This is a genomic window from Dolichospermum sp. FACHB-1250 (assembly GCF_014696335.1).
GTDB lineage: Bacteria > Cyanobacteriota > Cyanobacteriia > Cyanobacteriales > Nostocaceae > Dolichospermum > Dolichospermum planctonicum.
Genome location: NZ_JACJPZ010000033.1, coordinates 1 through 51,493, shown reverse-complemented (window position 1 = coordinate 51,493; position 51,493 = coordinate 1). Strand labels below are relative to the sequence as shown.

Sequence of the window (51,493 nt, the reverse complement as noted above, 5' to 3'; positions counted from 1 at the left end):
AAGGGTGTTATTAGCACCGTTACCAGTGATGGTGTTATTAGCAGTGTTACCAGTACCGTTAATGGCTGCTGTTCCTGTTAAAGTCAGGTTTTCCACGTTAGCAGGCAAAACAGTGTAAGTAACACTAGATTGAACGGTATCTATACCTGCGTTGGTAAGTTCAGTAATGGTGTCAGTGGTGCTATCTACAATGTAAATATCATCCCCTAAACCACCAATTAAGGTATCTGTACCTGCACCACCGTCAAGGGTATCATTACCTTCACCACCATCAAGAGTATCATTACCTGCCAAGCCGAAGATCTGATCATTTCCAGCATATCCATACAGAAGATCATTCCCAGCAGCACCGGATAAAGTGTCATTTCCGGCAGTACCCTCAAGAGATGGGTCAAAGAACAACGAATAACCAACTGCTGCTTGACCACTTGGTTGACTGATTTTTAACTGATAGTTTTGCCCATCTTCCGCAGAATACTGGATTTTTAGTTCACCCGTACCAGTTTGAGAAGCGATCGCTGTTGAATTTCCCACCCGGAAAAGTTCTGCACTCACACTTGAACTACCAGCAATGCTAACAATAACTTGTCCAGGTTTTGCAGTGAGACTTCTGGCACTAGCAAAATTAAAGAAATCTGGGTTTGTGGCATCAATCCTCAGTCCAGGGACCCGTAAATCACTTAAAATCACTCCCAAATCTTCCGACTTACCAGAGCGATTATTAGCCCCCACCCAGTCATTGCCATTAGTAACTGTTCCCGGTGCGTCTATACTCAAAGAGTAATCAGGGACAACCGTTGTACCATTCCCCGTCACCTTAATTAAATATTCTCCCGCAGCCAACCCCGTTAAAGAGACAATTTCTTGTCCCGAACCAGTATTAGAGGTAAGTTGCTGTTGTTGACCATTAGCATTAGTGTAACGGAGTGACAGAGATAGACTTTGTCCATTGATTGGACTATAGTTGACCTTAACGCGATCGCCAGTTGCTCCAGTTTGGTTAATAGTAAAACGGAACCAGTCCTGATCACCAGCTTGATGAATATTCAAGCGATTAAAAGTATGACCATCACCAATCAAAGTCTGTAAATTATAAGCAGTAGCCGCTAAATCATTCGACTCCGACCAATCTAAAGACCAGTCTGGAGCAGAACCACTCCGGCCACCAGTCCGCGTAGTAAAGCTTTGGAGATAATCTTTCCAACCAGTAGCCGTAAAGAAGGATTGATAACCATTTAGATAACTACTGTCGAGACTTGAGCCAGGTGCAGGAAGATAAATTGACAGTCCTTGGGTATCAAACTGGTCAGTTGTATCAGCAATCACCAAATTATTCAAAGCAGTGATTACCAATTGGGCATTAGTGCGAATAACTTGGGTAATACCACTATTATTAGCGATCGCTCCCATATACTGCCCCAAGTCCCGGAACTCTTGGTAACTAAACCCCGTAGCAGAATCACGGGCTGCTTGCAACTTAGTCCAATCACTAGCCGTGGCACTAGTGCTGACACTGGTTGTAAAGTTCCTTAGTGCCGTTGTGAAAGCATTAAATTGAGTTGTGTCAGTAGCTGAAAGCGTATCTGCTCCACCTGCACTTCCCTGATATTGATTTTGAAAACTCGTAACCAGTCCCGAAGCCAGAGATTGAGCAGTGACTTGACTGGGATTAGTGAATAAAGTATTAAAGGCAGTAGTGTAATCATAGCCATCTCCACCCACAACTTCCTCAGAAGCAACAAACACCCTAGCGTAATCCTTCAAAGCGAAGCCAACTTCCGCCATCGCCATCAAACAAGCATCAAAAGCCAGCACACTAATATTAATACCCGCTGACTTGAGAGTATTCAAAGCTGTAGCTAACTCACTAGTAGTCAGATTATCACTAGTCGTACCATCAGAGTTATCATAGTTAAAACCATAGACCCCACCACCATGGTCCCACATCACCAAAGCGTAATTATTAGCAGGAGCATTAGTTGTTGCCCATTGTACGAAATTAACTAAAGTATTTGGACTACCCGTATTTTGTTCACCAATGCGTTCAAAAGGAGTAACAACCGTATTTCTATTAGTATCCGGCCGAATAATCGCCCGACCCGTATCACCCCAAGCCGCACTTCCACCAGTAGCATAAGTTGTCTCCTGAGAACTTTGATCCCAAAGAGCCGCAAAATTAACGGTACTAGGTAAACGAGAAGCAGCCACCTCCATTTCATTAATATCTTTAAAGGCATAGTAGTCTAAATCACTTGCCGTTATATAGGCCATTACCGTCCAATCATTGCGGTTATTGGGTTGGTTGCCTTGGGTTGGGGCATCAATATTCAGTTGATAGGAATTGGTAGCAGTTCCATTACCATAGACATGAGCATAGTAAGTACCCGCAGCTAGTCCATTCAAAGAAACGCTTTCATTATTACTAGTCCCTACAGAACTGCTAACCAGGACTTGACTACCGTTTTGTTCTCGATACAGTTTTAGCTGTAAATCACCAAGGCTATTCTCAAATTGCAGACTAATGGAATTAGAATTTGTGCCTATTGCCGTTGTGGTAAACTTGAAATAATCCACATCACTGCTATGGATAGTAGCAGCAATATTAGTCACCCCGTCTACCAAATTTAAATTAGTTGCCGTAGCAAAACTATTATTGGGTTCAAAGTCATCAGCAGCAACAGAAGTGTCCGGGGCAATTACAGAAAGATTATATTGGGGGTTGAGCGCACCATCGTAACCATAAACCTTAACCGTGTAAGTTCCAGCAGCCAAACCATTGAGACTAATCTCTTCAAAGTCTTCCGTACCTTCAGACTTGCCAATCTCTTGACCGCTTTGATTATACAGAACCAAGTCTATATCACCCTGGTCGTGGCTAAAATCAATGCGAACCTTATTAGCTGCTTGTCCTGGCCGTAATGTTGTAAACTTAAACCAATCCTGATCTGTGTCCGTATGGATAGACAGGTTATTGAGATTACGAGTACCATCCACAGTTCGTAAATCGTAAGCTGTGCTAATGGTGTTATTCGCTTCTGCAAAGTCCCCTTGATTAATTGTACCAGTATTCAGCGTAAGCGCGTAAAGGGGATTAGTCGCGCCATTAACTCCACTAACGCGAACATAATAACTGCCCGCTGTTAAACCAGCCAAACTAACTTGCTCATTATCACCACTATTATTAGAACTATCCACTAAATAGCTTTGATATTGACTAGCAGGGGTATTAATCGCAAAAGCCTCAAACAGTTCTAATTGTAAATCCCCCAAATTGTTATCAAAGCTAATAGCAACTTGACCCTCTTCTCCACTACCGCTAAGTTCAAACTTAAACCAGTCCGTATCAGTAGAAGTGTGAATAGACAGATTTTCCAGTGGGTTATCAATCCGGTTAGTTACAGTCCGAACAGGAGGACTACTTCCAGCAGCGGGATTATAACCATTGCTATAGGGATTGTCACGACCTGTGTAAACATTATTATTCGCCGCATTAGAACCAACAGCGCCGTCATTACCAGCATTTCTGCTTGTCCTATTCCGCAAATTGTATGCTACTGCTGGAGAATCATTAGGCTCTAAAGCATCTGGTCGTAAAGCAGCAGGACCATCAATCACTAAACTGTAATTAGGATTAGTTGCTCCACCAACTCCCGACACTCTAACGTAATAAGTTCCTATTCCCTTACCCGCTAAAGAGATTTCTTCAAAATTACTACCCGTGTCAGCATTATAAACCTGACCATCAGCACCGATTAACTGTAAAGCCAGATTACCTACAGCATTTTCAAAATTAATCCGTACCGATTGACCCAGCACAGGAGCAGTTGTTAAATTGAACTTAAACCAATCTACATCTGTACTAGTATGAATGGATAGATCCTCTTGAGTAACTATACCATCAATAGTCCTTAAATTGTATGCAGTCACCTGGGTATTATTGGGTGTACTGGCATCAATAACATCCGCAACAGCGGTTTCTGGAGCATCAATAACCAAGCGATAACTGGGATTAACAGTCGCGCTAGTTGCCCCAAATACCCTGACATAGTAAGTTCCCTGGGCCAGGTTTTCTAAAGAAACTTGCTCACGGTTGGCATTATAGTTTGATGTATATTGTTGACCATTAGCACCAATAACCAACAAACTTAAATCACCCAAACTATTGTCAAATTCAACCGTAACTGCATCCCCAGCCTTACCTTGACCAACAGTAGTGAACTTAAACCAGTCCTGATCTCCGGCTACATGAATTGAGTAATTTTCAGCAATGAATTGTCCCTGTATTTCCCGTAAATCATAAGCGGTGGCTTGAGTATTATTAGCTTCTGCTGCATCACCCGCTGGTTCATTACTATCAGGTGCATTGATGATTAAATCGTATGCTGGGTTAGTCGCACCATTGTAGCCAAATACCTTGAGCAAATATGTCCCCACCGCTAAACCGTTGAGGTCAAACAACTCATAATCGTCAACTGAGTTAGAATTACGCAACCGGGTTGTTCCCGTTGCGTCATATAACTCCAAGTCAAGATCCCCCAAGTCATGACTAAAAATAATTCCCACATTATTTTCTGCCGTACCAGCACGGGTAATCGTAAACTTGAACCAATCCTGATCACCTGTGGTAATTGATAGGGGTTGGGAATTAACAGTAGCAGAATCCCACCAACCGTTAATAGTTCGCAAATCTTTGGCTGTTGCAGCGGTATTATTCGTTTCTGCCCAATCTCCCGTTACCCCTTGAGGTGGGTTGATAAATAGACTATAATCAGGATTAACAGCACCGTTATAACCATAGACTTGCAGATAATAACTGCCAGCAGTTAGTCCCTCTAGGGAAATCGTTTCTTGATTATCTACCCCTGTAGAACTACTGAGGAAATTACCATTACTATCATACAGCCCAATATCCAAATCCCCTTGAATATGGGTAAAGTCAATGCCCACAGAATTGGTTTCATTACCTGCGGTTGCTAAAGTAAATTTAAACCAGTCAACATCACTACTAGTATGAATTGAGAGATTACCACGGTTAAAGGCGCTCGTTAGAGTTCCTAAATCCGTCGCTTCTGCTTGGGTATTATTAGATTCCGCACTGTCTCCAGAGGGGTTTAACGCAGTCCAAGGTGCATTAACAAAAAGAGAGTATTCCGGGTTTGTAGCATTGTTATAGCCAAAAACTCGCAGATAATAGTCCCCAGCCACCAAACCATCAAGACTAATTTCCTCGCTGTTGGTGACACAATTAGAGTAGTCTAGTTGAGTTCCCGTAGCGTCATATAGTTCAAAATCTATATCACCCTGATCATGCTCAAACTCAATTTTGGCATAGTGAGTATAATCTCCTGCACCAGCAATGGTGAACTTATACCAGTCCTCATCTCCAGTTGTATAAATAGATAAAGGACGAGCGGGATTATCTAATGCTAATATCTGTTCTCCAGCCTGTAATAATGCATTCAAGTTCGTGGCGGTTGCACGGGTATTATTTGGCTCAAAAGTATCAACAATTGTGGCAGGAGGAGCATTGATAGTTAAGGTATAATCTGGATTAACGGCACCATTGTAACCATAGATGTTAACCCTGTAAGTACCAGCAGCCAAACCATCGAGACTGATTTCTTCAGCATCATCAATGCCTGTGGAACTACCGACTTCAATGCCATTGAGGTCATAAAGTTTGAAGTCTACATCCCCCAGAGAGTGAGTAAACTCAATCCGCACATAATCACTTTCCGTTCCCGCATTAGCTATAGTGAATTGAAACCAATCTTGATCACTAGAAGTATGAAGAGAAAGATTGTCAATTACCCTTAACCCGGTGATTTGTCCTAAATTAGTCGCCGTAGTATTGGTATTATTTACTTCGTAAGCATCCCCACCAGGAGCATTGATAGTTAAGGAATAGTTGGGATTAGTTGCACTATTGTAACCATAGACCTGAACAAAGTAGTCACCAGCAGCAAGTCCTTGTAAACTAATTTCTTCCTCATCTCCAACCCCGGTTGAACTAGCTACCTCAACATTGCTGGCATTATAGAGTTTGACATCTACATCACCAAGGCTATGAGTAAAAGCTATCTTGAGGAAATTTCCCTCACTACCTGTAGTCCCTAGCCGGAATTTAAACCAATCTTGATCACCAGAAGTTATTGAGAGGTTTTCCCACTCACGAATACCGCTAATTAAACCAAAGTCTTTAGCGGTTAGTTGAGTGTTATTTGGCTCAAATTCATCGCCTGTAATTGTTGTTGTTGGTAGACTGGTTTGTAAACTATAGGTATTGGTCGCGCCATTATAACCATAAACCTGAACGAAGTAGTCACCCGCAGCCAGTTCTTCTAAGGAAATTAACTCTTCATCACCTGTACCTGCTGAGCTGGTAATGTAAGTTCCATCTGCTTGATAGAGTCTTAGGTCTATGTCTCCTGAACTGCCAGGAAAGTTAATTTTGACGTAGTTGCTGCTTGTTCCGGTGTCTAGCAAGGTAATCTTAAACCAATCTTCATCGCTACTACTGTCAATGGTGAGATTACTCCAAGATTGACTTACAGACCCTAGTGAAGCAGCGGCGCTTTGAGTATTATTTGGCTCAAATTCATCCCCTGTAATTGTTGTTGTTGGTAGACTGGTTTGTAAACTATAGGTATTGGTTGCGCCATTATAACCATAAACCTGAACGAAGTAGTCACCCGCAGCCAGTTCTTCTAAGGAAATTAACTCTTCATCACCTGTACCTGCTGAGCTGGTAATGTAAGTTCCATCTGCTTGATAGAGTACTAGGTCTATGTCTCCTGAACTGCTAAGAAAGTTAATTTTGACGTAGTTGCTGCTTGTTCCGGTGTCTAGCAAGGTAATCTTGAACCAATCTTCATCGCTACTACTGTCAATGGTGAGATTACTCCAAGATTGACTTACAGACCCTAGTGAAGCAGCGGCGCTTTGAGTATTATTTGGCTCAAATTGATCGCCTAACAGTCTGAAGTTATACAAAGTATTGCTCATAAATTAAATCAGTTCTGAGTAAGTAACTGTATGTACGTTTCTAGTTTAGATAATAACTGCTGATTTAATTTTCGTAAATATACAGAAGTGTTAATTTTTGTATCATAATTTTATTGCCAATTTATTGCCAAAGTTCTGAACTATTCTATTTTACCTTGGGGCTTGAGTAGCTAACCGGAGATATTAGGCACAATCGTATAGAGTGTAAAGACGGATAAAAAACAACCTAACCTATTGACGGGAAAACCAGAGGATATTACCCATCTTTGCTGTTTTCTGAAAATGGCAAATGGCACATTAGATCACACTCTATTACCCATTGAGCAGTACAACGAGGGTAACTATTTGGATCACAAGTCCACACTAGTTTTTGGTGACAGTTTTCACTCTCCTGATTAACTGAGTTTTCACTCTCCTGGTTATTGATATTAGTCGAGGACATAATTTAAACTCCTCTTATCTTTTTTTTAATTAAACCTTAACTATTTTATATACCAAGTTACGGGGAAATTAGTAAATAACTAAAGGAGATATTGTAATATTTATTTACATTGTGTCCCATTTTGTAGGTGTCATGATGTCCGATATTAAGGAGAAAACCAAAAGATGATTTTAGCCAACATTCCGCAATTCAATAAGTAGGATGAATAAACTACCAGGGATTCAAAATATAGGTTTTAAAAATCAATTAGGCATGATAAAATAAATTATGACTGCTGAAATTCCAGGTTTCTTATACAATAAAAAAGCTAGTTAAATAAGTGAACGGAAAAAACCGACATAAGCAACGAAAAGTAAAGTTGCCCAAAACCTCTTCCCCGTCCCCTGTTCCCAGTTAAGAGTTCCCAGTTAAGAGTTCCCTTGTCATAACGACAATTTTTAACGCCAACCTACTAAATAGGATTTTACTAAACTTTAAAACTTAACTTTAAAACTTATTTAGGACTTATTTAGGGAAAATAAAAGTAAGATAAAAAAAAGATAAAAAAAAGAGATATTTCTCAATAACTAATTACCAATGATCAATGACTAATAACTAATGATAAGATTACACTAGTAAAATATCAGGAAATTATTCACAAATGGTTTTTTTTAATCAAGACAAACAACTAGAAAATCTCGGTAATCAAATATTAGAAGCAACTTGGGCAAAATTTTCGACTTTAGCACCTAACCAAATTGCGCTGACTTGGGTTGTATATGATCCTCCTGCACCAGTTAATACAGGTGGTGCGCTGACTCCCAATGCTTTCTGGGAACACCCAGTCCGGGGATTTAGCTATCGTGGAGGAGAACGTATTTATCCTGCTAGTGTGGTAAAATTATTCTACCTGGTAGCGGTGCAAGAATGGCTAGAAAAAGGCATGAGTCAAACAACGGACGAACTAAACCGAGCTTTGACGGATATGATAGTAGATTCTAGTAATGATGCTACTAGCTTAATTGTTGATATTCTCAGTGGTACTACTTCCGGTCCTGTGTTAACCCCTGGTCCTTTTGAAACCTGGAAATATCAGCGTCAGATTGTTAACCGCTATTATCAGTCCTTGGGGTGGGAGGAAATAAACGCAATTAATGTCTGTCAAAAAACCTGGGGTGATGGTCCCTATGGACGGGAAAGGGCGTTTTATGGGGAAATGTTTGAAAACCGCAATATGCTAACAACAGATGCCACTGCGAGATTATTACATAGTATCGTGGGTGGGGTGGCAGTGTCTAGTGGGCGATCGCAAGGGATGATGAAGTTACTTAAACGCGGTCTTAATGCTGATGAATTACCCCAAAATGTGGAAGAAGACCAAGTTACAGGCTTTTTAGGCGGTGGATTACCGGAAAATAGTCAAATCTGGTCAAAACCAGGTTGGACAAGCACGGTGCGTCATGATGCGGCTTATATTGAATTACCAAATCAACGTCCTTATCTGTTAGTGGTATTTACGGAAGGGAAGGAACAAGGAAAAAGTCGGGAAATCTTGCCTTTTGTTTCTGGGAAAATTGCGGAAGCAGTTAGCAAACTATAACCAGGAATTAACCGCAGATAAACACAGATAAACACAGATAAATTTTTCCATTGGTGGATTAGGAAATGCTATAATGATTCCTGAATGATTTTTAGTTGCTTCTAATTCCCAATACTTAAAGCTGCTACAGCTACAATTAGCTAAAGTGTCAAATTCTCTACCATTACGTGATCAATATCTGACTTTAATTGATGACATTATCCAAACCACTCTCAAGGGTAAGATTAGCTCTGTAGAGCAGGTTTATCAAATGTTACTCAAGGGTATTACTTCTGGAACTGGGGAAGTATTTGAGTTAGTTTTGAGCGATCGCCTCAATATTATACAATCTCAAGTAGACTCGGAAACGGATGAACTGAAAAAAGCCAAGGCTACCCGGAGTTTACGCGCCGCTAAAACGATTCAAACTCAATGGCAACGGTGGCAAGAACAAAATAAAGCCACTGAAGCGATATCCTTATCTATGCGGGAAATTACCACAGCCACCGCAGATGAGAGATTAACAGCTTTATTACGAGCCATTGATCCTAATCAAAAGTATCCATTAAATTTATCCCAACTGCAACAGTTAGCCAAGTCTTTACAACAGTTTGCAACTGCTAATGAAGATTTTGGGCAAATTGCTGAAGGTATTACCCATGGTATAGCCTCTTGGCAAAGAATACAAGCAAATTTACTGAATTGGATGTATGAACAACAGAATACTTTAGGATTTGGGGGTTTACCCGGAGAAAATAGTCCTTGGGCAAGTTGGGCTAAAGTAGTCAATAGCGAAATTCCCCAAGTATTTTTTCAGACTTTAGCAGTAGAACAATCAGCGCTAGAATTTGCCCAAAAACAGCAGGGAATTAGTTTAAGTAATTGGGTAGAATTAACAATAGTTTTACAGTTTTTACAAAGGGGTTTAATTACTTGGTTTGATTCCTACGGAGCGCTTCGCTATCAACAAGCCTATGATATTAAAGCCGGACCAAAATTATCTATTTCCACATTTTTAACCTTTGCAGTAATTTGGAGTCAATTAGCAAATGGTTTTGAAAATCAAGCAGTAAAATATAGTAATGCTGCTTCTCAAATCATGCTACAAATTTTGCGAAATTTCGCCCAATGCCCTTATTTTCCTTTATATGGAGGGATTTTTGCCTCATTTTCTGGTAGTTATTTACGTGATGCTTTAGATTATTTAGATGCCCCCTTGCGTTCAACAGCAGGTACTCAAGAAAAAGCCCGGATTTTGACCTTATTGGGTTATTCCCAGCGCGGTTTAGGCAGATATGATCGTTCTCTCAATTTTCATCAACAAGCTTTAGAAATAGCTAGAAATGCGGGTGATAAAACCTGCGAAATTGCTAATCTTAATCACCTCAGTCGCACTTATGTGCAACAACAAAATTATAGCGCAGCCATTAATTATAGTCAACGGGCATTAATTTATAGCAGACAAACAGGAGACAAAACCGGGGAAGCTAACGCTTTAGTCAACTTAGGTTATAGCGAAGTTATGCAAGCCAAAGAAACAGAAATTAGTGAGCCAGAAGTTTATGAAACTGCAATTAACTATTTAGAACAGGGGTTAAAATTAGCAGAAAAATTAGGTGATTTACAAAGTCAAGCTTTATGTTTTAGTAGTTTAGGTATTGCTTATTTAATTACTGCACAATACCCAACAGCAATTAAATATTTAGAAAATGCCTTCAAAACTGCTCAAATTGCCGGTGATTTGTATTTACAAGGCAGAAATTTAGCATATTTAGCCGAGGCTAATTATCATCTTGCTAATTATGAAAAAGCAGTTTACAATGGTAGTTTAGGAATGTATCTTTTAGAGCAAATTGCATCTCAAGAATGGCAAAAACCAGCTAGTTTACTAAATATTATTAAAGGACAAATTGGTATAGACGAATTCCAATTACTACTACAACAAAATCGCCAAAAAATGATCGCCATTATTGGTATTGACGGCTATGATTATATTCCCCCATTGCTGGTAAAATATCAAGAAGAGATGTAATTGAAACTTGTATCTAAATGATATTTAAAAATCAAATAGTCACCTTATATACCTAGAAAAGTGGAAATAATTTACTCATAAACAATTCCTTACTCCAGTTATGCCTGATTAAAAGCTACTTATTTCTATGTCCCTACTTCAAAAAGGAATACCACTCACTGCTCTTGCGCCAATGCAAGACGTGACAAATCTCTGGTTTATGAAAGTTATCGCCCATTATGGTAGTCCTGATTACTTTTTTACTGAGTATTTTCGCGTAAATGAAACCTCACGGCTCAACCCTAAAATTTTGGCAGCAATCACGGAAAATGATACAGGTCGCCCAGTTTTTGCACAAATGATAGGGGAAAGTGTTCCCGATTTAGCAAGAACAGCAAAGGAACTCTGTAAATATAATACTGCGGGAATAGACTTGAATATGGGCTGTCCAGCACCGAGGATCTATCGTAAAAATGTAGGAGGTGGATTACTACGAGAACCAGAAAAAATAGAGCGGATTTTAGCAGAACTGCGGTGTGTTGTGAATGACCGCCCCTTAACCGTTAAAATGCGCCTAGGCTTTGAAAATACGGATAACTTTTATAAAATACTCGATATAATTGCCCGTCAAAACATTGATTTATTAAGTTTACATGGTCGCACAGTCAAAGATATGTACCACGGGGTAGTAAAATATGATTTAATTGCTGAAGCCGTCAAACGGGTTGATTGTCCAGTGCTGGCTAATGGTAACATTAACTCAGCCACAACTGCTATGGAGGTGCTTTCTCAAACTGGTGCAGCGGGTGTCATGGTGGGACGTTGGGCTATCGGGAATCCTTGGCTGTTTGATCAAATTCGTCAGGCTTTAGCAGGATACCCTATTATACCTGTATCTTTAGTAAAAGTACGTAATTATATTGACCGCTTGTGGCAAACCCCCACAGCGTCAACTATGCCAGAACGAGCGCGGGTTGGCTACCTGAAAATGTTTCTTAACTACATTGCTTTAAGTGTTGATACTGATGGTTATTTCCTCCGCATGATGCGACAAGCACAAACGGAGGTAGAATTATTTACTATCTGCGATCGCTTTCTCCTGGCTGAAACTAAAACTTTGGCTTTAGTACCATCATTAAGCGGGTAATTTTAATCACTATTTAGATGAGGAGGGATTTTCTAATTGTGGTATAAATTATGTTTCGCGCCAAGCCGCAAAGTCGCAAAGTCGCAAAGTCGCAAAGTCGCAAAGTTGGAGATCTTGAATTTTCTTGATTAAAGGCAACTATTTAGAGATTATGCTTATTTAATTAAGATTAAATCTACTCTTACTCTATATTCTGTATTCTTGAACAGCCCGGACAGGCATCTTGCCTGTCCCACAATGGTTTAATTATGGTTTAATTTAAGTATGGTCTGATTTACTCCATTGCTTCATTCACAGGGAATCTATCAATTAACTGCATAGCTCTTTGAGCATTACGCCGCAATACATCTGGTAAATTAGGCACATGAGGAATCTGGGATAATAAATCCAGGGTTCGGCGCAAAATTCGCACTACGTCCCCTTCGTCTAAAGTGGTTTTCTCACATAATACCTTCCACTCTACCCCTAGCGCCCACTGTTCCACTAGAGAAATCAAGCTAATAAAGCGAGTTTCCAAGCCTACTGGTAAAGCCACACCATGACGATACTGTACTTTTAACACAGAACGGCGAATAGGTTGTAATGCTAACCAGGCTGTATCCGCTTCCGTGGATAAACTAAAGTCAACTTTAGTATCTGGACGGGGGCTTTCAGTCACTAAAGCCGCTACTACTGCTGCTAGGTTATGGGGACCAATATTATCTAATTCCCCACTGGCCAAGACTAAACCTAACCATAACTCATTTTCGCCACGAATGGCTGCCGCAATCTCTCCTAATTTTGTCGGTATTAAATTATCTAAACATTCAAATGACTGCAAAATTTCAATTAAACAAAGAAATTCCTCCCAGTATCTTTGGGATTGTAATGATACTTGTTCTTCTAAATGTTCGATTTCTGCTTCTAATTCGACACAACGCGCTCTATTTTTAAATATTTTGGCAATATTTCCTGATTTATAGATGGGGTGATTTTCTAACTGTTCTTGAATAGCGGTTAAGCGGATAAGTTGTTCTCTTACTTCTGTTGGTAGATGATTAAATTCTTCAGGGTTAGGGATGCTTTGAGCAAGAGCAATTGTGCTTTCATCACCACGTATAGAGTGTCCTCTTTTTAAGCTCAATTCTGAGGGTGGGATAATATCATCTGGTACTTCTACTCGTGGCATTTCTGCATACATATCTAATATATCTGCCGAAGTTGCTACATACCAACGATTATTTTGTCCCAAGCAGACAAAGTAAGAGATTTCACCAGCACTCACAGCCTTATCAATTAATACTACTGTTATCGGTAAAGGTGACATGGCACTTCTGTCTTGAAGACTCAACATAGTCCCAGATATGGCAAAATCTAGCATCATTGCCAATTGGGCTTTTCTGTCCTCCTGTGCTTGTTCTTGCAAGGTTTTGAAAATTTGCCGTTCTACTTTCAATCTTTGACGCAATTTTTCATACACCATTAATTCATTTTCATCAATAGCTGCCAGTTGTCGTTGAATTTGCCCTAATTCGGCTTTAAATTGCGCTAATTCTTCAAAATCTGGTTGTAGATGCAAATTAGACATATATTGTCCAAAACTGCGTTCTATCAGTTCTCTGGCTTTTTCTATGGTATGAGTTTGCAAGAGATTCAATACCATGCCGTAGCTGGGTGTAAACTGACTTACAAGGGGATCAGCTTTAGCTGTGGCTAAATAAGATGCTTCCTTAGCTCCTTCAAAGGGCGTTTGCAATGTCACTACATAACCTTGTAGATCCATGCCTCGACGACCAGCGCGGCCTGCCATTTGCAAAAATTCTGAAGCATTGAGTAAGCGATGTCCGTTATCAGTGCGTTTAGATAAGGTAGAAATTACTGTAGTTCGTGCAGGCATATTAATTCCCGCTGCCAAGGTTTCCGTAGCGAACACTACTTTAATTAATCCCTGTTGAAAGAGTTCTTCAACTAATCCCTTCCAAGCTGGTAAAATACCCGCATGATGAGCGGCAATTCCTCGGTATAATGGGGCAACTTGTCCAGTCCTGGCTGCGTCAGGGTTTTTACGTAAAAATTCATCAATTTGTTTACGTAGAATTTGAGACTCATCATTATTCACTAACCATAAATCACCAACTTCCTCCACCGCTTTATCACAGCCTCGACGACTGAAAATAAAGTAAATTGCCGGTAGCATATCCCGTTCTTGTAGTTGGCTGAGGGTATAAATAATACTCGGTGGCTCTGGTCTTCCAGCTTTGCCTTTTTCCCAATATCCCTTTTTAGCCCGTTTTACCAAGCGGGGGTTAATTTTGCTATTAGTTTCATTTAATAACGGAAATAAGCCCTTGGGATTACAAAAGTTAAATTCTAGGGGAACAGGGCGAAAATCGGAGTAAATTAAGTCTGTCGGACCATGAACGTGATTTAACCAACTGGTGAGTTGATCACTGTTGGCAACGGTAGCAGAAAGCGCTACAAGTTGGATAGAGCGGGGACAGTAAATAATGGATTCTTCCCATACTGTACCCCGTTGGCGATCGTTCATGTAGTGGCACTCATCTAGGACTACAGCCTCAACATCTGTCAAGGAGATGCCAATTTGACCTATGGGCGTGCCATAGAGCATATTACGGAAAATCTCCGTAGTCATAACCAAAATTGGCGCATCTCGATGAATGGAAGCGTCTCCCGTCAGGAGTCCAACTTGATCAAAGCCAAACTTTTCGCGGAAGTCCCGCAGTTTTTGATTAGATAAGGCTTTGAGGGGAGTGGTGTAAAATACCCGTTTCCCGCGAGATAAGGCACGATAGATAGCATATTCCCCAATTAAGGTCTTTCCTGAGCCTGTGGGCGCACAGACCACTACTGAACGGTCAGCATTTAGGGAAGAAATCGCTTCCTTCTGGAATTGATCTAATTCAAAGGGGAAAATTGACCCAAGGTCAATGTCATTAACAGGGGGAGAATAATTCACTCAATCATAATTTACAAGCAGACTATCTACTATCATAACGTGATTAGTGGTTGGCTACGTTGGTAAGAAAAGCTGAGTTGTGGAAGCATTGCTTAAAGGTTGTTTTAAAAGTATATGGCCATGTCACGCTACTAGCGATTATACGGTAATTTTCTCGTAAATAAACCACATTTTTTATCTCACACAAAAGCACACCGGGCGCGGATTTGTAGTTAGCTCAGTCAGGTGTAAGCGCCTGTGCTTTGCTAGAAATGTTTGATTATACAGCAAGTAGCTTTGAGTGAGGTACACTTTGTGCGGGCAAGACTTGTACTGAGATTGGTCGAAGTATGCCCGCACCACAAGAGTTTTATTATTAATATCTGTACTTCATAAGATCGGGAACTGCTGTTTTTTAGTAACTATCATCACATCAGTATTCATCAATTTATCCCAAAAGCGAAAGTAAAGACCATAATTACAATTAAACTTATGATGATGGAGTGTATGGTGGGTTGGTGTAATCCAATTTTTACCCCAAAAACCACTCATCCAAGAACGGGGATAAACTTCATAACCAGTATGATTGACAACAGCAAATATGGTCATTAAGGTTAATAATAAAAGTACCATACTAATGTGAATGGGAATGATAAAAACCAGAATAGGAATAATAATTGCTTGAATAACACTCTCAAAGGGATCAAAAGAAAAAGATGTCCAGGGTGTAGGATTAATAGATTCGTGATGTATTTGATGATAACGACGATATATACTGGGAATGTGTAACCAGCGGTGGGTCCAGTAAAAATAAGTATCGTGAAGAAATAAATAAATAAACAAACTCAAAGGTAAATATAATAAACTATATTCCAGCGGATTAAAATAAACTTTCGTATATCCTGAGACAATCAGAGTCATCATTAAAGCACCAGGTACAGCAAAAATCAGACAAGATAAAAGTGACCATTTGATTTCGCTGTTGATTTTACTTTTACGTCCGTCCAAGTCATGAAGACGACGACCCTCCCAAGACTTTGGACGACGCACCCAAAGTAACCAATAGAGAAATGAGGACACAACTAGGTATCGTGTGGAAAGTACAAAAAACATAAACAAAATTGAGATGGCAAATTGTGTCAAGTTAGGGAGCATAGGGGTAGGATATAAAATGATGGCTAAGAGATAATATAATATACATCCCCCTCAACCCAAGAGTTAAGGGGGTTATGGGGTAAGATGATTACAAAAACCAACCGTAGGAGTGTAAACCCTTACCCAAAAGATTTACACCCAGGTAACAAATCCAAACCACGATAAAACCAGCAGCGGCTAAAATTGCGGGTTTTTTACCTTGCCAACCGCGAGTGATTCTAGAATGCAGATAGGCCGCGAAAACTAACCAGGTAATTAGCGCCCAAGTTTCTTTGGGGTCCCAACTCCAGTAAGAACCCCAGGCTTCGTTAGCCCAAACTCCACCAGCGATAATACCGATAGTTAAGAGGGGAAATCCTAAGCCAATAATGCGGTAACTAATGTTATCCAGGGTTTCGGCTAAATTCAGGCGTTGAGGTGAAAGATTTTCAGTAGTTTTAGTAGAAGTAGTTGTCACTAAATTTAAAACTGCTGTGCCATTTCCGTTGTTATTACTTTCCATGGGTGAAAAGCCATTAGTTTCCGCAGTGTTTGTAGATGTAATTAACTCTAACTCATCTGCTTTGATTAATTTATAACCATTACTGCGATAACCGCCATTACCAACAGAACTACCTTGTAATTGGATATTTTTGCCGCCAGTGACAATTAAAAAAGCGATCGCTAACAATGCCCCTACCATTAAAGCAGAGTAGCTTAACATCATAACACTAACGTGCATCATCAGCCAATTGGATTTCAAAGCTGGGACTAAAGGCTCTGAAACCTGCATATTTGCTGGTAGAGTCAGAGTAGCAAAAGCTGTAATTCCCATAGCTACTGGTGCAGTGACAACACCAACCAAGCGACTACGACTACTATTTTCAGCAATGAGATGTACAGCGGTAATTCCCCAAGTCAGGAAAAATAGAGACTCATAGAGATTACTGAGGGGAAAATAGCCAGCTTCTATCCATCTAGCTCCCAACAAAGTAGCCATACACAAATTAGCAATGGCCATTCCGGCTGTCCCCAAAGCCGCTGTCAGCGATAAACTCGGAAAAGCCGCTCCCACCCAGTACACTAACATAGTACAGAATAAGACAGCAAAAGAGGCGTTATCTAGCCAGTTCTGGAGTACAACCAGATTCATAAACAATTCTCTCCAGTGGATACTTGAAAAATTAATTGCGCTTACCTTGATCCTATCTGGTTTTGGGGATTAGTTATTGGCAAGATTAACCGTTGATTAACCTGGATAATTCATCTGACCGCTCCCAACCCAAATATTTAGATAAAAACCCAGGTGTGTAGGGGTTTAGCAGTGCTAAACCCTGACTAAAGAATCACACGATTAAGCAATTTTAAATACAACTTGGTTCATAACCTGACTAAACTTGTTTACATTTAGATATAATTTAGGAGAGCAAAAGTATTGAGTTTTATTAAATTAATAAATTAATATTGCACAAATTACCTAAAGTTATGAAATAAAGGTTATTTAGTCAATGGTGGATAGGGTTGACGCAAACCGTCACCCTTGCCTCCCTGACAGCATTCACAACCATTGCGACTACCAACCAACCCAGCCACGCTAAGGGTCAGACCTTTTACTGTGGTAAGAGTAAAGGTATACCTATTACTTTTGTCCGTACTCAAGATGGTAGAATTGATTTTGATCAGATCAATAGCTCTAGTGTGACTGTAAAGGGAATAAATTCCGGTGGTATTCTATCTCAAAGTTTCTCTGAACCACCAAAGACGACACAACAAAAAGCTGATGATCTCTTAGTTCAGGCTGCGGATAAGTATGAAATAGGAGATTTGCGAAATTATATCAACAACAAGGTGAAAATGAAGATTACCAAAATGCTTTGAATAGAATTAGGGAATTACAACAATAGTATTTTTGTCAGAATCAGGATATATGGTTACTGAGCGAAGTCGAAGTACAGGATTTAAGGATTAACAGGATGTTTAATTGTAATTGAATGATGAGATTTTGATAATTTTCTATTATTCTCACAGTTACTTTCTTCTTTGCGTCTTTGCTCTTTTGCCACTTTGCCACTTTGCGCGAAACATACAGCACTTGCCGGTGTTATGAGGTACATATCTAGCGGGGAAGATGCCCGCACCACAAGAGTTTCATGATTCAACACAAATTCAAGAATTACTAAAATTTCCTTCACTGCAAGAAACTGAACATTTTTTAGAACAATCTCAAATTTCTCTAGATTATCGTCAAGAAAATTTGGTACAAGATCAACAAATAAAAACTTTAGCTGATGCTTTTAACGAACTTCAGCAAATCTGTATTGAAGAAGATTATTCTTTAGAAATTCCTTCTCGTCAAGACCGTCCTAATTTCTTTTTTTAATATCCGCAATGACTTTTTTATGTGATAGGAACATTATTAGCGAATTAGTGCGACCCCAGCCTAATCCTGGTGTTTTAATATGGGTGAAAAATTTATCTTCCCTAAAGATTAGTGTAATTACTCTGGAAGAAATACATTATTAACTTTCAAAATTCATCGGACCTAAGTATTTGGTTAAAAAAGGCGAAAAAACTTCATAAATCAAAGTTAGCGGTTGTCCATGATGCCAAAATAAATAATGACGACCCCAAAAAGGTCCTTTTTCCTGAAAACCTGTCTCTAATGCTTCTGAGTTACCAAAATAAATACCTTGTACATCTCTATATAATTCAGTCCGTAACCGCGCTAAACTTGCCCAAATTGGTAGAGACTTGTTTTGTAAATATTCATCTACATGACTAGCTTCCCACCAAGAAGCAGCATAGTATAAACGTTGACCGGAAGCGGTTCGCACCCATACCTGTCTTCTAATTCTTGGACCTGGTAGCATTTGCATCATAGCTGGTGCCTGGTCTGTACTCATACCAATGGGTGACATATCAATCACATCTACCTCCGTTGGCTCACCGGTCAGCAGTTGTACGTGTCGAGTCGGAGAACCATCGCCTAAAAGCAGTAATTGCCACGCTGGAGCTAACTGGGTGTGAGGTAAACCTCGTTTAACAACCTCCTCCCCACCGGTCCAAATGGGAGTTAGAGAATACCAAGGGTTAGGGAGGATTAAGTTATGTATGGGATTACAAGTAGTAGTCAATTTTCTTTACAAAAGTTCATTTATCTACATAATATAGCAATTTTCATTTTTCTGTGCGCCGCTGCGCGAGATAAAAAATGTGGTTTAAGCTGTTATGCAGCTAAATTGTAGAATCCTAATATGGCCATAATATGGCTAAATATTGTGGTGCGGGCATCCTGCTTGCTATAATTATACAAATAAAGTAAATTGAATTCAGTACAGCCTAGCTAGGGAAAAATCGCTGTAATAGTTGAAAAACCGCCCCTAGGATTATGTTTACAACATTAGGAGCGGGTAACTTATATGTAAAAAATGTATGTAAGAATGCGGATGGCGAGACTCGAACTCGCAAGGGCTATGCCCACACGCACCTCAAGCGTGCGCGTATACCAATTCCGCCACATCCGCAGGATTTCAACACAGATTAGACTATAACATAAAAAATGCTCAAATACAATATTTTCCCAAAATTTGGCAAATATTTTTTGAATGGGTGTGAGACTGACAGAAATATGGTGACAGCAAAGGTGATATTAAAAGGTTTAGTCAGGAGGCCACATCATCCAATAGTCTGCTAAGAATTATGTTTGGGGATCTCTCGTCACGATTTATAGTAATGCAATAGCCTTATGTTAACAGGATGGGAGAAAATGTGAATCTACTCGTACTGATATCCTAACTAGAAAATGAAATTTGACAAAATATTAATTGCCAATCGAGGAGAAATCGCCCTTCGCATTCTCCGGGCTTGTGAAGAAATGGGAATTGCTACAGTTGCGGTTCATTCCACTGTTGACACAAACGCTCTCCACGTCCAACTTGCAGACGAAGCGGTTTGTATTGGTGAACCGGCCAGCAGTAAAAGTTATTTGAATATTCCCAATATTATTGCGGCTGCATTAACGCGTAACACCAGTGCTATTCATCCCGGATATGGTTTTTTATCGGAAAATGCCAAATTTGCAGAAATTTGTGCGGATCATCATATTGCTTTTATTGGTCCTAGTCCCGAAGCGATTCGACTAATGGGGGATAAGTCTACCGCTAAAGAAACTATGCAAAAAGCTGGTGTACTTACAGTTCCCGGTAGTGAAGGGTTAGTGGAGTCAGAAGCGGAAGGACTAGCGATCGCCAAAAAAATTGGTTATCCTGTAATGATTAAAGCCACTGCTGGTGGTGGTGGTAGAGGAATGCGGCTTGTCCGCTCTGAGGATGAATTTGTTAGACTATTCTTAGCTGCTCAAGGAGAAGCAGGAGCAGCCTTTGGTAATTCAGGCGTTTATATAGAAAAATTTATTGAACGTCCTCGTCACATTGAATTTCAGATATTAGCGGATAACTATGGTAATGTGATCCATTTAGGAGAAAGGGATTGTTCAATTCAGCGTCGCAACCAAAAACTCCTAGAAGAAGCCCCCAGTCCGGCTCTTGACCCCGACTTACGGCAAAAAATGGGAAAGGCCGCCGTCAAAGCCGCCCAATTTATCCATTACACTGGTGCTGGAACTATCGAGTTTCTCCTTGATAAATTCGGTAAATTCTATTTCATGGAAATGAACACCCGGATACAAGTTGAGCATCCAGTCACTGAGATGATTACTGGTATAGACTTAGTAGTAGAACAAATTCGCATTGCTCAGGGGGAAAGACTCAAACTGACACAAAAAGACGTAGTTTTAAGGGGACATTCTATAGAATGTCGTATTAACGCTGAAGATCCAGATCGTGATTTTCGCCCAGCCCCTGGTAAAATTAGTGGTTATCTTCCCCCCGGAGGACCTGGTGTACGTATAGATTCTCATGTATACACAGATTATCAAATTCCGCCTTATTATGACTCTTTAATTGGTAAATTAATTGTCTGGGGACCAGATAGAGCCACCGCTATTACCCGCATGAGACGAGCATTGCGAGAATGTGCCATTACTGGAGTTCCTACAACTATTCCCTTTCACCAAAAAATCATGGAAAACTCCCAATTTTTACAAGGTAATATTTACACCAGCTTTGTTCAGGACATGAAAATGCAGTAATTAACTCAAGTTGCTAGTTATCTAGTTGAGACTGGTAATAGGTAATGGGTAATTGGTAATTGGTAATTGGTGATAAAATCCCTGTTTTCATCCTGTTTATCCTTTAACCTTGGACATTCTGATTCTGACACTGTGTCTAACTAGCAACTTACGTTAATTATTGACATACCCGTCCTAGAAAGACGGGGCTTGTATCCGATTTTTTTCAGTCAGTGGTCAGTGGTCAGTTGCAAAAGAATATTTCTCTCCCCTGTCACCTATCACCTATTACCTATCACCTGTCCCCTGTCCCCTGTCACCTATCACCTATCACCTATCACCTGTCACCTATCACCTGTCACCTATCACCTATCACCTGTCACCTATCACCTATTACCTATCACCTGTCCCCTGTCCCCTGTCCCCGTGGCGTAGCACCTATCACCTGTCACCTATCACCTATCACCTGTCCCCTATTACTTATATAACATGATCAGTAACCCTTGCTGACCTAGTAGAATTTCCCTGATAAAACTAAAAATACCCACCCAAATAATCGGGGTAATATCTACACCACCAATAGGTTGGATCAACTTCCGCAACGGGATTAAAAATGGTTCAGTAGGCCAAGCGATTAGACTAAAAGGCAGACGATTGAGATGGACTTGGGGATACCATGTGAGAATAATGCGGAAAATAAACAAAAACGTCATTACTCCCAAAAATGGACTGAGAACCCAAGCAGTCAAGTTAACACCGGTCATGTTGTTTAGCTACTATCTGTGATAAAATCCAAAACTTGGGCGCAAGCTGAAAAACTTTAAGCTTTGTAACGGATTCTTGCTTTAATTTTAACCATAAGGTGACATTTTCTTGTCAGAATCCAAAAACAAAGTTATTGACTTGAGTTTGAAACTGATCATCAATCAAGTAAATACTAAGTTAGATAAATAATCTTGATCTGCTTTTCAAGAAAGTGATCCAAGATTAAAATAAGAATAAACTGTGTAAAAAAGGTCGAAAACTATGACACCCTCTTTAGCAAATTTTCTTTGGAGTCTGGTTTGGGGTACTGCAATTGTCGTTATCCCTGCTACTGTTGGTTTAATTTTCATTAGCCAAAAAGATAAAATCCAACGTTTTTAATCCCTGGGGACTGGAGACTGGAGAAAAATTATCTCCTTTCTCCTCCTGATTCTCCCCATTTCCCCCAGACTCCTGAATTATTCTATAGTATTGTGACTAGTTAAAGTAGTGATGGGCTATTGAGCATTTAACTTAGGATAACAGTAGAAAGTCTAACTCTTGTGAAGTGATTATGCTTGTGTACTCATCCACACAAGTATCTAAAATTAACTAGATTTTAGCTGACTAACTGTAACTCGTTAACATAGATTTAATATTAGGAAAATAGTCATGATTAATTTTGGGCTAAACTCAGCCAGTGTTTTGGCTCAGGTAAATTTTGGAGCGAACTCAGCCAGTATTCTAGGAATTTTCTTGGCTGTAGCTGGAGCAGCACTATACTTCCTGCGTTCTGTTCGTCCTGAACTGTCAAGAGATCAAGATATCTTTTTTGCGGCAGTTGGTTTATTATGTGGTTTTATTCTCGTCTTCCAAGGATGGCGACTTGACCCGATTTTACAATTCGGTCAACTGCTTTTGGTCGGTTCTACGGTATTTTTTGCGGTCGAAAGTATTCGTCTACGTAGTATAGCTACACAACAAGCAAAACGTAATACTCCCATTGTAGATGATGAGCGAGAAGTCAGTAGAAAATACTCTTACTCAGAGCGACGAAATTATCAAGCGGAAATGGATGCTGATTTAGAACCCCTACCTTATGAAGAAGAAGAGGCTCCTCCACGTCCGAGAATTCGCGGTAGTCGAGATGAACGTTCTAGCCGTGATGACTATTATGATGAAGCACCATCACGCAGTTCACAAAGCCCACGGAATAGGGAAAAACCAGATTCAGGCGAAAGAAAGCGTCGTCCTAATTCCGGGCGTTCTGTTAGCCCTTCCAGCCCAGGCTATGAAGATGAAAATTGGGGTTCTGCTCCCAAAACAGTTGATGATTGGGGAAGTTCCAACTCTCAAGATGAGTTAAGAAAACCACCACGTCGCAATAATAGCAGTAATAATCGTCCCCAAAGTCCAGACAGCCGTGAAGATGATGTTACCCCCACTCCTAGACCAAGAAAACGTCGTCCACCTAGAGATTCCGTTCCCCCAAGAAGACAGGATGATGATGAGGCTATCCCAACTGAATATGTACCATACAATCCCATTAAGAAGCCAAATAATGAGCCGGATAATTCCGATTTCAATGACGATATTTAAAATTAAAATTAAAATCTTGGTATTGGCCATATTTGGGGTGGACAACGGAAAAACAGGAATGTGAAAACATTTACACCTAGTTTCTGGCTCCAAAAATCAATTTATTGGAGCCTAATTTTGGGAACTACAAATTTACTAGTATCTTGTAATGCTGCTGATATCCCTATGGGAGTTACCTCCCTCAATAGCCGCTATACTGAGGAACAACCTGCTATCAGTGGAAATGGACGTTTTTTGGCTTTGATCTCCAATCGTTCTCGTTATCAGCAGTTGTTGGTATATGATTTGGAAAATCAAACTTTTATTCCCACACCAGGGTTAAATCGAGGATCAGTAATTGCAGAAAGTCCTAGTCTCAGTTATACGGGTCGCTATATTTGTTATCTGACCAGTGACCAGGGTAGACCTGTAGTTGCACTTTATGATCGTGCTTCCCAACAGTCACAAATTCTCACTCCTACTTTTCGTGGTTGGGTGAGAAATCCTAGTATTAGTCCTGACGGCCGTTATGTTGTCTTTGAATCTTCTACTCGTGGACAATGGGATATTGAGGTTCTTGATAGGGGTCCGACTATTGAGTTAGATATTCCTAATGGTACAACTGTTTCAATTAAAAATTAAAACTAAAACTAAAATTAAAACTAAAATTAAAATTAAAACTAAAATTAAAATTAAAATTAAAACTAAAATTTTTTAAAATTTTTTCTGTTGCTTTATGCTTCAATGAATTACAAAATATCAATTATTTTATTTTTCTGCTCAAGTCTATTAACTGGGTGTTTTGGCTATCCACGGTTACTCAGTTACCCCTTTGATTCTGGGGGAAGAAGTCTTAATAGTTTTGCATCGGAATTAAACCCGCAGATATCTGGCCGATATATTATATTTACCAGCGATCGCAGAGGAAGTCAAGATGTGTATATGTTTGATACGTTAACTCGTAATTTAGTAGACTTACCTGGATTAAATTCCTTTGATACAATTGCTTCCCATCCTGCGGCTTCTGAAAATGGTAAATTTATTGTCTTTGCTGCGAGTCGTCAAGGAAGAACACAAATTGTATTTTATGATCAAGATGTGCGTCAATTACGGAATTTAGCAGGTGATCTACAAGGAGAAGTCCGCAATCCCACAATTAGCGCTGATGGTAGTAGAATTGCCTTTGAGTATAGTAATAATGGACAGTGGGATATTTTAGTTTATGACCGATTTGGGCGAAAATTGAATATTCGTCAAGATCCAAGTTAGGGAAAAGTCAAGAAAGAAGAAAATAAATTCTTCCCCATGACTAAATTACTAATCATTGAATATAATTAACCCTGATTTTGTCCAGAATTTTGTACAGACTCAATCAGAGAACGCACTTGTTGAGTTCCTTGGGAAGGTTCAAAAGAAAGGGGAAATTTACCCCTGACAAGCATTCGTAACCCCAAAGGTGCAATACTAAGTAATCCCTGAAGATCCCGAAAATAATTACCAACTACTTGGAGTCCAAATTGACGTTCATCAATCCAACCACCCTGTTTTACTAAGTCTACTAAAACTTGACGGTGACGAATTGAACGACTATCATTTTTCTGTTTACGCTCCAGAATTTCCTGTTTAATTTTGGTGATTTGCTCCAAGGGAGCAACTTCCATGGGACAAACCGAATCACAGTAAAGACAACGAGTACAACCCCACACTCCTTGAATTCCCGCGCTATAGTTTTCTAATCGTTGTTCTGTATTGCTATCACGGGAATCTGCCACCATGCGGTATGCTTTAGCCAGAGCATGAGGACCGACAAAATCAGAATTGACTTCAACAGCATTACATTCAGAATAACAAGCTCCACACATAATACAATTGCCCGTTTGATCCAGGAGCGATCTTTCTTGTGGTGTTTGTAAAAACTCCCTTTCAGGAACTTGTCTACCGGCCGTACTTACATAAGGAGCAACGGTCTCTAAATTATGCCAAAAATTGCTCATATCCACAACTAAATCTTTAATTACAGGCATATTCCCCAAAGGTGCTACTGTAATTTCTGGAGTAGTTTGAGACTGATTGTGAGATGATGAGATTTTTTCCAGTCTGGCCAGTTCACCCCTTACATTTTCCTTACAAGCCAAAGCAGAACGGCCATTAATCCTCACAGCACAACTACCACAAATTGTATTGCGACAATTTTTGCGAAATGCTAGAGTCCCATCTTGTTCCCACTTAATTTGATTCAGACAATCCAGGATAGTATTACCTGGTTCTACCTGCAAAAGGTAGGATTTGAAAACAGGGTGAGAATTTTCTTGTTGTCGAGCAATCTTAAAAATAACTTCCATAATGATCAGTCCAAATCTTGGGTTCAAATTTTCTCTCTTCTCTGATATATCTCAAAAACCATCAGCACAGGTAAGGACGAAGTATGCAGCATGAAGTATAAAAATCGTTTTCTTTGATGCTGAAGTTAACCATAGGCTTTACTGCTTCACCATTGATCCTTTACACTTAATAGGAATTTCGTCAAGCCCTAGTTATCAAAATTCTACATCTTTAAATATATAGAAGTGTTACAACCAGTGAAAATATTTGCTAGTGGCTATCAAATCCCCCATAGATGTGGTAAATTTATTATTCCCCTAGACAGACGTAGATAATCTTATGAGAGCTGGGAATTTAACGGTGATCAACAGCGAGGATTTTCTCCCCCGCTTTTTGTCTTTGACCACTGATAGCTGCTGTGGCCAATCCTTAGAAATTCCCTGGCATTAACTCACTCTCTCAAGCCCAGCCAATCTGAATCAGATTAACTTTTATAAAAGTCCTGAGATTATCCTCTTGACAGCATCAACCACAGCGAAAATCTCTACTGCTTTTTACCCGCTCAACTTCAGGGATTTAGATCAAAATTTAGTGGCAATATAAATTTAAAATTCCCAAAATATTTTGCTATTATTATTTCATGCTACTATTTAATAGGAAATTACGAACTCACAAAATCAGGAACAATAACCGCATAAGCACGGCTAAAACTTCTGTGGTTTTCTCGCAATCTAGAGACTAGAAAAATCATGTCTCTACTGGTAGAATCAAAGGGTGTATGTTCGTTAGACCACATACAAATACTATGCTGTCTTCAGCTAAAAACGAGAATTAGGTGTAAGCCCATAACTCCAAAGCGGTAAAAGTCAGCATTAAATGTGAAAAACCTGTAATTTATTGGCTCTACAACTTTTTTGGAGTAGAACTAACCTGATTTGTAAAGGTGGCTGGAAGTTACACCGCACTCAGCAGCCCAAAGAGAAAATAATTTAATTTCTGATGGCCAATCATGGTTAAAATCGCGGTAAAATTACTGGAATTAATGTCTGTGGCAGCCATGAATTAAACTGCTATTATAGTTATCTATAATAGACTATTTTAGTGCTTCCATATCAGCAGAAATTCATCCATCACCCTTCTATCTATCTGCTTCTGAAATCTGGTCTTTAGCTAAAAAGCTCAATACTAAATTCAGAGAAAATTTTTCCATGGCTAAGGCCAGACTACCCTATCAGTTTGAAGAGATTAAGGACAATTAGAGCATAATGACTGAAACTGCAACTGCCCCATTAACTGGAAAAACACTACTAGCGAAAGTTAAAGAACTTTCAACTTTACCGCGTCGGGAAAGAGCAAAACAGTGTGGTTACTACACCGTTACTAAAAATAGCCAAGTTCGCGTTAATCTCACAGATTTTTATGATGCTTTACTGTCAGCTAGAGGCATTCCCCTTAGCCCAGAAGCACCTAAAGATGGCCGTGGACGTGAACCGACATACCGGGTGAGTGTACACCAAAATGGTCAAATCGTGATTGGCGCAACCTACACTAAAGCTATGGGTTTAAAGCCCGGTGATGAATTTGAAATTAGACTAGGTTACAAACACATTCACTTGATTCAGTTAAGCGAAAGTGAGAAACAATTAGTCCAGTCTGATGATGATGCTGATGCTGATGAATCAGACGCAGAAGAATAATTCTTTCACTGATTAAATATCAATTTCAGGTCAATACTAACGAATTTATCCCTAAAGCTACAGCTACTACTTAGCTGTAGTTAAATAATTTCAGTGGCATAAGACATAAAAAACAATTTGGACTCTTCCATGATTGACAAATTCTGGTAGAGTCTTGATTATTAATCAAGAAATATATTTTTGCGGGAAGTTAGCCGTGTTTTTTATGTCTATTCTACTGTCATTTTTAGAATCATCGGCCAATATTTTGCTGGAGTTGCTTAAACATACACCAGTATTTTTGGTCATGGCTTTTTTTATGATCTGGGTAGGTTGTTGGTTGCCATTAGTAGCAATTTTAGCCATTACCTGGAATTGGCAAATACACAAATCTTTGCAACCAGAGCAAAAAGTTCCTTTATTGGTGTCTCTTTACTTATTAGTCCCCCTAATTCTGTGGGGATTTCAATGGTTGAACTTGGGTTCTTTTTCTGATTATGGATTAGTAGGGAAAATAGAAATTTTCCGTTCTTTATTACTTGGTTTTAGCTTGGGTGTTTTCATTTTAGCTATAGTATTCTTTGGTCAAATCTGTCTGGGTTGGTGCTATTTAGAAAAACCTAATATCAAGTTAATACAATCTAGTTTCCTGACAATTTTCTTAGTGGCTTGGTTTGTAGGAGGAATAGAAGAACTTGTATTTCGGGGATTTTTATTGAGCAAATTAGAGCAGAATTATTCAATTTGGTTAGCGGCAATTATTTCTAGCTTAGTTTTTGCCATTTTACATTTGGTATGGGAACAAAAAGAAACTATTCCTCAACTTCCTGGACTATGGTTAATGGGCATGGTATTAGTATTGGCTAGATTAGCTGATGGCCAGAATTTAGGAATAGCATGGGGACTTCATGCTGGTTGGGTATGGGCTATTGCTACCATAGATACAGCAGAATTAATTACTTATACGGATAAAGTTTCTGAATGGGTGACAGGTAAAAATAAAAAACCCTTAGCGGGATTAACAGGAATTATGTCCATTTTGGCAACAGGGGCAGCACTGTTATTGATATCTGTGATAGCTAACTAACAATCTCTTTGGTGCGCCTACTCCCAAAGCAGGTAAAATTCTCATGTTCTACTAGCAACTGACGTTGTATGGTAAGTTAGTGAAACGATCGAGTTAATTTATATAGTTTCCTTTTGCCGTCAAAGCAAGTTATATTGCCTAACAGCACATTTGAATCAAAATGTAAATCAACAGTTATGATGACAGTTCTCATTGTTGAAGACAGTGTCTCCCAAAGAATGATAATCACAAACCTCCTCAAAGCTAGTGGTTTAACAGTCACCCAAGCCGCAGACGGAGTAGAGGCTTTACAGGTGATTCAAAACACACCTCCCGATTTAGTTGTTTTGGATATTTTTATGCCCCGCATGAATGGCTATGAACTCTGCCGATGCTTAAAATCCGATCCTAAAACCGAAAATATTCCTGTGCTGATGTGTTCTTTTAAAAGTACAGAATTTGACCGCTATTGGGGGATGAAGCAAGGGGCAGATGCCTACATAGGTAAACCCTTTAAAGAAACTGAATTGGTGGGAACAGTCAAACAACTCTTGCGAGGATAAGGATAAAAGCAATATGGTTAGCAACTCGGAGTTTTTAACTGACCCTGGGCAAGATCAATTCTCTCCCCAATTACAACTAGAAAATCCTCCAGGACATGGTGACGAGATAGGATTATTATGTGAGCTACATTTGCGGTTTTATCTACCTTCAGGTCAGGAGTTTGCATTTCCAGCCACGGGAATCCGGGAAGTAATTGAACTTAGTCCAGATCGGATTACACAAATTCCTAATACATCCCCCTTACTCTTAGGTACGCTAAATTTACGGGGGCGTTTGATTTGGGTCGCTGATTTGGGGCAATTTCTGGGTGAAACAACCCCATTAAACACAGATTGCTCAGAAATACCCATAATTGTCATTGAAGATCAAGACACGTTACTAGGCTTAGGAGTCGCAGAACTTTCTGGAATAGACTGGCTGGATATAAGGCATCTGAAGCCACTCAATCATGTACCAGATCATCAGGCTGAGTTTTTGCGTGGTGCTTATGTATTTGATACAGAAAAAGAAAAGAAGTATTTGCAACTATTAGATCAAGTAACAATTTTACGAAGTGCGCGGTGGTCAGAATAAACTTGGGAGAGAGGCAATGGCAAAACCTACAGATGATCAAGATCCAACTTATAATCAGGACAAAACAGTATATCAACAACAGGTTTCTCAAGACGATGTTACAGAGGCTTTATCTTATGAACCGTTGATAAGTGAAGAGGAATCTGGCGATATTTGTGAACTTAATTCCTTTGCAGAATATGAACCACCCCTAGATTCGCTGGAAAATCCGTTTCTTGCTGGTGATGAAATAATTGATACAATTATTGGCGAATTAGACAGCAATTTTGTGGAGCGACCGGCGGCTAGGAGTGATGATCCCTTTGTCTTAATTCCAGAAGATATCACAAGTAATCCGATATCAGATCATAGTAATTTAGCTAATGAAAGTTCAATAATGAGTGATGGTGATGACAGCTATTCACCTTTTTTGGAAGACTTTAACCCCAGCCAAAAAGATAACTCCAAAGGGGTTTCCTTTACCAACAATTATATAGTACCAAAACAGGAGTTTAATCTTAACTACATGACTACGCCACGCAGGCTATCATCAGAAAAAAATAACGATAATAAATTTGATTTAGAAGCGTTTGTAGCCGCTTTCGATGGGGAAAATCAAGCAAACATGACTGGCAAAATATTGATTTCTGGCGGAGATATTCATAATGATAGAGAGGTTTTAAACGACCTTGATGAATTTGACAATCTCGGTGATATACCAGTATTTGAATTTATTGAAGATGATAGTCATGAACTCATGGGAATGCTGTCAGAATCCCTAGATAGTTCTGAAAATGTTTTAAATATTGATGAGTCATTTGCTCATGAAAGAATCTATAATGATCAAGAATTATTGACGATTAGTGCAGCTCAAGAAGTGATTCCCGTTTATATCACCCCATCAGAAGTTGCCAAAATAGAAACCAATGTAGGTCTTGAAAAAAGTTTATTTGGATGCTTTGAAAATGCTTCTTTAGAGAAAAAACAATGGTGGATAGCTGGAACTGTAGGCGTTGTATCAGTTATGGCTGTAGTGATTGTTAGTGCCTTGGCGAACTTCACAACACCTGTGAAACAACGGGAATCAATTAGAAATACAAACTGGTTAATGCCTTTATTAATTCCTCTAACCGCAGGAGCTACAGGTGCAGTTACCGCCTGGTTTATGACTAATTTCATGGTCAAAAAAATTAGCCGCAGCACGAAGGATTTACAAAGTCAGTTTAATGCTATAGGTGAAGGTAATCTCAATGTGGCAGCCACAGTCTATTCAAAAGATGAATTAGGGCAGTTAGCCACTGATTTTAATAATATGGTGCAGTCTATGGTCGCAAAAACACAAGACAATGCTCGTCTTGCTATTGAACAAAAAGAAACTAAAGAAAATCTGCAAAGTCAAGTAATTCGCCTTCTAGATGAGGTAGAAGGGGCAGCCAAGGGAGATTTGACAGTGCGAGCCGAAGTGACAGCCGAAGGACTGGGAGCGGTAGCTGATGCCTTTAATCTGATCATTCAAAATCTTCAAAATATTGTGCAACAGGTAAAAGTGTCAGCACACGATGTCACAAAAGCTGCCAGCACCTCAGAAACCTTTGTGAGAAACTTATCTATGGAGGCCTTAAGACAAGCAGAAGAATTAGCTGTGGCGTTGAATTCCGTACAGGCAATGAACAATTCCATCCAACGGGTAGCAGAAGCAGCAAGAGAGGCCGAAATTGTAGCCTGTGAAGCAAGTAAAATCGCCCAAAGAGGAGGAGAAGTAGTAGAAAATACTGTGGTAGGGATTTTGGAACTGCGGCAAACAGTGGCGGAAACTAGCCGAAAAGTGAAAAGACTCGGAGAATCATCCCAAGAAATCAACTCTATCGTGGCTCTAGTTAGTCAGATTGCTTCCCGCACCAACTTACTCGCGCTCAATGCCAGTATTGAAGCAGCAAGAGCGGGAGAAGCAGGACGAGGGTTTGCAATTGTAGCTGATGAAGTTCGTCAGTTAGCAGATAAATCAGCCAAGTCCTTGCGGGAAATTGAACAGATTGTCATGCAAATTCAAGGTGAAACTAGCTCGGTGATGATGGCTATGGAAGAGGGAACACAACAGGTAATTCACCAAACTAGATTAGCCGAAGAGTCCAAGCGATCGCTAGATAATATCATTCAAGTGGCAAATCACATTGATATGTTGGTACGCTCAATTACTAATGATACTGGAGAACAAAGGGAAACTTCTCGCGGTGTAGCACAAGTAATGCAATCTGTAGAGCGAACAGCCCAGGAAACTTCTCAAGAAGCACAGCGGTCTGCTCAAGCTTTGCAATATTTAGTGGGAGTATCCCGCAACTTGATTATCTCTGTGGAACGCTTCCGAGTGGAATCTAACCCAGAATCAGGTGAGACTTGACGATGGTATCAGTACCGCAAGTCAAAGAGAATGATTTGTTTATTTAAGACAATGACTATGCAGCAAGAAGAACAAGAAATTTTAGGTTACTTTCTCGAAGATGCCAGAGAACAGCTAAATACCATTGAACAAAGATTACTGAATCTGGAAATTACCCTAAGAAATTCGGAAATGATGAATGAAGTCTTCCGCGCAGCCCATTCCATCAAAGGTGCTGCATCTATGTTAGGTCTCAGCAGTATTCAGCACACATCCCACTGTCTGGAGGATTGGTTCAGGATTCTTCAAGAACATCCTGTTAAAATAGACCTGAATTTAGAGTCTTTACTACTGGATATCTGTGACAGATTAAAAACCCTGATAGATAATCTTAGTCATCCGGTTGGTTTATCAGAGCAAGAATCAGAAGTTTTGATGTCAAAATGGCTGAATAAACATAGAAAAAAACTGGAGTCATTACAATTTATTGATCATGATCATCGTCAGGTGGGAATTTATGAGTTAAATAGCTTTGCTGATTTATTTGAAACTGATATATACGCTTTAGATGATAATTGGCAAGAAGAAGAAATATTAAAAGATATCACTAACTATCAACTACTAATTACTGATAATGAAATTGAGGATAATCATCAGGATTTAAGTGATTTACTCCTCTTAGAAGATGAAGAAATGAGTAGAAAAAATGAAGATAATGCACCGCAGATTAGCTCAAAGCCACTAGTAATTGGTGAATCTGCTGTAGTCGAGTCGGAAAATCCTTTTTCTTTATTGAGACCAGAAGATGAGTTTAGTGAGTCGGAAAATTTGTTAACACAGTCCGATTTATCCCCAAGGAGTAGGTATCAAAAATTATCGGGTAGCAATGCAACATCACGGAAAACTGCTACTAGCAAAATCCCAGGTGATAGAACTCGTGAGACAATGGGAGAATTGGAAACCATAAAAGTTCCCGTTAAACAACTGGATGATATAAGCAACTTGGTCGGGGAGTTGGTGGTAAATCGCAACACCCTAGAGCAGGATCATGAACGTCTAAGACAGTCAGTGGATACCCTGCTGGCTGAGGTACAGCATCTTTCAGAGGCGGGAATAAGAATGCAGGAATACTACGAGGGATCGCTTCTGAAAACATCTCTCCTATCCAGTCGTCGCGCTAGAGAACATAATATCGCCTCTAATTCTCGTTATCGCTCCCGTGACAATGGTGATCATGTCGGGTTTAGCGAAATCGAAATGGACCAGTTTACGCCTTTCCATGTTCTAGCCCAAGAAATGATTGAGTTTATCGTCGGAGTTCGGGAGTCAGCCAGTGATATTGAATTTGTTACTGAAAAAATAGAACAGGTAACCCGACAGTTGGGACAAGCAACCAGTAGACTACAAGAAAGACTAACAAAAGCACGGATGGTTCCATTTAGTCAAGTGATTGATCGCTTGCGACCAGGAGTGCGGGATAATGCTATTAAGTATGGCAAACAAGTGGAGTTGGTAACGGAAGGAGTCCATACTTTGATTGATAAGATGATTTTAGATCATCTTACATATCCTTTGACTCATATCCTCAATAATGCGATCGCCCATGGAATTGAAACCCCTCAAGTGCGCCAAGCTGTTGGTAAATCAGCTACAGGAATCATTAGCATTCGCGCCCTACAGGAGGTAAACCAAACCGTTATTTCTGTAAGTGATGATGGTGTTGGTATTGATCATCAAGAAGTTAAAAATCAGGCCATCAAAAAAGGTTTTATTACGTTTGAACAGGCAAAAACGATGTCTCGTTTTGATATCTATAAGCTTTTATTCCTCCCCTGCTTTAGTACCGCTGATGGGGTAGATGATATCAAAGGTAGGGGTGTGGGTCTGAATGTCGTTGAAAATGATATTAGCCAGATTCGTGGTAGAGTTACCACTGACTCCACACCAGGTAGAGGAACTACCTTTACCATTTTTCTCCCACAGACTCTGAGTATTTGTAGAGCTTTATTATGCGCCTGTGATAGATTTAAAATTGCTTTCCCAATAGATGGTGTGGAGGATACTCTAAATATCCCCGCCAATTCCCAAAAAATCCAACAAGATATTAATGAAGAATCATTTATTGTCTGGCGAGGTATCAAACTTCCTGTCAAACCCCTCAAAGACATTTTAGTTTTTAATCGTCAGTTTGGTTCTGGTGAAGCATTAATCATGAACAGAAATAATGACATGATTTCCGTACTCGTTGTCCGCTCAGGTAATACGATGCTTGGTTTACAGATTGACCAGGTTTTGGGTGAACAGGAAATTGTCATTAAGCAATTTGAAGGACCAATATCTAAACCTATTGGTCTAGCAGGTGCCACAGTTCTTGGTGATGGGATGATTATGCCCATTGCTGACGTGGGAGAAATCATTGATCTCTCCCAAGGTAAGACATCTAAATTTTGGCAAAGCCCAGCTTCTCCTACTGTTGACCAAAAAAATGGGACACAAGCCCCGTCTTTCTAAGTTTGGAAGATTTGAATGTGTCGGGCATGGTTAAAAATCGCCGACTTGCTAGGGCGATTAGCCTTCAGGGATAGAGAGAATTTCGGATGTGATGGTACTATTAATCACTTAAATGTTGCCATGCTCACCTCTCGCGGTGCTGATAAACATAGAAAAATGGCGATACAACTCGGCGCTAGTGGCTACTTTACTAACTAATTGGTAAGACTCTATAGCTGCCAAAAATTTTCAAGATTTCTGTATAATTTTGTAATTCCCCTAAAGCAGATTTCATCATCACTGCATTTACATCCGCTTCTATGTCCAAATAAAATAAATATTCCCCCAGAGAACGTTTTGTAGGCCGCGATTCAATGCGACTCAGATTAATGCCTAAACTGGCAAATACTTCTAGTGCTTTCACTAATGCACCTGGTACATTAGCTGGTACGCTAAAAGCTAAGGATGTATGTGTACAATCAATAGTATTATTTTCCTCTGTGCTAACTACCCAAAACCGAGTACAATTTTCTGGATAATCATTAATCCCCTGGGCAAGAATAGGTAAATTATACAGTTGTGCCGCACGACTAGAGGAAATTGCCGCTGTTGTTAGTTCTGCTTCTAATCTCTGTAGCGCTTCCGTCGTCGAATTACTAGCAATCAAGTTGACATTTGGCAAAAACTGTGATAACCACCCTTGACATTGAGCTAAAGCTTGAGGATGAGAATAAACAGTTTTAATATTATCTAAGCTAGTGGATCTGGAAACTAATGTATGTTGGATGGGTAAAACTAAAGCTAATTGAATTTTTAAATTATCTAATTGCCATAAGCTATCTAGTGTCATGTTGACACTTCCTTCAATGGAGTTTTCCACCGGGACAACAGCTATTTCTGCAATTCTTTTGATTACCGCTTGTAATGATTGAGCTATAGTAGGATAGGGACATAGTTCAAAACTTTGTTGAGCGGTAATACCCTCATAAGTTTGCAACCAATTGAGATAAAAAAAGGCAGCTTGTTCAGCATAAGTACCCGGTGGACCTAAATGTGCGATTTTTAGATTCATACTTTTAAATTTGACGATTTTGACTGATAATTAATTAAACAGATGGTTGAATTTGCTTATGGTTACCAAGTTTACTGCCTCTGAGTCCGTTGAAATTTCCGTCCCTAAGCATTCTATTCCTATTGGTCACTACCTCCGTCAGCCTCAACGGTTGGTGAATACCTTGGCTGATAATACCAGAATTCAGCAGTTGTCGGAGGAAGTGTTTCGGTTGAAAATGCGTCCTCTGTCTTTTATGTCACTGAGTATTCAGCCAACGGTAGATATGAGAGTTTGGGCAGATGCAAGCGGAACGATTTATTTGCGATCGCTCGGTTGTGAAATTATGGGTTTCGAGTATATTAACGAAAGGTTTGATCTGAATTTAAAAGGTTATTTATCGCCAGTTGAACTCAGTAGTGGTACTTACCTGCAAGGGAAAGCAGATTTAGAAGTTTTAATCGCCATACCCCAACCATTTTCCCTGACACCCAAATCAATTTTAGAAGCTACAGGTAATGGATTGCTCAAAAGTGTGTTGTTAACTATTAAGCAAAGATTATTACATCATCTTCTATCAGATTATCGCCATTGGTGCAACCAAGCCACAAAAGACTTAGGGACTGATCACCACACTACTGATAGCGGCAGCGTGGTGCAAGCCTTATGAACAATTTTGAACCTCACAAGTAGTTTAGTGCTGAATTTGGCAAGGGCGAAAAGATTGACGATGTAAAGGTGAAGGTCCATATTGTTGGAGTGCTAGTAAATGACGCTGGCTTCCGTAACCTTTATTCCTTTCTAGATCATACCAAGGGTATTTCAATGCCAAACGCTGTAGCAAATCATCACGCCAAACCTTGGCCATGATACTAGCTGCGGCAATATTCAGCGAACGCTCATCACCTTTGACGATACTTACTTGTGGTATTGGTAAATTCTTTACCAACTGATTACCATCAATTAAACACAGTGCAGGTTTTACCCGCAACTTGACTATAGCACGCCGCATTGCTAATAAAGTTGCCTGTAAAATATTCAACTCATCTATTTCCGCCGTTGTCGCATAACCGATTCTCCAGTCTAAAGCCAGAGTCGTAATTTTTTCAGCCAGCTTAGTTCTGCGGGAACTAGACAACTTTTTGCTGTCATTAATATTCTCTACCATTAGAATTGATAAAGCTTCTACTGGTAATATAACCGCTGCTGCAACCACCGGACCGAATAAAGCACCTCGTCCTACCTCATCAACACCTAAAACCGCACCCTGAATATCCGAGTAGCTAGAAAACTCTAACCAACTCGAATTATTCCCGGCTGCTGGTTTGATTTCTTGCATAAAAAAGTCAAAACGTAATTTTTGTGATTTTTGTGATTTTTGTGATTTTTGTGATTTTTGTCTGTTAAGAGTTCCCTCAAATCATAGTCCAATTACAAAGGCCGATTTCAAGCAGAACACAATCTAAAATCCTTTTAGGGTATTGACTTCAATCTTGGCTAAAACCATCTGCATCCATGGCTGATGAACGACGACGACGGCGACGATTAGGCACGGAAGTGAAAGTGTTAGAAGAGTCAGTTTCAGATTCAGTTTCCCCGGGAATTATTGTCAATTCTGGGACGATAGTTAATGAAGATTCAATTTCCGGCTCAAGGGTTTGTTGGGTTGGTACTTTCTTATGTGCAGGAATGACTGTATGCCTGAAGCTATCAGAATTTTCCGTTTCACTAATAATTGGTTGAGTTGGTTGAGTTGGTTGAGTTGGTTGAGTTGGTTGAGTTGGTTGAGTTAGTTGAGTTATTTCAGTTAGTTCAGTTAGTTCAGTTAGTTCAGTTGGTAATTCTCCTGGTTGAACAACATTAATAATCACCGATCTAGAACTTTTCCCCTCACGATCTAACTTGAGTAAAGGAGAAATTCCCATTTCAGCATAAGTATCTTGTTCTTTTGCTGACATTTCCACAGTGATAATCTCCGGTGGTTCTACTTTAATCGGTTCTAGTTTGACTTTTACCCGTTCTGGCCTTTCTGTCCAACCAGATTTATTAATAGTAGGTGAAGAGATTTCTGGTATTGGTAGTTCAACCTCTTCCAAGTCTAAATCTGAATCATTAACAAAAGCTAGGGGAGTTAGCCCAGATCGGGGTTCATCTTTACCATTAGCTGGATTGACACCCGTTCTGGGGCGACGGGTACGGGTACGGCGCTTGCTATCATTTAATTCCTGGTAACTAGGATGATTGATCAGATGCAGGGGACTAAATTCTGGTTCACCTTCAAATCCTTCCCCAAAGCCATCGTAAGTATCTCGTGGTATAGCGGCAGTCATGCTACCGATATCAGGTATGCGAGTAGCTAAACGTGGTTCTTTTGGCGGCATACTTCCAAACCGTTCTGGTATATCTGTGGACGGAATGGGCAGGCGGTTTTCCGTTTCTCCCGGTAATCTCACAGTATGTCCTAAACCACCGCAAGCGGGACAGGGTTCGCCAAATAATTCATAAATGTTTTGGCCTTGACGCTTGCGAGTTAGTTCAACTAAACCTAATTCGGTCAATTGGGCAATTTGTGGACGGGCTTTATCAGCTTTGAGAGCTTTGTTAAAGTGTTCTAACACTTGCATTTGATCGCGTCGGGATTCCATATCAATGAAATCAACCACAATCACACCCGCAATATTCCGCAAACGTAACTGACGGGCAATTTCCGCAGCAGCTTCACAGTTTGTCCATAACACTGTTTCTCTAGCGGTTGCAGAACGGGTGAAAGAACCAGAGTTAACATCTACTACGGTTAAAGCTTCCGTAGGTTGGATGATAATATAACCACCTGATGGCAAATCTACCCTTGGTCTGAGGGCTTCACGGACAGCGGCATTAATGCGGAAATATTCTAAAATCGGAGAGCGATCGCGGTGATGATCAATCAGCAATCCCTGGGGCGTTTGTCCACCACTCCAGTTTTGTAAATATTGTTTCACCCGTTTTAATCCCGTGCTGGAATCAACAACAATGCGATTCACATCACTACCATACATATCCCTGAGTACGCGCTGAATAAAGTCATCATCACGATTCAGTAGAGCCGGCGCGCGGGAGGTTACTGCTTCTTGTTGAACAATTTCCCACTGCTTTTGCAGCACTTCTAAATCTTCAATAATTGCTTCTTCTGGCTTCCCTTCTGCTTCTGTGCGTACTAGCAAACCCATCCCTGCTGGTTTCACCAAAATTGCCAAAGCTCTGAGACGGTTACGCTCACTTTCACTCTTAATGCGTCTCGATAAATTTACACCCCGTCCATAGGGCATTAACACCACATAACGGCCAGGTAAGGTAATGTTCCCTGTCAACCTGGGACCTTTTGAGCCTGTTGGCTCTTTCATCACTTGCACTAAGGTTTTTTGCTGTGGTGTCAACAGTTCTGTAATTGCTGCTGCACTTCGTTTCAGCCTCAATGGACCTAAATCAGTGACGTGAATAAAACCGTTGCGCTCCGGGTCGCCGATATTGACAAAAGCCGCATCTATCCCAGGTAATACGTTTTCTACTACACCTAAATAGATATCACCAATTTGGTGATGACCAGTAGCTACAACGAGTTCTTGTATTTGATCTTCAGAAAATACAGCAGCGATTTGATGCTGCTCCGCGATGATAATTTGTTTTGGCATTCAATTTCCTCAAAAACTGGCAGCACTGGTGGGAATCACCAGAAAGTTCTCTGTTATCCCCCTTCTACAGTCACTGCTACAAGGTGCTACTAGTAATAAAAACTTCCAATTTGCAGCTCTGCTTTAGTTTGGAGAGCTAATCATACTGTGATGGGGTTTACACACCAGATCACTCCTGAACAGAATATAGTTTAAGAACTTGAATCAACCTTCCTTGGCCGATTTACCATACTATACGCTGCTATTTAAACTTTGGATATCCGTAGATATCTGTCCCAATGTTAACGTTTCATCAGCTAAAGTTGACTGTACCTAAATGGCAAGCACTTGATCACTTTTTAGAAACTTCCGTTAGACACGGTCTATTACACATTGGTTTGACCGTCTGCTGAGGGAAACAAACCTGCCTTTAGCAATGGATTTGCTATCCGTGTTTACACCAGAAAATCTAGCTAAGTGCAAACAACCCACTGAGTCATCTTGACAAGAATTTTGGCAGCTTTTTAATCTCTGTCATTACTTATGTAGTATATTTTAATACTAGCCGCTCTCGCTTCTGTAGTAATTGCACAAAAGCCCGCAATAAAAGCAAGTCTCATTTAAGGGATAGAATCTATCAATGAATCGAGAAGCTAACAAAAGCTATTGTTAGTCATCAATTCACAAGGTAGCTAAAGAGAGAGTGGTTTGTAATCAGCAGCAGAGTTGATCCGGGATACAATTTTAGAAGTTGCACTCTTATATCTTTGCCTTCGCACCCGTGAGTATCACAGGTAGTGAATCAATTGACATACCTTCTCTTCCTTTCATGAGAGAGGATTCCTTAACGCTTCATTGGGTTGTGCTATCGAAATAGTCTTACCATCCCTCGACGTTCGTTTAAAGTCTCCCAATGCCATAAGGCGACTAAACAAAATTCTACCACAATAATCGCCAATCCGTCCTAGAAGGACGGGGCTTGTATCATAAGTTTTTGGTCACTCAATGCAGCACCAGAAAATTTCTCTTAATCGCCATTCTAACGCAACTTTGCTAAAAATCAATTGCCAAAATAGATATCTGGTGAAAATTAAATGGGATAGGATAATTTCCTTTGTCTAGTGGTAAATTAGACGATAAATTTTCAACTATCCCTAAGAAAGATGTCATTTTTCCCAAAAATAGGTGACAGAGCACAGTAAATAGTTTATTTTGGAAACAAACTCAATACCCGTTCATACCCCTTGTCGTTTATTCCCTATCACCTAACGTTATGATTATTACATTAATAGTAGCTTGGATAGTTTTTATGATTCTGTGGAAATTAATCAAAACTACCATTAAAACCGCCCTGCTCTGTGCCTCTATTGTCATGTTATTATACTTTGGTTTCCATATTACTCCCCAAGATATTTGGCATCAAATCAGCCAGTTTGTTCAAACCTTTTCCCAAACACCAGCAAAGAAGTAAAACTACCAATTACCAATCAATTACCCAATTTTTCGAGAGCCTGAAATCTTTGCTAAAGCATCTTGAAATGCAGGTGGTAACTGACGCATAATTTTACCCTTTTCCCGATCTAAAGCCACTAATGTCACCTGAGCGGTAATATATAAATCCTGGTTATCAGGAGAAACAATAGTATAATCCCAGTTCATACGCACTCCCGTCACCTCATTCATCCGTGTTTTTACTATGACTGGCATCCCCAATTGCACGGAACGATGATAACGAATTGACAACTCCACTACGGGCAAATCACAACCTAAAGCTACTAAATCAGCAAATTCAATGCCGATAGAACGTAAACATTCTACCCGTGCTTCTTCCATCCAAGTTAAATAAGTACCGTGCCAAACAATACCAGCATAGTCAGTGTGATGGGGTTGGGCCCTGACTGGATATTCAAACCAATTTTCAAATGCTACATTGGTAACATTCTCAATAGCACTTGTTGGTGGTAATTGGGGTGGGGTTGTTTCTTGAGACATTTTAATAATTTTTTGATCCTTTTTTGAGCAACAGACTACCAAAAATTGATAAAATTTTGTAAATTGGGAATTTTTCAACTCTATTCCAATTTTACCAGATTGTGAAAACGTTGCATGAAACCTGCATAATTCAGAAAATTTGAGCAATACTGGTACAAGAAGGAAGATAAGCAGAACTTACAAAAATGACGATTCAACCTACGGATAAGACTTTACTTGACTGGACGGGCGATACTTTAGCAATTGGCTTATTTGAAGATGCAGTACAATTAACGGGTGATTTGGCGACTTTAGACCAGAAATTGGCTGGAATCTTCACAGAACTAATTGCTGAAGAAGAATTTACTGGTAAAGTCAATAGTACCATCTTTACGAGAGTAGGCGCGGGTAATTTGGTACGAAAGGTGATTTTAGTTGGCTTAGGTAAACCAGAGGCGCTACAATTAGAAACCCTGGGACGAGTTGCGGCCACAGTTGCACGCACTGCTAAAAAGCAGAAAACTAAAACCCTGGGAGTTAGTTTACCACTATGGAACAATGATCCAGCCGCTACAGCCCAAGCTATTACTCAAGGTATAGAATTAGCACTTTACCAAGATATTCGCTTTAAGTCTGAACCAGAAGATAAAAGCCCCAATATTGAAACTATTGATTTACTGGGTTTAGCAGGACAAGAAACAGCTATTACCCGCGCTAATCAAATTGTTTCTGGAGTCATTTTAGCACGGCAGTTAGTAGCAGCCCCAGCTAATGCAGTGACACCGATTACTATGGCCGAAACTGCTGGGGCGATCGCTCACGAATATGGGTTAGAATTAGAGATTCTAGAACAGGCAGAATGTGAAAAATTAGGTATGGGGGCATTTTTAGGAGTAGCCCAGGCTTCCGAATTACCTCCTAAATTCATTCACCTAATTTATAAACCAGCTACCACACCTAGACGCAAGTTGGCTATTATTGGTAAAGGTTTAACTTTCGATTCTGGTGGTTTAAATATTAAGGGTGCTGGTAGCGGTATTGAAACCATGAAAATTGACATGGGTGGTGCTGCGGCTACTCTGGGCGCTGCTAAAGTGATTGGACAATTAAAGCCAGATGTGGAGGTTCACTTTATATCAGCCGTCACCGAAAATATGATTAGCGGTAAGGCTATGCACCCTGGAGACATCTTAACCGCCTCAAATGGCAAAACCATTGAAGTGAATAACACCGATGCTGAAGGGCGTTTAACTTTGGCTGATGCCTTGGTATATGCTGATAAATTGGGTGTAGATGCGATCGTTGATTTAGCTACGCTTACAGGTGCCTGTGTGGTGGCTTTGGGTGAAGATATTGCTGGTTTATTTACACCGGACGATGCTATGGCCTCCCAACTCCAAACAGCCGCAGAAGCAGCTGGTGAGAAAATTTGGCGTTTACCAATGGAAGATAAATATTTTGATGGGCTGAAATCTGGTATTGCCGATATGAAGAATACAGGACCTCGTTATGGCGGTTCTATTACTGCTGCTTTGTTTCTCAAACAGTTTGTTAAGGATACTCCTTGGGCGCATTTAGATATTGCCGGTCCTGTGTGGGCTGATAAGGAAAATGGCTATAACGGTGCAGGGGCGACCGGTTTTGGTGTCAGAACTTTAGTAAATTGGGTGTTAAGTTAAACTTTGATAGCCCTGTATTCCCAGTCTGGAGACTGGGAACGAGAATTCTGGACTATCAACTAGAAATTAATGGCTGATTTTGTAAACTTTCATCTTTCAAGGTTCGGGGGATAGATACAGCTAGTAAAAGCATATTACCTGCCATATAAGAGACTAAAGTAGACCACAATAAATGATTACTATGAAAATACCAGGCAGCAATTACTAGTGGCATGAAACCTACTGCAAAAGATAATAATACTACATTCCGCAAAGTTGCACCTTCTCTTAAACCGATAAAATAACCTTCTAAAACAAAAGTTATACCTGTAACTACGCAAACCGGAAGTAACCAAATCGTATATTGATTAATATCTTGATTAACTTCTGCATGATTAGTTAATAATCCAAATATCTGATTAGGAAATAAGATAGATGTGCCAGCAAACCCTAATGCTATGACTAAACTAGTCAGTCCAGCAACTATCAATAAAGGTATCATTTCTTGGGTATTACCTTTACTTTTAAAATTAGCTGTCATAGTTTGCACTGTTAGTCCGACACCATTAATGGTGAACTGACTTAAAATGGCAATTTGTAACAATAAACCATTTTGTGCTAAGATCGTTGTTCCCATGGTGGCACTTAAATTAGTAAAGATAGAATAGACAGAAATCAATAATATGTAACGGATCAAAATATTACCTTTTAAAGCAACAGTTCCTTGCAAAGCTACCCAATCAAATAATTCCTTAATAGCGGCTGGTACGGTTTGCCAAGGAATAGTAAAAACCATCCATATTAAGCCGACAATTAAGGCTAAATATTGGCTTAATGCTGTTGCTAAACCGGCTCCTGTACTTGCCCAACCCCATTGAAAAATCATTAAGTAATCTAATAATACATTAGAACCATTACCCACAATTGACATTAATAAGACTACCCAATTCATTTCTCTACCTAAAAACCAACCGAATAAAACAAAATTGAGTAGTACAGCCGGTGCTGCCCAAATTCGTGCATAAAAATAATCAACTCCAGCAGCTTCGATATCTGAAGACCCACTTAAAATAAAAAAGCCAATTTTTTGTAAAGGATACTGTAATAAAATAATAATTAAACCCAGGAATAAAGCAATTAAACCGCTACGTAAACCAGCTAAAATTACCTCCTTATTATCATCTTTGCCTACTGCTTGAGCGGTAATGGCATTAGTGCTAGAACGGATAAATTTTAATACTCGATAAAGATAATCAAAGAGAATAGTTGCTAAAATTACTCCTGCTAAATGTCGAATATCTGTTAAATGTCCTAAAAAAGCAATGTCTACCAAACCAGCTAAAGGAATCATCATGTTACTGAGAACGCTGATACTGGTTAATCGGTAAAACCGGCCTAAGAAGTTGTACTTATTGGGAACTGTAAATATCATCTTTGTTCTTTGGAGTGCCGTAATTTTAGTAAAAATAGGTAGAGTTAATGCCTGCTAATAAGTATTTATGCAAACTTATGGATGTCCACAGCTTAATTCTGTCATCAATGCTAACACGATTGTTAATTAATAACTCAAGTTACTAGTTATCTAGTTGGGGCTGGTAATGGGTAATGGGTCATTTCATTGGTGAGTAATTTTCTGTTGTAATTCTGTAAATCCTTTAATCATGGACATCCTGGGCTATCAGACATTTTCCCTAACTAGCAGATGCCCAAGGCTAATTTTAAGCGGGTTGTACCATTAGTTGTTGTTGTGTGCTTACCGTGGGGAGGTTTGATAGGTCACTGGGAGATAAATCTGGTGCTTTGATGCTATCTAGATTTTGATTCTAGGGTTCTGAACCTACTTCCCGATAATTTCTGATGGCTTTTTTGAGAATTTTGCATTTTTAAGTATTACAATCTGATAAAATTTGTAAGGTTTCTATAAGCTCTGAGCAATGGGATCGACAGGTGTAAGAATCGCAATTGACGCGATGGGGGGAGATCATGCACCCGCTGAAATTGTCGCTGGCGCACTGCGGGCGAGAGAAGAATTGGGTGTGAAAATATTATTGGTCGGAGATCCCCAAGGAATTGAGGCTGTAATACCGCCAAAAACTAATATGGCGGACTTGGAGATTGTTCCTGCTAAGGAAGCGATCGCTATGGATGAAGAGCCTCTCAACGCAGTTAGGCGTAAGCGAGAATCTTCTATCAATGTAGCGATGGATTTAGTCAAAAATAAACGAGCAGATGCGGTATTTTCTGCGGGACACTCTGGGGCGGCCATGGCCTCGGCTTTGCTGCGATTAGGAAGATTACCGGGAATAGACCGTCCAGCCATTGCTACAGTATTCCCCACCATCAAAGTCGGTAAACCAGTAATGATACTGGATGTCGGTGCGAATGTAGACTGTCGCCCTAAATTTTTGGAACAGTTTGCAGTCATGGGTTCAATTTACAGTCAGTATGTTTTGGGAACAGAAAACCCCAAAATAGGTTTACTGAATATTGGCGAAGAAGATACCAAGGGTAATGAAGTGGTTTTTCGCGCCCACCAATTGTTAAGGGAAAATACTCAAATTAATTTTACTGGTAATGCAGAAGGACGCGATGTATTATCCGGTGAATTTGATGTGATTGTCTGTGACGGCTTTGTGGGTAATATTTTACTAAAATTTGCCGAAGCAGTCGGAGGTGTAATTCTGCAAATTCTGCGAGAAGAATTACCCCAAGGGCTACATGGTCAAATCGGGACAGCAATTTTAAAACCCAACCTCAAGCGCGTTAAACAGCGCATGGATCACGCTGAACATGGAGGGGCTTTGCTTTTAGGTGTTAGCGGTATTTGTTTTATTGGTCATGGTAGTTCCCAAGCACCATCTATTTTTAGCGCCATTCGCATGGCTAAGGAAGCTGTAGATAATCAGGTGTTAACAAGACTCCAATCCCAATATCAAATTCTGCAAAATGAAAGTAGTTAGTTGGTATTTCTCAACTATGGAAATTATCGCTAACAGCTATTTGTCAATTGTCATCCAATTTTAGATTAGGGATGAAAATCCCTAATTTGATAACTCAAATTGGAATTGTCATTGGTACTCGTTATTAATGCTTACAAACAAGACAATTGACAATTAATCACTGACAATTGACAACTGAGGATATTAAGAAGTGCAAAATTTTTTAGCCAGCGGCATAGCAATTACAGGCAGTGGTTCAGCAGTCCCAGCAACGGTTTTACATAACCAACAATTAACTCAATTGGTGGAAACATCAGATGAGTGGATTACTTCTAGAACAGGTATAAGTCAGCGACGGTTAGCATTACCCGCTGACTCACTCACATTATTAGCCACCGCTGCGAGTCAACAGGCTATTGCAGCAGCAGGAATTACAGCAGCAGACATAGACTTAATTTTGCTGGCCACATCTACCCCGGATGATCTCTTTGGCAGTGCTTGCCGTGTTCAAAGTGAGTTAGGTGCTGTCAAAGCAGTGGCCTTTGACTTAACTGCTGCTTGTTCCGGTTTTGTCTTCGGTTTGGTAACGGCGGCACAATACATTAAAACAGGTGTTTATCAGAATGTACTCTTGATTGGGGCAGATATCCTCTCTCGCTGGGTAGATTGGCAGGATAGACGCAGTTGTGTATTGTTTGGTGATGGGGCTGGAGCAGTGGTATTACAAGCGAGTAAAAGCGATCGCTTATTAGGATTTTCCCTGAAAAGCGACGGTTCTCAAAACCAATATCTGAATCTGTCCTATCATGGCTCTAGTGTAGAACTGACAGGGGATATTCATGTATCTACGGGCAAATATCAGCCCATGACCATGAATGGAAAAGAAGTTTACCGCTTTGCTGTCCAAAAAGTTCCCGAAGTAATAGATAAAGCCCTATTTGTAGCTAACCTGAGAGTGGAAAATATAGACTGGCTAATATTACATCAAGCAAATCAAAGAATTATTAATTCCGTTGCTGAACGCTTGAATATTCCTGAACATAAAGTAATCAGCAATGTTGCTAACTATGGTAACACCTCTGCCGCCTCTATTCCCCTAGCTTTAGATGAAGCGGTGCGAGAGGGAAAAATCAAAACTAATGATATCATTGCCATCTCTGGTTTTGGGGCTGGACTTTCCTGGGGTGCGGCCATTTTCCAATGGGGAAGATAATTGACAACTGACAACTGACAACTGATTAATAACAAATGACTAAAACTGCATGGGTGTTTCCCGGACAAGGTTCTCAAGCATTGTCCATGGGAGTAGACCTATTAAATCTACCATCTGCCAAAGAAAAATTTATTCAAGCTGAGGCCATTTTGGGCTGGTCTGTGATAGATATCTGTCAAAGCGACATTGACACTTTATCACGGACACTTTATACCCAGCCGAGTTTATATGTCATCGAAAGTATAATTGCTGATATATTGCGAGAAAAAGGACAGCAACCAGACTTAGTTGCAGGTCACAGTTTAGGGGAATATATCGCTCTTTATGTTGCAGGAGTTTTTGAATGGTCTGCTGGTTTATACTTAGTAAAGCGGCGGGCGGAACTGATGGAAAGTGCTGCTGGCGGGATGATGGCCGCACTGGTAAACTTTAATAGAGAGGAGTTGGAAAAAGTTATTAGTGAAACACCTAATGTAGTTTTGGCAAATGATAACAGTCCTACTCAAGTCGTAATTTCTGGCACACCTGAAGCTGTGCAAGCTGTCACGTCTCGAGTCAAAACCAGAAAGGCTATTCCTTTAAAGGTTTCAGGAGCATTTCATTCCCATTTAATGAAAGCAGCAGCAACGGAATTTCAAGAAGTTTTAGACTCAGTGATTTTTCAGTCAGCAACTGTCCCAGTTTTATCTAATGTTGACCCAATTCCAGCCACAGAAGCAAAAACTTTGAAAGAGCGCCTTTCTCAACAAATGACAGGACCTGTGCGTTGGCGAGAAATTTCCTTACAATTCCCAGAAAATGGTGTTGAGAAGGTTGTGGAAATTGGTCCTGGTAACGTTTTAACTGGTTTAATTAAACGGACTACTTCTGGGTTAATTTTGGAAAATATTCGTAATGCTGGTGAGTTGCCTGTTTAGGTTAAACTCATTAAACATCTTGACGCTCTGCGGTCTAAAGACACGCAGATTCTTTAAGACTTGCTGAAAAGGAATAGTTAATTATCCCGCTACACGCTCAAAACAACTACCAGTACGAACTGAACTGTTTTTTATGCACTTACCTTCTTTTCTATGGTTATGGAAAATAGCCGCCTGGTCAATGGGGTTATCTTTGATGGCATACTTGTTTTTAGCAATCACTGGTATTTGGATGTTGCGGGTTAAAACTACTCTCAAAGTCCCCATGGAGATTATATTACCGTGGCATCGTGGTCAAGTGCTATTGCTGCATTATATCATCGGCTTGACTATGGTTAGTCTAGTTTTACTCCTGTTAGCAGTTGGTATTGTGGGTACTTTGGGACATTTTGGTTCTTTAGGACATTCTCCACATTTAGGGGCTGGGTTAATAGTGGTGATATTAGTTTTAGTATCTGCTTTTAGCGCCACGCAAATTAGTACGGGCAAGTCTTGGGCTAGACCTTTACATCTTGGTTGTAATCTATTATTATTACCGGGCTTTATTTGGGTATCGCTGAGTGGTTGGACGGTGGTACAAAAGTATTTACCTTAATTAGCTATAGGTTAATTTGGCCTTTTTAATTGTTGACTACCTATCCACCAAGCTAGTCCAGCCATGAATAATACTCCCATAACTCCCTGCAAAGGATTATTATTCACACCAGTTACCCAATCAGGAACTTGTCCCGAATATTGGGTTAATTGTCCAACATTAATGATATAATAACCCCAAACTAGTCCACCATGTAAACCAATAGGTAAGCCTAAACGTCCCCGTTTCCAACGTTTTCCCCATACCTGGGTTAAACCCAATAGCACTAAGGCCGGAAACTGTGGTAAAGTGTGAATAATTGCCTCTAAGGGTTTAATGAAATGGGTTACAGCAAATAAAATTGCATTTATCCAAAGGGCAGTATTTAATTTATAATCTCTTTGTAGTTCATTTAGTAACCAACCCCGGAATAATAGTTCTTCTGCAAAACCTACACCAAAACCAACTAATAAACCTTCTAATATTATTTTCCCTAAAAATGCTTTGGGTTGTTGCCATACTAGCCAACCTAGGACAGCTTCTAAACTAAATAAGACTAAAACACTAATTAATCCTATGGTCAACCCTTGGAAGAGTTCTATACCATTAAAGCGTGTAAATTCTAACCCATAACGGCTGAATATTCCTGGTTTTTGATAGACTTTTTTCCCCCAGATATTCAGCAGCAAAATAAACTCGACATATAATATCACAATTGTCAAGATACTTTCTAAATTAGAATCTGGAACTAACCAATAAATTGGTACAGCTAGGGGTAGCCACAACAACAGTAAGGCTAGTATAAAGCAAACCAGCCTTACATAAACCGGGTATTGGGTAAGGTGAGTGAGATTAATTTTCATCCTTATTGACCAATGGCCAATGACCAATGATTATTCATCGGGTTCAATTGTACTAATCAAACCATGGTTTGTGAGTGTTTCACAATAAAATTCCGCGTGTTCTTGAGCGCAACTAATCACCAAAGCTAACCCGTTATGGTGAGCTTCCATCATGATACTAACAGCCTGGGGTTGAGTAATGCTAGTAACGGTAGTCATTAGCACTTGAACTACGTACTCCATGGAATTGTAATCATCATTATGAAGCAAAACGCGATATCGAGGCGCGAGCTGGCGGGATGTAGAACGCTTCTCAATGGTTTCGACTGACACGATTTTTTGCTCTTTTATCCTTGATTTACTAGAATATAGTTACTGTTGAGCAGCTGCTTAACAGTTATTTACCTCTGTATAGACTATCCAATCTGAAGATTGGGGTACGCCGTATTTTTATCTGAAAATACTTGTGGCGTTGCTTACAGATTTTTCACTTTAGCATTATAACACAAATAAAGCGGCTTGGCCTATGGTCCAGGAAAATTCTCCTTTGTTTTCCCATGCTTTCACTCACAACTGGAGTTATCAGGCTATCCCCAGCTAGGAACTAACTGTACCCTACCAGCGTCCATTTCTGCCATCAGTAATTCTAAGGCTTCATAGTCAACATCAGATATATGACCCAGTTTTGTCAGTTCTGAGTTAATCTCATTTTCTATTTCTGGTGTTAATTTTCTGATATGTAGGGCTTTTTCGACCAAGTGACGAATGACGTATCGAGTTTTCATAAGCAATAAACCAGGTAGTTACTAGTCATTATCTTAGATAATGGTTGGTATAAGATGTTTTTTTGTCTTCTCTATCTCCGTGATTTACATGACCACTTAATTCACAAGATTAGTTATTCAATAACTCTGTTTTTTTGTCAACTACACTGGCAAAAAACATGACTGAAAACTACGGAGAAATATGGCTGAAACTATGTTTATTTATAGGTTCAACCTTGGTAACTTCTATGGCTACAGATGATTAATCTGCATTCAGAATCTATATGTAGATTGTTTTTTAACTGCTCGAAAAAAAAAGTATATATAAATACATTTTACTACTAACTTATAACAATCTTTAAATAAGGGTCGTAAAATGGTAAGGATTTAGCAAAGATAGATTAAACTTGTCGCCAATTCGGAAAAAAAAGTTTCTCTGCAAATAGAGAGCAAATTTTGACATACTCACCGTCCTAAAGAAGCGGGGAAACACTTGACGCTTCACTGACTGACGCTAACCGAAGTAGTCTTATTCTGTCTCTGCGTCCGTTTAGAGCCGTGGCAATGACCTATCCCGGCTTTATTTATATTTTTAGCAGCATTTTCATCTCGGTCGTGTTCAGTTCCGCAATTTAAACACTTAACCGACCGAATTTTTAAATCAAGTTTGCCCCATTTGTATCCACATTTAGAGCAAATTTGACTTGTTGCTTCCCATCTACTAATAACACGGAAATCTCTATTAAACTTTTCTGCTTTACCTTCGCATAAAGTTCTAAATTGCCTCCACCCTTGTAGACTAATTGACCTGGTAAGTTTGCGATTTTTAACCATGCCCGACACATTCAAATCTTCCAAAACAATAACTTGGTTTTCGCTAATAATTTTGGTGGATAGTTTGTGAAGAAAGTCTTTGCGAGTATCAGTGATTTGATTATGCAGTTTCGCAATTTTAATTCGAGTTTTATGACTGCGTTTTGAGTCTTTGGGTTGCCTTGCTAGTTTTTTCTGAAGTTTACGAATCTTCCTGTCTAATTTTGAGTAATCAGGACTTTGGGCTTTTTCTCCATTGCTCATTACAGCAAAAGTTTTTATTCCTAAATCAATACCGATACTTTGGTTTTTGGCATCAATATTAACGGGTTCAACTTCTACTACAAAACTCAGAAAATAGCGATTAGCGCA

At 39.8% G+C, this 51,493-nt stretch carries 40 protein-coding genes and 1 tRNA gene; 24 read left to right on the top strand and 17 right to left on the bottom strand.

The window, feature by feature from the left end:
* On the bottom strand, positions 1-7,005 hold a 7,005-nt coding region (locus tag H6F39_RS13145; protein WP_190396832.1), incomplete at its 3' end, for a pre-peptidase C-terminal domain-containing protein.
* A 1,082-nt stretch (positions 7,006-8,087) separates the two neighbouring features.
* Between H6F39_RS13145 and H6F39_RS13140 the strand changes: the two genes are divergently transcribed.
* The 3 genes from H6F39_RS13140 (at position 8,088) to H6F39_RS13130 (ending at position 12,163) form a co-directional block, all read left to right on the top strand.
* Positions 8,088-9,026, top strand: a complete 939-nt coding sequence (locus H6F39_RS13140; protein WP_137908655.1) for a serine hydrolase — start codon at positions 8,088-8,090, stop codon at positions 9,024-9,026.
* Positions 9,027-9,171: 145 nt separating this feature from the next.
* On the top strand, positions 9,172-11,037 hold the full coding sequence (locus H6F39_RS13135; RefSeq protein ID WP_190372408.1) for a tetratricopeptide repeat protein: 1,866 nt from the start codon (positions 9,172-9,174) through the stop codon (positions 11,035-11,037).
* A 127-nt stretch (positions 11,038-11,164) separates the two neighbouring features.
* Positions 11,165-12,163 carry a tRNA-dihydrouridine synthase family protein gene (locus H6F39_RS13130; protein ID WP_137908653.1) on the top strand — a complete coding sequence of 333 codons (999 nt, stop codon included), beginning with the start codon at positions 11,165-11,167 and terminating at the stop codon, positions 12,161-12,163.
* Positions 12,164-12,437: 274 nt separating this feature from the next.
* On the opposite strand, the gene H6F39_RS13125 is transcribed toward H6F39_RS13130, so the two are convergent.
* The 3 genes from H6F39_RS13125 to ccsB all read right to left on the bottom strand — a co-directional run bounded on the left by H6F39_RS13125 (position 12,438) and on the right by ccsB (position 17,385).
* Positions 12,438-15,119 carry a DEAD/DEAH box helicase gene (locus H6F39_RS13125; RefSeq protein ID WP_190372409.1) on the bottom strand — a complete coding sequence of 894 codons (2,682 nt, stop codon included), beginning with the start codon at positions 15,117-15,119 and terminating at the stop codon, positions 12,438-12,440.
* Between the two features lie 369 nt (positions 15,120-15,488).
* Positions 15,489-16,178 carry a sterol desaturase family protein gene (locus tag H6F39_RS13120; protein WP_370539391.1) on the bottom strand — a complete coding sequence of 230 codons (690 nt, stop codon included), beginning with the start codon at positions 16,176-16,178 and terminating at the stop codon, positions 15,489-15,491.
* 163 nt (positions 16,179-16,341) lie between these two features.
* Positions 16,342-17,385 carry a c-type cytochrome biogenesis protein CcsB gene (gene ccsB / locus H6F39_RS13115; protein WP_190396830.1) on the bottom strand — a complete coding sequence of 348 codons (1,044 nt, stop codon included), beginning with the start codon at positions 17,383-17,385 and terminating at the stop codon, positions 16,342-16,344.
* 368 nt (positions 17,386-17,753) lie between these two features.
* Between ccsB and H6F39_RS13110 the strand changes: the two genes are divergently transcribed.
* Together H6F39_RS13110 and H6F39_RS13105 are read left to right on the top strand one after the other, a co-directional pair.
* On the top strand, positions 17,754-18,110 hold the full coding sequence (locus tag H6F39_RS13110) for a hypothetical protein (RefSeq protein WP_190396829.1): 357 nt from the start codon (positions 17,754-17,756) through the stop codon (positions 18,108-18,110).
* 250 nt (positions 18,111-18,360) lie between these two features.
* Positions 18,361-18,612, top strand: coding sequence for a prevent-host-death protein (locus tag H6F39_RS13105; protein WP_228036518.1), 252 nt, complete (start codon positions 18,361-18,363; stop codon positions 18,610-18,612).
* 139 nt (positions 18,613-18,751) lie between these two features.
* Here H6F39_RS13105 and H6F39_RS13100 read toward each other — a convergent pair whose 3' ends face one another.
* The gene (locus H6F39_RS13100) at positions 18,752-19,366 is read right to left on the bottom strand and encodes a chorismate lyase (protein WP_137908647.1); all 615 of its coding nucleotides are present in this window, start codon (positions 19,364-19,366) and stop codon (positions 18,752-18,754) included.
* 307 nt (positions 19,367-19,673) lie between these two features.
* Positions 19,674-19,756 (bottom strand) — tRNA-Leu (locus tag H6F39_RS13095).
* A 278-nt stretch (positions 19,757-20,034) separates the two neighbouring features.
* Between H6F39_RS13095 and accC the strand changes: the two genes are divergently transcribed.
* A complete protein-coding gene (gene accC / locus H6F39_RS13090) occupies positions 20,035-21,381 on the top strand; it encodes an acetyl-CoA carboxylase biotin carboxylase subunit (protein ID WP_190396828.1) in 1,347 nt (448 codons plus the stop codon).
* A 455-nt stretch (positions 21,382-21,836) separates the two neighbouring features.
* On the opposite strand, the gene H6F39_RS13085 is transcribed toward accC, so the two are convergent.
* The gene (locus tag H6F39_RS13085) at positions 21,837-22,124 is read right to left on the bottom strand and encodes a YggT family protein (RefSeq protein WP_137908645.1); all 288 of its coding nucleotides are present in this window, start codon (positions 22,122-22,124) and stop codon (positions 21,837-21,839) included.
* A gap of 262 nt (positions 22,125-22,386) precedes the next feature.
* On the opposite strand from H6F39_RS13085, the gene psbX reads away from it, so the two are divergent.
* From psbX to H6F39_RS13065, 4 genes are all read left to right on the top strand, one after another.
* The gene (gene psbX, locus H6F39_RS13080; protein WP_028083398.1) at positions 22,387-22,506 is read left to right on the top strand and encodes a photosystem II reaction center X protein; all 120 of its coding nucleotides are present in this window, start codon (positions 22,387-22,389) and stop codon (positions 22,504-22,506) included.
* A 270-nt stretch (positions 22,507-22,776) separates the two neighbouring features.
* Positions 22,777-23,703 (top strand): Ycf66 family protein, encoded by a 927-nt coding sequence (locus H6F39_RS13075; protein ID WP_137908644.1) that lies wholly within the window; start codon positions 22,777-22,779, stop codon positions 23,701-23,703.
* A gap of 60 nt (positions 23,704-23,763) precedes the next feature.
* Positions 23,764-24,324 (top strand): TolB family protein, encoded by a 561-nt coding sequence (locus tag H6F39_RS13070; RefSeq protein ID WP_137908643.1) that lies wholly within the window; start codon positions 23,764-23,766, stop codon positions 24,322-24,324.
* Positions 24,325-24,426: 102 nt separating this feature from the next.
* A complete protein-coding gene (locus H6F39_RS13065; protein ID WP_190396827.1) occupies positions 24,427-24,951 on the top strand; it encodes a PD40 domain-containing protein in 525 nt (174 codons plus the stop codon).
* A gap of 65 nt (positions 24,952-25,016) precedes the next feature.
* Here H6F39_RS13065 and H6F39_RS13060 read toward each other — a convergent pair whose 3' ends face one another.
* Positions 25,017-26,024 (bottom strand): succinate dehydrogenase/fumarate reductase iron-sulfur subunit, encoded by a 1,008-nt coding sequence (locus H6F39_RS13060; RefSeq protein ID WP_137908641.1) that lies wholly within the window; start codon positions 26,022-26,024, stop codon positions 25,017-25,019.
* A gap of 1,245 nt (positions 26,025-27,269) precedes the next feature.
* Here H6F39_RS13060 and H6F39_RS13055 point away from each other — a divergent pair.
* The 7 genes from H6F39_RS13055 (at position 27,270) to H6F39_RS13020 (ending at position 34,948) form a co-directional block, all read left to right on the top strand.
* Positions 27,270-27,701, top strand: a complete 432-nt coding sequence (locus tag H6F39_RS13055; RefSeq protein ID WP_137908640.1) for an AbrB family transcriptional regulator — start codon at positions 27,270-27,272, stop codon at positions 27,699-27,701.
* A 196-nt stretch (positions 27,702-27,897) separates the two neighbouring features.
* The gene (locus tag H6F39_RS13050; RefSeq protein WP_190372427.1) at positions 27,898-28,767 is read left to right on the top strand and encodes a type II CAAX prenyl endopeptidase Rce1 family protein; all 870 of its coding nucleotides are present in this window, start codon (positions 27,898-27,900) and stop codon (positions 28,765-28,767) included.
* 176 nt (positions 28,768-28,943) lie between these two features.
* On the top strand, positions 28,944-29,309 hold the full coding sequence (locus H6F39_RS13045) for a PleD family two-component system response regulator (RefSeq protein ID WP_137908639.1): 366 nt from the start codon (positions 28,944-28,946) through the stop codon (positions 29,307-29,309).
* Between the two features lie 13 nt (positions 29,310-29,322).
* Positions 29,323-29,883: a CheW domain-containing protein gene (locus H6F39_RS13040; protein ID WP_190372415.1), complete on the top strand. Its 561-nt coding sequence runs from the start codon at positions 29,323-29,325 to the stop codon at positions 29,881-29,883.
* A gap of 16 nt (positions 29,884-29,899) precedes the next feature.
* On the top strand, positions 29,900-32,260 hold the full coding sequence (locus tag H6F39_RS13035) for a methyl-accepting chemotaxis protein (RefSeq protein ID WP_190372416.1): 2,361 nt from the start codon (positions 29,900-29,902) through the stop codon (positions 32,258-32,260).
* A gap of 57 nt (positions 32,261-32,317) precedes the next feature.
* The gene (locus H6F39_RS13025) at positions 32,318-34,750 is read left to right on the top strand and encodes a chemotaxis protein CheA (protein ID WP_236097152.1); all 2,433 of its coding nucleotides are present in this window, start codon (positions 32,318-32,320) and stop codon (positions 34,748-34,750) included.
* 15 nt (positions 34,751-34,765) lie between these two features.
* Complete coding sequence (locus H6F39_RS13020; RefSeq protein WP_137908636.1) at positions 34,766-34,948, top strand: hypothetical protein; 183 nt, start codon at positions 34,766-34,768, stop codon at positions 34,946-34,948.
* On the opposite strand, the gene pheA is transcribed toward H6F39_RS13020, so the two are convergent.
* Positions 34,941-35,801 carry a prephenate dehydratase gene (pheA, locus tag H6F39_RS13015; protein ID WP_137908635.1) on the bottom strand — a complete coding sequence of 287 codons (861 nt, stop codon included), beginning with the start codon at positions 35,799-35,801 and terminating at the stop codon, positions 34,941-34,943. The two genes, H6F39_RS13020 and pheA, sit on opposite strands and share 8 nt — an antisense overlap.
* A 58-nt stretch (positions 35,802-35,859) precedes the next feature.
* Between pheA and H6F39_RS13010 the strand changes: the two genes are divergently transcribed.
* Positions 35,860-36,450: a DUF1997 domain-containing protein gene (locus H6F39_RS13010; protein WP_137908634.1), complete on the top strand. Its 591-nt coding sequence runs from the start codon at positions 35,860-35,862 to the stop codon at positions 36,448-36,450.
* 24 nt (positions 36,451-36,474) lie between these two features.
* On the opposite strand, the gene H6F39_RS13005 is transcribed toward H6F39_RS13010, so the two are convergent.
* Positions 36,475-37,119, bottom strand: coding sequence for a ribonuclease HII (locus tag H6F39_RS13005; RefSeq protein ID WP_137908633.1), 645 nt, complete (start codon positions 37,117-37,119; stop codon positions 36,475-36,477).
* Between the two features lie 148 nt (positions 37,120-37,267).
* Positions 37,268-39,451 (bottom strand): Rne/Rng family ribonuclease, encoded by a 2,184-nt coding sequence (locus H6F39_RS13000; protein WP_190372418.1) that lies wholly within the window; start codon positions 39,449-39,451, stop codon positions 37,268-37,270.
* Between the two features lie 1,252 nt (positions 39,452-40,703).
* On the opposite strand from H6F39_RS13000, the gene H6F39_RS12995 reads away from it, so the two are divergent.
* Complete coding sequence (locus tag H6F39_RS12995) at positions 40,704-40,901, top strand: hypothetical protein (protein ID WP_137908631.1); 198 nt, start codon at positions 40,704-40,706, stop codon at positions 40,899-40,901.
* Positions 40,902-40,921: 20 nt separating this feature from the next.
* On the opposite strand, the gene H6F39_RS12990 is transcribed toward H6F39_RS12995, so the two are convergent.
* A complete protein-coding gene (locus H6F39_RS12990; protein ID WP_137908630.1) occupies positions 40,922-41,422 on the bottom strand; it encodes a thioesterase family protein in 501 nt (166 codons plus the stop codon).
* A gap of 185 nt (positions 41,423-41,607) precedes the next feature.
* Between H6F39_RS12990 and H6F39_RS12985 the strand changes: the two genes are divergently transcribed.
* Positions 41,608-43,080: a leucyl aminopeptidase gene (locus tag H6F39_RS12985; RefSeq protein ID WP_190396826.1), complete on the top strand. Its 1,473-nt coding sequence runs from the start codon at positions 41,608-41,610 to the stop codon at positions 43,078-43,080.
* A gap of 55 nt (positions 43,081-43,135) precedes the next feature.
* Here the strand turns inward: H6F39_RS12985 and gntT are convergent, their stop codons facing one another.
* Positions 43,136-44,491: a guanitoxin biosynthesis MATE family efflux transporter GntT gene (gntT, locus tag H6F39_RS12980; protein WP_137908628.1), complete on the bottom strand. Its 1,356-nt coding sequence runs from the start codon at positions 44,489-44,491 to the stop codon at positions 43,136-43,138.
* Between the two features lie 502 nt (positions 44,492-44,993).
* On the opposite strand from gntT, the gene plsX reads away from it, so the two are divergent.
* The 4 genes from plsX (at position 44,994) to H6F39_RS12960 (ending at position 48,723) form a co-directional block, all read left to right on the top strand.
* Positions 44,994-46,019 (top strand): phosphate acyltransferase PlsX, encoded by a 1,026-nt coding sequence (gene plsX / locus H6F39_RS12975; RefSeq protein ID WP_137908627.1) that lies wholly within the window; start codon positions 44,994-44,996, stop codon positions 46,017-46,019.
* Positions 46,020-46,209: 190 nt separating this feature from the next.
* A complete protein-coding gene (locus tag H6F39_RS12970; RefSeq protein WP_190396825.1) occupies positions 46,210-47,211 on the top strand; it encodes a beta-ketoacyl-ACP synthase 3 in 1,002 nt (333 codons plus the stop codon).
* Positions 47,212-47,246: 35 nt separating this feature from the next.
* Positions 47,247-48,128 (top strand): ACP S-malonyltransferase, encoded by an 882-nt coding sequence (gene fabD / locus H6F39_RS12965; protein WP_190396824.1) that lies wholly within the window; start codon positions 47,247-47,249, stop codon positions 48,126-48,128.
* Positions 48,129-48,261: 133 nt separating this feature from the next.
* A complete protein-coding gene (locus H6F39_RS12960) occupies positions 48,262-48,723 on the top strand; it encodes a DUF4079 domain-containing protein (RefSeq protein WP_190396823.1) in 462 nt (153 codons plus the stop codon).
* An 11-nt stretch (positions 48,724-48,734) separates the two neighbouring features.
* Here the strand turns inward: H6F39_RS12960 and H6F39_RS12955 are convergent, their stop codons facing one another.
* From H6F39_RS12955 to H6F39_RS12940, 4 genes are all read right to left on the bottom strand, one after another.
* Positions 48,735-49,565 (bottom strand): CPBP family intramembrane glutamic endopeptidase, encoded by an 831-nt coding sequence (locus tag H6F39_RS12955; RefSeq protein WP_190372424.1) that lies wholly within the window; start codon positions 49,563-49,565, stop codon positions 48,735-48,737.
* A gap of 30 nt (positions 49,566-49,595) precedes the next feature.
* Complete coding sequence (clpS, locus tag H6F39_RS12950) at positions 49,596-49,877, bottom strand: ATP-dependent Clp protease adapter ClpS (RefSeq protein WP_137908622.1); 282 nt, start codon at positions 49,875-49,877, stop codon at positions 49,596-49,598.
* Positions 49,878-50,131: 254 nt separating this feature from the next.
* The gene (locus H6F39_RS12945; protein ID WP_137908621.1) at positions 50,132-50,329 is read right to left on the bottom strand and encodes a hypothetical protein; all 198 of its coding nucleotides are present in this window, start codon (positions 50,327-50,329) and stop codon (positions 50,132-50,134) included.
* A 480-nt stretch (positions 50,330-50,809) separates the two neighbouring features.
* Positions 50,810-51,493 (bottom strand): RNA-guided endonuclease TnpB family protein (locus H6F39_RS12940; RefSeq protein WP_190396822.1); only part of this gene is annotated, 684 nt, incomplete at its 5' end.

Excerpts from the sequence above, each read along its gene's own strand:
- H6F39_RS13140 (WP_137908655.1), top strand. The coding sequence starts at position 8,088 with ATGGTTTTTTTTAATCAAGACAAACAACTAGAAAATCTCGGTAATCAA.
- H6F39_RS13130 (WP_137908653.1), top strand. The coding sequence starts at position 11,165 with ATGTCCCTACTTCAAAAAGGAATACCACTCACTGCTCTTGCGCCAATG.
- ccsB (WP_190396830.1), bottom strand. The coding sequence starts at position 17,385 with ATGAATCTGGTTGTACTCCAGAACTGGCTAGATAACGCCTCTTTTGCT.
- H6F39_RS13105 (WP_228036518.1), top strand. The coding sequence starts at position 18,361 with ATGCCCGCACCACAAGAGTTTCATGATTCAACACAAATTCAAGAATTA.
- accC (WP_190396828.1), top strand. The coding sequence starts at position 20,035 with ATGAAATTTGACAAAATATTAATTGCCAATCGAGGAGAAATCGCCCTT.
- H6F39_RS13085 (WP_137908645.1), bottom strand. The coding sequence starts at position 22,124 with ATGACCGGTGTTAACTTGACTGCTTGGGTTCTCAGTCCATTTTTGGGA.
- psbX (WP_028083398.1), top strand. The coding sequence starts at position 22,387 with ATGACACCCTCTTTAGCAAATTTTCTTTGGAGTCTGGTTTGGGGTACT.
- H6F39_RS13075 (WP_137908644.1), top strand. The coding sequence starts at position 22,777 with ATGATTAATTTTGGGCTAAACTCAGCCAGTGTTTTGGCTCAGGTAAAT.
- H6F39_RS13065 (WP_190396827.1), top strand. The coding sequence starts at position 24,427 with ATGAATTACAAAATATCAATTATTTTATTTTTCTGCTCAAGTCTATTA.
- H6F39_RS13060 (WP_137908641.1), bottom strand. The coding sequence starts at position 26,024 with ATGGAAGTTATTTTTAAGATTGCTCGACAACAAGAAAATTCTCACCCT.
- H6F39_RS13055 (WP_137908640.1), top strand. The coding sequence starts at position 27,270 with ATGACTGAAACTGCAACTGCCCCATTAACTGGAAAAACACTACTAGCG.
- H6F39_RS13045 (WP_137908639.1), top strand. The coding sequence starts at position 28,944 with ATGATGACAGTTCTCATTGTTGAAGACAGTGTCTCCCAAAGAATGATA.
- H6F39_RS13040 (WP_190372415.1), top strand. The coding sequence starts at position 29,323 with ATGGTTAGCAACTCGGAGTTTTTAACTGACCCTGGGCAAGATCAATTC.
- H6F39_RS13035 (WP_190372416.1), top strand. The coding sequence starts at position 29,900 with ATGGCAAAACCTACAGATGATCAAGATCCAACTTATAATCAGGACAAA.
- H6F39_RS13025 (WP_236097152.1), top strand. The coding sequence starts at position 32,318 with ATGCAGCAAGAAGAACAAGAAATTTTAGGTTACTTTCTCGAAGATGCC.
- H6F39_RS13020 (WP_137908636.1), top strand. The coding sequence starts at position 34,766 with ATGTGTCGGGCATGGTTAAAAATCGCCGACTTGCTAGGGCGATTAGCC.
- pheA (WP_137908635.1), bottom strand. The coding sequence starts at position 35,801 with ATGAATCTAAAAATCGCACATTTAGGTCCACCGGGTACTTATGCTGAA.
- H6F39_RS13010 (WP_137908634.1), top strand. The coding sequence starts at position 35,860 with ATGGTTACCAAGTTTACTGCCTCTGAGTCCGTTGAAATTTCCGTCCCT.
- H6F39_RS13005 (WP_137908633.1), bottom strand. The coding sequence starts at position 37,119 with ATGCAAGAAATCAAACCAGCAGCCGGGAATAATTCGAGTTGGTTAGAG.
- H6F39_RS13000 (WP_190372418.1), bottom strand. The coding sequence starts at position 39,451 with ATGCCAAAACAAATTATCATCGCGGAGCAGCATCAAATCGCTGCTGTA.
- H6F39_RS12995 (WP_137908631.1), top strand. The coding sequence starts at position 40,704 with ATGATTATTACATTAATAGTAGCTTGGATAGTTTTTATGATTCTGTGG.
- H6F39_RS12990 (WP_137908630.1), bottom strand. The coding sequence starts at position 41,422 with ATGTCTCAAGAAACAACCCCACCCCAATTACCACCAACAAGTGCTATT.
- H6F39_RS12985 (WP_190396826.1), top strand. The coding sequence starts at position 41,608 with ATGACGATTCAACCTACGGATAAGACTTTACTTGACTGGACGGGCGAT.
- gntT (WP_137908628.1), bottom strand. The coding sequence starts at position 44,491 with ATGATATTTACAGTTCCCAATAAGTACAACTTCTTAGGCCGGTTTTAC.
- plsX (WP_137908627.1), top strand. The coding sequence starts at position 44,994 with ATGGGATCGACAGGTGTAAGAATCGCAATTGACGCGATGGGGGGAGAT.
- fabD (WP_190396824.1), top strand. The coding sequence starts at position 47,247 with ATGACTAAAACTGCATGGGTGTTTCCCGGACAAGGTTCTCAAGCATTG.
- H6F39_RS12960 (WP_190396823.1), top strand. The coding sequence starts at position 48,262 with ATGCACTTACCTTCTTTTCTATGGTTATGGAAAATAGCCGCCTGGTCA.
- H6F39_RS12955 (WP_190372424.1), bottom strand. The coding sequence starts at position 49,565 with ATGAAAATTAATCTCACTCACCTTACCCAATACCCGGTTTATGTAAGG.
- H6F39_RS12945 (WP_137908621.1), bottom strand. The coding sequence starts at position 50,329 with ATGAAAACTCGATACGTCATTCGTCACTTGGTCGAAAAAGCCCTACAT.